The sequence below is a fragment of the Bdellovibrionota bacterium genome (assembly GCA_040386775.1).
Taxonomy (GTDB): Bacteria; Bdellovibrionota; Bdellovibrionia; order Bdellovibrionales; family JAEYZS01; genus JAEYZS01.
On record JAZKEU010000019.1, the window covers coordinates 1 to 57167 of the forward strand.

The following is a 57167-nucleotide window of genomic DNA, read 5'->3' on the forward strand; positions in this document are numbered from 1 at the left end:
GTCGCCAAAAGCGACTAAGCACCTTTTGGGAGAGTTGATGAAGTTTCAGTTTGAAAAGACATTGCCGCGAGGGCCTTATGAATCCATTCCTATGGAGAAATGGCAGTCGTGGACATGGCAAGCAAGTCACGCCTTAAAGAATTTAAGCGATTTTGAGAAGGTTTATAAGCTTACAAATACAGAGATTGAAGGCTTTAAAAACGCGGAAGGTGCATTCCAGATAAGAACAACTCCTTACTATGCAACTTTAGCCCACCCTTTGAATGCTGAAGATCCACTGAGATTGATTCAGACGCCAAGTTTTAAAGAACTAACTCCTGGATATCAACAAATGGTGGATCCCCTCGCTGAAGTTAAAAACTCTGTCACGTCAAGATTGCTTCATCGTTACCCTGATAGAGTTTTATTTTTGGTTACAGATTTCTGCACGGTTTATTGCAGATTCTGTACGCGCAAACGTTTTACAGGAAATAACAAAGCATTTTTGACAGATGAGGATTTCAATAAGTCTATCGAATACATAAAAGCTCACCCAGGAATCAGAGAGGTTATTCTTTCTGGCGGAGATCCACTCACGCTCTCCGATACGCAGCTTGAAAGAGTTTTGAGCGAAATCAGAAAAATTGAGCACGTGGAAATCATTCGCATTGGAACCAGAATGCCTGTAGTGAATCCTTATCGTGTGACTGAAGAACTGGTGAAGATGATGAGAAAGTATTCTCCAGTTTTTTTGATGACTCACTTCAATCATCCCAAAGAAATCACTCATGAAGCTGCTCAAAGTGTGAGTGCCTTTGTAGATCATGGAATTCCTGTGATGAATCAAATGGTGCTTCTCAATGGAATCAACAATCACCCTGCCATCATCCAAGCTGTATCCCGAAGAATGTTGTATCTGAGAGCCAAGCCCTACTACATGTTCCAGTGTGATCCTTCAGAGGGCACAGATCATTTGCGAACTTCAATTGAAGATTCTTTGGAAATTCAAAAAGAACTCTGGGGAAATCTCTCGGGCCTTGCGATGCCTAACTTAAGTGTGGATGTTCCAAATGGCGGAGGAAAAGTCGGGTACAGTCCTAACTTTGAAATCCAAAGATCTCTGGAGAAAAGAACCTACAAAGGTTTTGATGGAGTCGAGGCGGACTATATCAATCCTCCAGCCAATCAAATTCTAAAGCCACAAAATATCGATCAATATATTGCAGAGTGGGAACTTCTAAAGAACGCTAAGTCAGCACATTGATTTATAAAGTAGAAATTTATGCTACTTTTAATTTTATAGAGGGTTTAATTATACTTAAAAGTTTAACGAGCTTATCTATTGTAAATCTTTGATATCTGTAGTGTACAATTTCACTAACTCTTGCTTCTCCAATCCCTAATTTTATTGCTAACTTTCTTTGATTTATATTTTTTGCTATACAATAACGAACAAACTGTTCGCACAAGTCATATTTTATTCTATCTACTGGCGATGCATTGATTGGCAGTATTAAAGATGGGATCGTCTTCAAAAGATCTTTTTCAATTGCTTTCCATTCTTTGTCAGTAGGCCAGTCAGAAGGAGGAATTTGGGATACTTTTTTAGGCTTCATCATATTTTTTCCTATAGGCGTTCCTAATACCAATGTAGGATTTATTTGGTGGTATTACTAATATTAATCGGTACAATTTATAATCCTGCTCAATATCTAATTCATAATACTTAAAACCGTTATTGCCTTCCTTTTGGGGTAAGTGCAATGTCTCATGGATACAATTTAACAACATTAAAATCAGTTTATCATTTATTGATCCTTTATGCTTTTCCTCGTAATGAGGATCAATCCATGCTTCATTAAACTGAGTTTCATTAAAAATAATATCTATGTCGTAAATACGAAACAACTCCTACCACCTTATATTATATTTCCAAATTTGGAAAGCTTTTAGTATGCGTAACTTATTAATGCAAATTAAGGATCAAGCTTTAAATGCGTTTTATTAAATTAAAGTGCTGATTTTCAACCAGATTTCGGATGGTGGCCAAATTTCGGATTATTGAGAGAAGTCTTAATATGGACCATGGCCTTGTGCTTAAATGCAGGAATTAAAACTGGCCCTCCCGAGGCTGAAATTCTGGATATACTCTAGGCATAACACCTAGGAGTTTTCAAAAATGAAATATATTTTATTAAGTTTAATCTTTGTCAGTTTAATTAATATTCTTCCCGAAATTTCTTTTGCTCAAGGATATGACCTCAGTCATTTTAAAAATCGATTTGAATTAAAGGTCAATGAGACGGGTGAGAAGATCATCGTCGATAAAAGTTTATTGGAAGATCTAAGCATTGAAACCTACGTGAGAAGTTTGGCTACGTACTTAACTGCGGCTGATGCGGAACCCATTGATGTGCTCCCAACTTGTAAAGGTTATGAATACGAGAAGCCAGATCCTGAGCTTATGAAATCATTTTCAAAAGCGTTTGATTGGATGAAGAAATCAAACCTAGGAGCGATGCTTGTAGATCCTAAATTCTTAAAGTTCTTAAATGACGTGGATTTAGAAACTAAAAAAGTGATCAATGATCCACAGTTTGTTGTTGTGGCAAACCTAGATAACTCAACATACTTCTATAAAAAGGCTTTCATAAAGTATTTGAGTAATAAATTGCAAGATCTTGCCAAATCATACTTCAACTCGACAGTTTTCTTAAAGCCCGTAACATATGTTGCCGATGATTATGCCAATTTCATTGTGCATAAAAAAATGTACCACCAAAATATTCTTTCTTATTATCTAGAAACTATGAACCCAGAGGATTTGGGATTAACAGAGATAGAGAAGAAGAGAGCGCTGTCTTCGATTCTTGATTCTAGATTATCATTTGGATTTGGTGGATATTGGGAATCTAGAAAAATCAAAAATAACTTTGATGGACACGGATTCAATAAGCTTCAAGAAAGTGACAAGGGCGCCGAAAAACGTTGGTCTAAGCACGCAAATATTTTTGATGAAAGAATTTATAAAGTAAATTCTATTTTTAGTGGAGCTTTGTTCGGTGCAAATCCAATAATCATTAATTTGGGTTCAAAGAAAGAAAAAACAGATGATAAGCCATCATTGGCTTTTGATGAGAAATGCCCAGATTTTTTGTATGAAAGTCGAAGAAGATTTGAATTTGCCAGAGTAGCACTTGGAATGGTATCAATCCCTTATTCCGGACAATTGTTCTCATTGGTAAAATCAAAATACCAACCTCAAGCATTGAGCGAAGGTATGTATTATGGATATTTGGAATCTACGAATCAATATGACAAAAAAGAAGCGGTTCTTAAGCAATCAATGAACCCACTGTTGAAATAGTTTAGTGGGCGATATCCGGTGGCGCAAAATACTTTGTTATTCTGCGCCTTCCGATGACAAAAATTAAAAGAGCTACAGTCGAAGAAGTAGCAAAGATCACAGTCAGTGGAATCATATCGTCGCTACTTAAAAATCCTACACATGAAGAGACCAAAGCTCCAATTCCCATTTGTAAGAAACCCATAAGTGCAGCAGCGCTTCCGGTATTCTTTGTGAATGGTGCTAAGGCGAGAGAAGCGGCATTTGGATTTGTAAGTCCTGCGCAAGCGAGCAAGCTAAAGATATGAAAAATTGTCCCGACAATTCCATACCATCCACTGAATGTCCCAACCAAAAATACTAAAGCCGATGTGGTCTGAAGAATTAATGCGCCTCTTAGAATTTGGTCATTTTGAAATTTATGAAGCAAGAAAATATTCAGCTGACTAAAGCCAATAAAGCCTACAGATAAGCCCGCAAAAATCCATCCATAAACTTGTGGGCTGACTTTATATATACTCATAAAGATCATTGGGGAGCTTGCAACGTAAACAAAAAGACCGGAGAATGCGAAAGCACCAGCAAGTACGTGAGTATAGAATTGTGGCTCCTTAAATATTGCTTTGTAAGTTTTAAAGATGGGACTTAGTTTCAAGGTTACTTCGGAATCGGGCGTATGACTTTCTGGAAGAAAAAAGAAAACCACTCCTAAGATCAAAAGTGAAATCAACGCCAACACTATAAATATAGAATGCCAACCAAACGCAAGGGTCATATAGCTTCCTGCCGTGGGAGCGATGAGAGGGGAGACTCCAAGAACCAGAATCAGAAGAGATAAAATTTTAGAACTTTCTTTAACTGAAAATAAATCTCTCACAATAGACATGGCGGCAACACCAGCTGCGCACCCACCAAGAGCTTGGAAAAATCTAAAGCCAATCAAAGAATTTGATGAATCCGTCAGCAAACATCCAAAAGATGCTGCGGCATAAATCAATAGCCCAATATATAGCGGCTTCTTTCTTCCAAAGCGATCGAGTAGTGGTCCATAGATAAGCTGTCCGAAAGATAGTCCAACAAAGTAGCTGGAGATGGAAAGAGCAATCGTGGATACCGTTGTTCCAAAATCTTTTGCGATTTGAGGGAAGGCCGGCAAATACATGTCGATGGAGAATGGACTAAGTGCAGTCATTGATCCTAGAATCAATATTAGAAAAAAATTATTTGGTTTTTTATTCATACGCGCTCAAGTCTTGCGTATTTTAGGATGAATTTTTTTAAAGTGTGATTTTTAAACATTATGGTGATTTTTTGATCCTCGCCTTGGCCTTCAAGATGGTGAATCGTTCCTACGCCAAATGCAGGGTGACGAACTTTCATGCCTTTTGAAAATCCATTGGGATCGGAATCATCAAAAGTTTTTTCATAATCTGGGAATGGGTCATCTAGGTTTGTCATTTGGAAATTGTAAACTTCTTTTGTTTGGAAATTCTTCGGACGAACAATGCCAGAGCTCACTTCAATGTACTTTGAAGGGATTTCTTTTAAGAATCGGCTTGGAGGATTGATGAGTTCTTGTCCCCATTGCATTCTCTTTCGAGAATAGCTTAGGAATAGTTTTTCTTTTGCTCTTGTCATTCCTACGTAACATAATCTTCGTTCTTCTTCCATTTGCTCTGGATTTGCAGAGTCGATGGATTGATTCGAGGGAAATAGGCCTTCTTCAAATCCCACGATAAAAACGTAAGGATATTCTAATCCTTTAGAAATATGCAGAGTCATCATTTTTACTGAGTGTTGAGCGCTATCCAACTCATCAACGTCGGAGACCAAGGCCACTTCTTCTAAGAATTGTCCTAGCGTTGCTTCTTGGCCGCGTTCTTTTTCGAATTTTGATAAAACGTTAATCAATTCGTTTACGTTGTCGATTCTTTGTTGATGATCTTCTGGCTTTTCGAATTTTAGGTACTCGATAAACTGCAAGTGATCTATCATGAACTTTACAAAGTCCGATGGCTTTTGCTCTTGCGCTTGAACTCTTAAATACTGAACGATATTGACAAATGTTCCTAATTTTTTTGCAGATCCGGCATTGAGGCCGCCCCCATGATCGACAATTTCTTGTGCGGCTTTCATTAGAGATACGTTTCTAGAATGCGCAAAATCAATTATCTTATCTGCTGTCACTTTTCCAATTCCACGTGTTGGAATATTGAGGACTCTCATAAATGAAACATCATCATTTTCATTCATTATGAGTCTAAGGTAGCAAATAAGATCCTTTACTTCCATGCGATCATAGAACTTCATGCCGCCAATGATTTGATAGGGAATTCTGTAAGATCTTAATTCTTCTTCAATTGCACGAGATTGAGAGTTGGTTCTGTAGAAGATTGCGATATCATCATAAGAAACAGAGTTGTCTTTCATGATGGTCTGAATTGTCTGAGCAACGAATTTTCCTTCGTCATACTCACTCTGGGTTTCTTTGGCAAAAATCTTTTCGCCTTCTTTATTGTTTGTGTGGAGAGTTTTGTCTTTGCGAATAGTATTATTGCGTATGACCTCTGAAGCTGCATTTACAATCGTCTGTGTTGAGCGATAGTTTTCTTCGAGTTTAATAACCTGAGCCTCGTTGTAATCCGCTTCAAAACTTAAGATGTTTTCAATATTGGCCCCGCGCCATGAATAGATCGATTGATCTTCATCACCGACAACGCAGAGATTGCGATGCTTTTTTGCAAGCATATGAATGAGTTCGTACTGTAGAGTGCTCGTATCTTGGTACTCATCCACCATAATGAATTTTAATTCAGTTTGATAAAAATCCAAAACCTCTGGGCTCTTCTTAAAGAGTGCGATGGTTTTAATCATAAGATCATCAAAATCCAAAGCGTTGGCTTCTTTCATCTGTTTTTCGTAAAGCGCATAGACTTCGGCCATTTTCTTATCGACGCTGTGAACGGCTTCTTTCATTAAATCTTCTGGAGAAACCCCGTAAACTTTTGAAGTGTTGATCGTAGATAAGAAAGCTTGAACAGAATAAGTTTTTGTATCGAGATTGAGTTTTTTAAATATTTTTCTAACAAGTGCCAACTGATCTGCGCGATCGTAGATTGTAAAATCAGGACTGTATTCTAGGATATGAATGTAAGACCTTAAAACTTGTACGCAGAAAGAGTGAAACGTCGAAATCAGTGGTGGTTGTGACGAATATAAATTGAGTTTGTGCAAGAGATTGAGGGCTCTTTCTCTCATTTCTTTTGCGGCTTTATTGGTGAAGGTGACGGCCAAAATATTTTGCGGCTCTGCCAATCTGTTCACAATGATATTTGCTATTCTGTGAGTCAAAACGCGGGTTTTTCCAGAGCCAGCGCCTGCTAAAATCAATAGCGGACCTTCTAGGGTCTCAACTGCTTTTAATTGCTCGGGATTTAAGTTCTGCGTGATTAAATTCATTGGTCCTTACATCTTTAGGAACGGTTTTAAGAAAAAATACCAGGATTGTCTAGAGTTTGTACGACATTGACCGCGCGTTAAATGGCTCTTACGGGTAAAAGGTAGTTTTTACTGTGCAGAATGCTAACAGTTTCCAAAAACCGGATAATTCTATAATCTCACTTAACTTTTCCAAATAGTTTAAGGGTTATTATGAAAGTTTTTGGATCATTATTGTTAACATTGGCGCTACTCTCAGCTTGTTCAAATCCAGTTGAGAAAGAGAAGTGTCCGTGCAAGGTTAAGGTGAGAGTTCTACAGCCCGATGGAACTTACAAGCGCGAAACAGTAGAGCTAAAAACTCTAGAAGATCCAAATTCAATTCAAAGTTCAAAAATTCGTATCACAATGAATCCAAGATTTTTTAAGGACGGCTCGGTCAGCGAATTGACTCCGGAAGCTCAATACTTTGTTAACGAAGACAATGTCATCGTTCCAAAGACTGCTTTGAGCGAACAGATGTTTACGCTTTACAAAATCATGGAAGATTTATTTTTCTTTGATAAATCCATCGGTGCGGATCAAGTTCTGACTTATCCACGTTATGTTAGTATTTATGAGAGAGCGGATTCATCTATGGATAATGGATTCTATATTCCGGCCTATGATCGTATTAGAATTCTTACGTACAATGGAGATAAAGCACCACTGTCGTGGAATTCGGGTGTTATTGCACACGAACACTTCCATGCGATCTTTCAAAAAATTGTAAAATCAACTATCTATACGATCGGTTTGGATTACGAAGGGAAAGCTTTTTCTTCGCAAGCTGCTGCTGAAGAGGTAGATGCAAATACTGGGTACAATTATTTAATTTTAAAAGCACTTGATGAAGGTTTGGCCGATTATTGGGGCCAACTGCATACAGGGTTGTCGGATTCTTATCAAACTTCTTACGAGTCATTTGATATCAATAGAAAAGTACTTCCTATTGTTTACAAGATGGATTCTCAGGAAAGTCTAAAGGATACTTTAGACTTTAGAAGTTATGTGATTGAAGATCTAAGCAGCAAAGGTAAATCTCGGCCAATCAATGGATTGGTTTATGAAAAAGGTGTTAAGTATTCTAATTTGATAAAATCGATGTCAGATAAACTTTTCCCTGAAGATAATGCCGCATCACTTGAAGATAGAAAAAAATTGCAAGGCGAGTGGATCATCTCAAGTTTAAAAAAACTTTCAGAAATTGTTTACACCAAAGGAAAATCAGAAGCCCTTTCGCAAGCAGACATTTTAAATAGCTTTGTTCCTGATGAAAAAGCTGGAAGATCTGAAATTTGCTCGGACTTAAATACATTCTTAACAGTTCACGAAAGTAAAGTGGTAGCGTGTTTAGGTCAGTAACTCATTTATTTTTTATTTTCTTTCTTCTCTTGAACGTCCATATCGTGCATGCGAATGTCTTTTTGGGATTAGGTGGGGGCGTAAGATTAATTAAATCTGATGATAGTAATTTCGAAGGTAAGTTTACCCCGATGCTTTATGGTGGATACAAAATTCTTCCTTGGGCATTTGCACTGGAAGCTTTGTACTATGATGATGAGAGCGACGCTGGAACTTCATACACGATAGAAAATAAACATTACGAAGCCTCTATTTATGCTTTGAGATTTATCAATTACGAAGAGGGTAAAGCCATCAATCCTTACGTACTGGGAGGCTGGGGCTTATTTCAAGAAAGGCTAACGAGCAATTTCATGGGCGCAGTGGATAAAGATAAATCCAAGTTGAATTCTGCGGTCAAAATCGGTCTGGGGGCATGGGCTCCGTTAGGCTCTCTGGCTTTTATCAATCTTGAGGCAAAAGGAATGTATTCTAAAGACTTCACACCAGATTTGATATTTGAATTGTCATCAAAAGTCGGGGTTGATTTTTAACTTTTTGCAAAACATGACGTTTTTGATATCCTATATTTATGAAAACATCATTAATCGCAGTGTTAGCCTTGATTTCAATAAACTCATTTGCAAGTATTGATAACCCACTCAAATCAGAGCATATCGATTTTTCGAAGATCGTGCTGAACAAGTACATCGAACCGAGAGCCGAAATCATTGTCGAAAAAATTCAATCCCAAGAAGACAATCGCGTAACGGCATATTTCATATTCGAAAAAAAGATCAACGATCTAGATAAAAAGTTAATCATGCATGTTTTTGATTTGAACGGTGATGGCCGCATGGACATGGCAAAGTTTTTTACAAATAAAACCATCGTAAAAGCAGAATACGATTTAGATTACGATGGCAAAGTCGATGACGTTAGTGAATACGATCCAAAGACCGGCGAGCTGATGAAGAAAACAATTTCTCAAGGAGCTTCTAACCTTTGGAAGTATTGGCACAAGGGCGAATTAAGACTGATGGAAACGGATCGCAACAATGACAAGAAGCCAGACATGTGGGTTCATTACAGAAAAGATAAAGTGGTCAAAACAGAAGTGGATTCTAGTTATGACGGAAAATCTATCAAGCCAGTAAAGTAATTCTCAAAAGGTACCCCTTAGTTTTTCGTACTGTCGTCGCGTCAGAACTTTCAACAAAGAAGTGGTTTGAGGCGAGCTATTTCTTAGTCCAACAGTCGATCTGCGCACTTTTCGGTCCATTAATTAAAACCTTTGCGCTATTTGCGGCATCGCCCGCTGACAAGGGAAGCCTGATATCAAAACGTTTAAGACTTTCCTTCGAATTAGGGCCGTACTTACCGTTAATATCTATATACTGCCAAACACTTATGGATCGTTCTTTCTCGACTAGCAATAGCCCTGATGCTTTATCATAGCTAGCTTCACGACGAAGAAGCAATCGAGCCGGCCCTGTAATGTCCTCGATGGCAAACTTGAGAACAGGAGAGTCCTCAATGCTTGCACCCTCTACGCGAAACTCGAATTTTTGGTGTGTAGCTCCACTTCTGAAGTGACAGATATCAACTTCTGCGAACGCATTTGATGCCAATAAAGTTGCCAAGAGACAAATTGTGGAAAGTACTAATTTCATAAAAACTCCTTTAGTTGAATTTAAACCCATTAAATCTACGAACTACATCACTTCTCATAAATATTTTTTATTGTTTCCAGCAATAGGTGTAGAACTCCCTTTCTTTTGGTGTGCCAAATCGTATGACTGTTTTTGAAATCACAAGGTTTTCATTTACTCTACTGAAATCTTTTATAGGCATTACTTTCTTTGGATCATCAAATGGAAAAGATGGTGTAAGTGCTATTAAGTCGGTTGGAGTTTGGATCATAATTATTCTTGCAGCAATTGCCCTCACTTGGGAGTCTGTGCCCACTTCAAGAGCTTCAGCAAGGAGAATAGTTCTAGTTTTATCTGTGGCCTCAGGAAAAAGCGGGCCATGCGCGGGCTGACCCTTTTCGTATACATAATTATATTTTTTTAGAGCAACTCCCTCTCTGATATAATTCCAATCTTTGCTTGCCTTCGCACAACGTATTGCACTGGAACTTTTGAAAATATCAAAATCTGAGAACTGCGCCGCAGTTGAGGACTCTTCATATAACATCTTTAAAACTTCATATGGACTTGCATTAGGATGTGCGGCTTGTATTCTTTCAACCGGGCTTGCCACTGATAAACTCGAACTGATAAAAATAGCAATAAAAATGAATTTCATAAATTTTCCCCTTTCAAGGTCTAAAATTAAACTCACCATAATGGGAACATTTTAAAATTGAAATAGAGAACAATTTAAAATGTCACAATGTGGGGCAAAAAATGCACCACTAGGTATTTTTTTACAAAATTCATTTTTTTAACAAGCTCAAAACCTAATATGTTATAACCCTCTCTATGAACTTTATAGATACAAAGAACGAAGAATTTAGATTGCTCCTTCAACAGGAGTTTGCTCATCGTACAGCTAAGAATCCAAATTACTCCTTACGTAGTTTTGCAAGATACTTAGACTTCGATCATAGCTCGCTATCAGGTATTTTATCAGGTAAACGCGCTATTACTCATAAAACTATTCAAAAACTTTCTCCTAAGCTGAATCTTAAACCTCGGGTTTATATGCATCTATTGAGTGGGTTGTCCTTTGCTGAAATGACGACAGATCATCAAAGGTTAGAAGAAAGTACTTTCTCTTATATGTCAGAATGGGTTTATGATGCAGTTTTAGAATTGACACGCGTTAAGGGATTTAAGTTCTCAGATGAGACCGTAGCTAAAAAATTAGGAATTAATATCATTTATGCAAGATCAGTTATTCAGACTCTTTTAAGTTTAAAGCTTCTCTGTAAAGAGGGGAAAAACTATAAATTAGCACTTAAAAGAACAACCAATTTATCTAGTAATGAGCACACCAGTGCTGCCTTAAGAAAATATCAAAAATCTTTGTTAGAAAAATCGATTCTTGCATTGGATACAGTTGAACGAAGCGAAAGAGATCATACGTCTTCTACATTTGCTATTAATAAAGAAGATCTCCCTAAAATAAAAAAAATAATTCAAAAATTTAGATATGAAATATCTGAATTTGTACAGAGGAAAGAAGAAAAAATGAATGACGTTTATAGCCTTCAGGTTTCATTTTTCCCCCTCACTCAAATACAAAAGAAGGAAAAATGAAACACTTTTTATTATCTGTAATATCTATCAATGTTCTATTTATAGGATGTGGAAGAAACAATCAGCAACCTTCGCATCCAGCGAACTCTAGTGTAACTCAAGAACAAGATCGCGGTGGTGGCAATTTTACGACAGCATTATTTTGGGAAAAAGCTTTGAGTGAAATTAAGCCTAAATTAGAATCCTTAGAAGATGAAACTATAATATCGAAAGAAGATAAAGAGAATCTAATTAAATTAATTGATAAAAATATTGTAGAAGTAAGGCTAACAGAAGAGCCACTCTATATTGTAAAAGATAACGAATCAATTCCTGTTGATGCCGTTAATTATCCAGCACAAAAATTGATTGAATTGTATAAACCTGTTTGGATGGATATGGTCAAGGACGGCTATGTTGTTAATTATCTTATCCTTCATGAATTTTTAGGATTAGCAAAAATAGATGATACAAATTATAAAGTCAGCGCAGAAATCATGCCAGCAGTAAAAATGAAAATTTCTTTTAGTTCTAATCAAGTGAGCTGTAGGGTTTCTGGAAAGTTTTTATTTTATGATGAAAAAGAATGGCTCATTCGTGATATGCCAGAGTCAGAACCTGTCGTAAAAAAATTTTCAGAACAACAATCTGTAAATAATGCTTCTTATAATAAAAATGATATTTCTATCAAAGCAATGCGTATGGATTTACCTGTTGTTACTGATACACAAGCTCAACCTGATTCTGAATATTATGTTGTTGTGGATATTCAGCTTGTAAATTCTTACAAACATCGCGGAATATGGGATGCATTCAATGAATTTTTCCATGAACCTGCAAAGCTAAATATTACATGGAGATTGTTAGAAAAATTTCCTAATGGAAAAATTGGTTCTCTTGCAATAGCTCAAAGTTCCACAAGCACTACTGATGAAATGAGTGATGGTGCGACTCTTTCCGAAAATATTCCGGTTTCTTCATTCGCTGAAAAATTATCACAAAATGGTTTTACATTGGGGTTGGCACCACACAAAGGAGAAATGAGTAGCATGTTTCATTCTTACAATATTGCAGGTTTTTTACAGCAAACAGCTTCTTCTCAGGGGCTAAAAGGTGAAGCCGCAAATTTATTTGTTATTAATAAAGTATTAAAAGGCTTCCCTAAGGCAATGCCATTTAGAGTTTGGGTGAGCTGTAGTTTATTAGCGCCAACATCAGTGGAATAGAAACTATAGTATTCCGGCTACTTTTATTTCAATCCACCAAATCTAATTTTATTGAACGATTTGTCTGACGATTGCGCCTTTGAATGAAGGATTTTCTTTGATTTTTTCTAGGTATTCCTTCGCAGACTTCACTGTACCGAAAGTTCCAACGCCCACTCTGTACCATGATTTTCCATCAACATTTGCAGAAATGTATGAAGCTACATAACCTTTGCTATTTAAATCACTAACTCTAGATTTTGCTTCTGTTTCTGTTTGGTGAGATGAAACCTGGATCGTGTATTTTCCTTTTGCATCAGCAGAAACTGTTGCCGGGAGATCAGCCATTGCTTTTTTTGTGTCCGCAGGCTTTGCAACTGCTTCAAGAGGAGCTTTGTTGGAAGCGATTTTTTCGGCAGCTTTTTGGTTTAGATCTTTACCGTGATATTCATCAACTTTTTTTCCAGATCTTTCGGCAATTGATTTTGCAGCTTTTTCGCTAGCAGATTTTTCTTCTGAAGGCATTTTTGAATCGATTGGTTTGTTACCAGCAGCAGGTTTGTTATGCAATTCAATGTCGATTGAATTTGATTCTGTGTTAGCAACAGTTCTTTCTGCTTTGTGTTCCGTGGGTTTCTTTTCTTGTACGAATTCTTCAGCAAGTTTTGCGACGTCTTCGTTGGAAAGAATTTCTGAAGGTTCAACTTCAATTCCATCACCAGGGATTGATGCTGTTGAGCGGCTTTGGCCAGAATCTTTGTTGTACTCATTTTCAAGTGAAGCAAGTCTATGTTGGCTGTCTGAGAATTGTTTTCCAACGAATGTTCCTACGCTAAAAGACAATAGCGAAATAAAGAACACTAGAATTAACTTAACGATAGTATCGGTTTTTGAACCGCCACGTTGATTTATTAGATGATTTAACTTCATAATACTCTCTCCCCGCGTAATGACACACAACCTAGTTTCATATCGGTAATAATAATAAAAGCTACATCTTTTATTATTACACATAATATATGACTCACCATTTTATTTTTCTGGTGAATAAGATATTTGTCAAAGCCCGAATGCTTATTCTCTAAGCTTGACTAAAGGTTAGTTTGTGAGTCAAGACTATAGCCATGAAACTCCCAAAAGTGAACGATAAATACTTGTCTGGCGTGTTGCGTGTAGCGGTTGAAGCTGCTTTGAAAGCGCGCAAAGTTCACATGATTTATTATAAAAAATTGACGAACATCCAAAACAAGCTCGATCAAAGTCTTGTGAGTGAGGCCGATCAGAAGAGTGAAAAGGTCATTCGACATCTCATTCGTAAAAAGTTTCCTGATATTGACATTCTAGGAGAAGAAGAAGGCCTCGAAAAACGTGATGGAAGCCGCAGTAGGTGGTTGATTGATCCTCTCGACGGCACTACAAACTATGTGCATGGTTATCCATTTTTTTGTTCTAGCATTGCGTTAGAAGTGGATGGAATCATTCAAGTTGGCGTGGTGGACTCAGCCCTTTTTGAAAAAACCTATATTGCCGTTCGTGGGTATGGGGCCTTTGTAAACAATAAGAAAATTTCGGTTTCAAAATCCAAAACAATTCCCGAAAGCCTCGTGGCAACGGGTTTTTCTACTTACGGTGGAGCAAAGCTCGATCTTGAGATGACTGTTTTCCAAAAACTTATAGAAAGAAGTCGTGGAGTCAGAAGATCGGGTTCCGCCGCCCTTGAACTTTGTATGCTTGCGGAAGGTGCTCTCGATGGATTTTGGGAATATGGACTTAAGCCTTGGGACACAGGCGCTGGAAGCCTTATGGTCGAAGAGGCTGGTGGAAAAGTGACAAATGAAAAAGGTCAAAAGTTTCATCCCGACCAAGACGTCGTTGTCGCAAGCAATGGCATAATTCACAAAGAACTCATCAATCTCATCAAATAAACAGAACAAGTAATAATTCGGATTTAAATCCCAATATTGTTGTCAAAAAATTAACTCGACTGTTCGAGTTTTGAGTCAAAATTCCAGAAGGGTTTTTGACATCTGTTTGCCAATTCAAAAATATGAAATTTAAAACACATCATTTAGACGATGGTCCAGCTGGCACTATAGTTGCTTTGTTTTACAGATGAGAGAGTTTTATCTAAGCAAAGGAGTCTAGTCGTGGCAGAAGAAAAAGCCAAAACCGAAGCAGCCCCAGCAGCATCAGATGCCGGAGCTACTACAAAAGAAAAACCGACGCTGTTTATCGCGCTCAGTGTGTTCAATATTATTGTCGTTCTTGGGGTTGGCGTAATGCTTTTCCTTGGAAAGAAAAAACAGGACCATGTTGCCACTATTGATCAAGTTGTTGAAGGCGAAAAGCACGAACAAGAAAAAGAAGCATCGGATGATCCGTTCATTGGTGAATTCATCCCAATGGAAACGTTCTTTGTTAACCTGGCAGGAAGTCGTGGTGGGAAGATCGCACGCGTGACTCTAGAGCTAGAGATAGAAGATAAGAATTCTGATATCACAGAGGAAATCGAAAGAAGAAAACCTCAAATCAGAGACATCATTATTATTCTGCTCTCTAGTAAAACATATGAGCAAATTTCCAGCAAAGAAGGCAAAGATAATTTAAGAGAAGAAGTAAAAGGAAGACTGAACTCGTTCCTTACTAAGGGAAAAATTAAGAGCATTCTGTTTACAGAATTCTTGTTGAATTGATTGATTGGTTCAGCGCCGAAAAAATTGTCAGGCGCTGACACACGAATTGATGGAGTAATTCATGAATCAAGTATTGTCACAAAGTGAAGTTGATGCCCTACTAGCGGCGGTCTCCGAAGGAGATTCGAACCAGTCGTCTGGCTCAGGTGGTGCTACGCAATCCAACGACAAGGGTGTTGTTGTTTACGATCTGACTTCCCAAGATAGAATTATTAGAGCGAGATTTCCTCAGCTCGACGTGATCTATGAGAAATTCATGAGAGCCTTCAGGGTTTCTCTTTCTTCTGCATTGAGAAAGATCGCAACTCTGAATCACGCTTCAACAGACTTCTTAAAATTCGGAGAGTTCATCAATACGCTTCCTTTGCCGACATCTATGTCTGTATTGAGATTCAACGAATTGAGAGGTTCTGCGCTTTTTGTTATCGAAAGTAAATTGGCTTATTCACTCGTAGATAGTTTCTTTGGTGGAACTGACCGTCCTTACACAAAGGCCGACGGAAAAGAATTTACGCCAATCGAGTTATCAATAATTAGAAAAGTGGTTGAGCTTGCAATTACAGACCTAGAGAACGCTTGGTCTTCGGTGCATAGAATTGATTGTCACTTCGTTAGAACAGAAGTGAACCCACAATTCGTGGGTATTGTTCCGCCAACGGATGTGGTGATCGCATCAACGTTTGACGTTGAATTAGAGAACGCCAACGGAACAATCACAGTGGTAATTCCATACGCTACGATCGAACCGATCAAACAAAAATTGGCGAGCGGATTCCAAATCGAATCAGATCAAACAGATAAAAATTTATGGAACTCAGTTTTAAAAGAACAATTGCTAGATACAGAAGCAGAGATTCTTGTTCAATTGGGTGAAACTTCAATTCAAATGGAAGATTTAATGCGCTTAAAGGTGGGAGACGTGATTCCTTTAAGCCAAGACGTGACGGGTGAATTTGATATGCAGATCGAAGGCGTAAAAAAATTCAAGTCTTACTATGGTGTGAGCCATGGAAATCGCGCAGTAAAACTAACTAGAAAGATAACGAAATAAACGTACTAAGAACATCGGATTCTTAGTGTATCCGGAGGAGATGAACATGGCAGATCAAAACGCAGCGCCAAAAGTAGAGGCAGCACCGAACGCTGAACCACTTAAGGCAGTTCCGTTAGCGGCAGAGCCTGTTAAGAGTGCGGGAGCAGATAGAAATATCGACCTCATTTTAGACATTCCGCTGAAGTTAACGGTAGAACTAGGAAGAACAAAGATGCTCGTATCAGAGTTACTGAATCTAGGCCAAGGAAGTGTTGTTGAATTGAACAAACTTGCCGGTGAGCCCATGGAAATTTTAGTGAACGACAAATTGATCGCAAGAGGCGAGGCCGTTGTTGTGAACGAAAAATTTGGTGTGAGATTAACGGACGTGATCTCTCCGCAAGAACGCGTAGAACAACTCAAATAGTAACACTGTTTTTGCACCAGGCTTAACCAAAGTTAGAGGCCAAAGTTAGAGCATGAGGGGATTCGAAAAATGAAATTATTGTTGATTATCGCAAGTGTACTTTTAAGTTTAACCAGTTTTTCAGGAGTTGCATTTGGGGCAACACTTCAAAAGGTTAGAAGTTATGCCAAAGACGGTGCGTTTTATACTGAATTGAGTTTTGATCAAGATGTTTCCGCAGATATGGTTTCTTTAGATTATATAAATGAAACGGTTCAGGTCAACCTGTCCCAAACGTCCATGGACAAAAGCATTTCGACAAAAGTTTCTGATGACAAGGTGAGCAGTGTTTATACTTATAGATTAGATAATGGTTCTGTAAGATCCAGAATCATTTACAAAAAAGGAATTCAGGCTTCTGAATTCCAAAATTCTACGACTTCTGAAGTTCAAGGTAATAAGATCATTGTTAAAGTTGTAGATAGAGTGCCTGCATCAGTTGCACAAGTTTCAGATAAGGTTTCAGATGAAGACATGGCTCAAGCTGCTCAGTGGATTGAATCAGCAGATAAAAAATCTGCGGAAGAAGAAGTAAAGATCGCTGCAGCAAATGCCCAATCCAAGGCTCTCGAGAATAAAAAAGAATCAGAAATTCCAGTTCTAGCTGCAAAGACTGAATCTGTAGAGAAAAAAGGTTCTTCCACATCAAGAATTATTTTGAGCCTGGGATTGGTTCTTGGACTACTCTTCGGATTTTCAGTTTTCTTAAAAAAATTCTTAAGGAAAACTCCATTAAAAAAGAACTCACAAATCAAAGTTTTAACTCAACATTATCTAGGGCCTAAAAAATCCTTAGCCATCATCAGAGTTGCGGGCGAGAGCATGTTGATCGGGGTAACAGACAATAACATCAATCTCATTAAAACCTTAGCTCTTCTGGATGAAGAAATCCCGCAAGATACGCCAAGAGATTTTTCTAAATCTTTGGATCAATCTATGGGTCTCAATGCTGCCGCTGATGACGAAGCAGAAGAATTCTCAATCTCAAAAATTAAAGATTTTGTATCTGGCCGCCTTAAAAATATGAAGGAGCTATAAACTTTGAAGAAGTCGTTACTTGCATCATTTGTTCTACCTGTAGGATTGCTCCTGACAATTTTTTTGGGTGGTGCATCGGTTGCTCATGCTCAAGGTGTAACTTTACCAAATATCACGATGGGTTTTAAATCCACACAGAATCCAACGGAAGTTGTGAACACAATTAAGATCATTATGATCTTAACGGTTTTGACTCTGGCTCCGGCGATTTTGATCATGATGACTTCCTTCACAAGGCTGATCATTGTGTTGTCTTTCTTAAGACAAGCGATCGGTACACAACAAATGCCACCTAATCAATTGTTGATTGGTCTATCGCTGTTTTTATCACTCTTCATTATGTCTCCCGCGATCAGTGAAATTAATGAGAAAGCATTAAAACCTTATCTTGATGGAAAAGTAAGTCAAGAAGCGGCTTTTGACAATGCAATGGCTCCTTTAAGAAAATTCATGTTCAACCAAACAAGAGATGCGGATTTAGCATTGTTCACAAAACTTGCAAGAGTAGAGCAACCAAAAACGCGCGCTGATGTCCCGTCTGCAGTTTTAATTCCGGCATTTATTATTTCTGAACTTAAAACCGCGTTCCAAATTGGATTTATTATTTATCTACCATTTCTAGTGATCGATCTTGTGGTGGCAAGCGTTCTTATGGCGATGGGTATGATGATGTTGCCTCCAGTGGTGGTGTCATTGCCGTTTAAAATTATGCTTTTTGTTTTAGTGGATGGATGGGGATTGATTATTGGCTCGCTCGTAAAGAGCTTCGGTTGATAATTGAAAAAGGTGGTGTGAAGTGACTGACGAATTAATCATGCAATTGGGTCAAGAGACATTAAAGACCGCGGCGTTGTTGTCTGCGCCAATTCTTATTACGGCACTTGTTGTGGGTTTGGTGATCAGTGTTCTGCAAGCGATTACACAAATTAACGAGGCAACACTGACATTCATACCCAAAATTATCATCGTGGCGGTGGTCATCGTGATCACGGGACCATGGATGCTTGATATAATGAGCAGATTTACAATTAACTTATTAGAAAACATAACAGATTACGTAAGGTAAAAACGTTTAAAGCATTAAGGATTAAAAGTGGAAAGTATTTATAACCTATCAGATGTTCAGATTGTAGGATTCGCCCTTGTGCTGATCCGCATCTCTGCATTCTTCGTAGCGTTCCCACTTGTTGAAGGCGCAAGTATGCCTCCAATGGTTAAGCTTCTTTTGTCACTTGCGATGACTATTATCATCTATCCAACAGTGAATTCCTCAGGGATTGATCCTGAAATCATGTCAGGATCATTATTTGTTTTGTCCATCAAAGAAGCTCTTATGGGTCTATTTGTAGGATTTATGGCAAGATTCTTTTTTCATATTCTAGCGGTATGTGCAGAGATCATTACACTATCAGTGGGTCTTTCAGCAGATCAGGTTTTTAATCCACATATGGATAGAAGAGTAACTAGCATCGAGCAGTTCCACGTTTTGATCGGTGGTTTATTCTTCTTGGCTTTCAATGGTCATCATTATTTTATTCAAGGTTTGGTAGAGAGTTTCAACGCGGTTCCATTATCACAAACATCATTTAATTTTGTAGTTTTGAGAGATATCGCAGTTGGAGTTCAATTCATATTGGTTATGGGGATTAAATTGTCGGCCCCGGTATTGGGTGCAATTTTCCTAGCGAATATGGCTATGGGTATTATTGGTAGAGCGGTTCCTCAAATTAATGTTTTGGTAACGAGCTGGCCAGTGAACATTATGTTGGGTTTTGCGGTGATGTTTGTATCACTTCCTTTGTTTATGTTGAGCATGGGTGAAACGTTAAATTGGAGTATTGAGAATTTGTTCGCAATACTGAAACACATTTAAAACTTAGAGGAATTTAAGGGAATATGTCGAGCGAAGAAAACGATTCGGAAAAAACGGAAGACCCAACGGCCCAGCGCCGCGAAGACTTCCGCAAGCAAGGTCAAGTTGCCCAGAGTAAAGAACTCGCAACGGTACTTATGCTTTTTGGAGCATCATTATTGATATGGATGCTTGGTCGTTATTTCTTTGCCCAAATGGCAGAGCTTTTTGTAAAATCTTATGGTGACTTTATTATTACGGCGGCTAGAGATGGCGATTACAAAACCGCAATTTTATTTGCCGGTAAAAAAGCTTTAAACGTTATTCTTCCGGTGTTTGGCTTAGTATTCCTTATAGGAATTTCTGCATCTCTATTTCAAATAGGGTTTTTGTCGACGTCAGAAACCATCTCTCCAAATTTTGATAAAATTAATCCGATTAACGGTTTAAAAAAGCTTTTATCAATGACTTCGGTAGTAGAAGGGCTAAAAGCCATTATAAAAGTATCGATCATAGGCTTTGTAGTTTACACGATCATTAAAACAGAAATTTTAAAATCACCATTCATGATCAATTACACGATTGAGCAGTTGTCAGGATACTTTGGTGATATTTCATTTAGACTTATCTTTGGTGTGGCGATTGCTATGACCTTCTTGGCTCTTTTCGATTACGGTTTTCAGCGTTGGGAAATGGAAAAGAAAATGAGAATGACAAAACAAGAAATCAAAGAGGAAGTGAAAACCAGAGAAGGGGATCCGCACATCAAGGCTCGTATTCGCAGAATTCAAAGAGAATTAGCGAACAAGAGAATGATGACCGAAGTTCCAAAGGCAGACGTGATTATCACCAACCCTACACATTTATCTATCGCGCTTAAATACAGCGCAAATCTTCCGGCACCCCAAGTGATTGCAAAAGGTGCGGGCGCAGTGGCTCTTAGAATTAGAGAGCTTGCAAAAGAACACGAGATTCCAATTGTTGAGAACAAGCCTTTGGCGAGAACAATTTTTAAAACTCTTAAAGTGGGACAAATAATTCCGAGAGAGCTTTTTAATGCGGTAGCTGAAGTACTTGCATATGTTTATAAATTGAGACGCAAAAGAAGACCAAGCAGTGCAAGACAACCGGAAATGGGGCTGTAGATGGAAGGTTTATTCCAGTTTATTAAAAAATTTGATGGAATTACAAAGAACACCGATCTCTTGATGGCGTTCGGCTTAATCGCCGTGATCATCTTTATGATCATTCCGCTTCCGCCATTCTTGCTAGACGTTGCTTTGACAATGTCTTTAGCACTCAGCTTATTGATTTTACTTTCTGCTTTGTATGCGACTAAAGCTTTAGATTTCAGTGTGTTCCCGTCATTACTTTTGGTGGCCACACTTTTCCGGTTGTCACTAAACATTGCTACGACAAGATTAGTTTTAAGTCACGGACACGAAGGTACAGCCGCAGCTGGACATGTTGTTGAAGCTTTCGGCGGCTTCGTTGTTGGTGATAATTACATTATCGGTTTGATTCTCTTCCTCATTTTGATTGTGATCAACTTTGTCGTTATCACAAAGGGTTCTGGAAGAGTTGCCGAAGTTGCTGCGAGATTTACATTGGATGCAATGCCAGGTAAACAAATGTCAATTGATGCAGACTTAAATGCAGGTCTTATCAACGAAGAAGAAGCAAGACGCAGAAGAAAAGAAATCGAAGCCGAAGCTGATTTCTATGGATCTATGGATGGTGCCAGCAAGTTCGTAAGAGGGGATGCCATAGCCGGTATCGTAATCACAGGGATTAACATTCTTGGAGGATTATTGATCGGCGTTCTACAAAAAGGCTTAGATATTTCAACAGCCGCTGAGTATTACACAAAATTAACTATTGGAGACGGCCTCGTATCTCAAATACCCGCACTTATCATTTCTACAGCCGCAGGTACAATTGTAACTCGCTCTTCAAGTGGTAAGAACATGGGTACCGAAATGGCGAAGCAGTTATTCTTAAAACCTAGAGCTGTGAATATCGCATCTGTTGTTATGATTTTATTGGGCCTTATCCCAGGTTTCCCATTCTTTCCATTCGCGATCATGTCAGCAGGAACTGCGCTGATCGCTTGGTTTATGACAAAGCTAGAGGCGGAAAAAGCTCAAGAAGAAATCACAAAGGCTCAGGACGCTGCTGCAAAACCAAAGGAAAACGTGGAAGGACTTCTTGCGCTGGACACTTTGGAACTCGAAGTTGGTTATGGCTTAATAAGTGTAGTTGAGAGTTCAAACTCTGGCGACTTATTAGAAAGAATCGTAAGCATTAGAAAACAATTTGCCCTTGATCTTGGAATCGTGGTTCCGAGTATTCATATCAGAGATAATTTACAATTGAATCCGGGCGAATACCGCATCCTTATTAAAGGAGCAACGGTCGGTAAAGGTATATTGCAAACAGACAGTCTTCTTGCGATGGATCCAGGAAATGTTCTTAGAGGAGTTGATGGAACTCCTACAAAAGAACCTGCCTTCGGTCTTGACGCTCTTTGGATTTCTGAGGCAACGAGAGACGAGGCGGAACTTGCTGGTTACACCGTGGTGGATTTACCGACAGTCATTGCTACGCACTTGACGGAAGTGGTAAGAACAAATGCACATGAGTTGATTGGTCGCCAAGAAGTGACGAAGCTCGTGGATGGAATCAAGAAAACTCATCCAAAAGTTGTTGAAGAACTTATCCCTGAGCACATGTCGATTGGTTCTCTTGTACAAGTTCTCAAAGGTCTCCTCAAAGAACAAGTTTCTATTAGAGATCTACTTACGATCATGGAAACTTTGGGTGATGAGTCTCAAAAAACAAAAGACATTGAAATGCTTGTTGAGGGCACAAGAAAACGTTTATCAAGAAGCATCACTCGAAAATACACCAACGACGAAGGAATTATTCCGGTCTTGTCACTTTCTCCAATGGTGGAAGAGACGATTACAAATTCACTTCTGCAAACTGAAAATGGCATTCAGTTGGTGATGGATCCGCATACCGCAAATAAATTAATCATGGAGCTTTCAAGACAGATTGAAAGAAACCCTGACATCGCTTCATCTCCGATTCTTTTGACGTCGCCGACGATCAGAAGACACATACATAAATTAACATCTAGATTCATACCTCAATTGGTTGTTCTTTCTCATAACGAATTAACATCAGATGCTCAGGTGAGCTCTGTAGGAACTGTGGAGATAGCAAATGCAGGTTAAGAAATTTGAAGCACCAACAATGAAAGAGGCATTAGAAATGGTAAAAAGCCATTTGGGGCCCGGTGCAATCATCCTCAATGCAAAAGACAATAGCCGCGGATTTGGCCTTATGGGAAAAAACAGCATCGAGATCACAGCAGCTATTTCCGAAGTGGAATTAAAAAAGAAACAATGGGCGGAGAGCCGACTCAAAGACGAACAACTTGCGCTTTTAAGACAGAAATCAATGAAGATTCAAAAAGAATTTATTGAGAAGAGCGTAAGAAGGTATACCGACAATAAGGATGAAGACGAAAAGAAAAGACGTCCACCTACTCAAATGAGATACATCGATATCGATGACGGACGTAACAATCAATTGTCAGATCAAATGAATTACGAGGAAGCTAGGGCCAGATCTCAATCTAGAACTGTGGATGATCTGCTCAAAGAGATTGGTCAGCCGCAAAGATTTGTGGAAACCACCAAGCAAAGCTACTCCACAATTCAAGATGCTCCTACAAAGGCAACAACCGCCGATCAAAGAGTGAGAACTGCCGCACAAATGGCTTTGAGAGCTTTTGAAGATGCGGAGATTGCTCGCGCACAAGAAAAGCCAAAGGCAAAAGTATCCACTCAGACTTCTATGAACGAAGTTCAAGCGCTAAAAAATGAAATTTTAAATCTAAGAAGCATGATTCAGAACTTCCAACAAGTTCCTCAAGCCAAGGCGCAAGAAGTGGCCTCGCATTCGGGTGCCGCTCAAGGAATTAGTTTTGAATTGAGTGGAATCTATAACAAGTTAACTCAAGCCGGAATTTCTGAAGAACACGCAGTAAGACTTTTGAATCTTGCAAAAAGTGGCCTAACAAATATTTCCGGCAGACAATCACTTGTTGAAGGTTATATTGCCAAGCACATGATGAGCGAAATCAATGTGTGCGAACCGACCGACGCTTCACCCATCCAAATGTTCTTAGGTACAACGGGAAGTGGAAAATCGGCTTCACTGATCAAGTTAGCAAGTCATTATGTGATTAACCAAAATAAAAAAGTAGGAATTTTAACTGCGGACACCGAAAAAGTAGGAGCAGTTGAACAGTTGAGAACTTACTCGCAAATTTTGAATGTTCCATTTGGTGTGTTAAAGAAACCAGAAGATTGGAGATCGGTAGTTGAGTCGTTAAGAAATCTCGACTACGTTTTGATCGATTTCCCTGGAAACACTCTAAAGGAAATGGAAGCCATCGAAAGAATAAGAAAGATGCTTCCTCCGGATCAAGCACCTTGTGATCGTCACTTGGTGATTTCATCTACATTCAAAGACAAAGACGCTTTTGAAATTGCAGAAAGATATAGAATCGCAAAACCAACGGACATTATCTTTAGCAAATTAGACGAAGCGGTGACGCATGGATTGATTTACAACTTCCAAAAGAAGTTTGATTTACCAATCTTCTCATTCGGTACGGGCCCAGGTCTTCCGGAAGATTTTGAGTTCGCATCCAAAGAAAGAGTTATTGATTTAATCTTTAGAATTACAAAGTAAGGCAGAATTACAAACGGCAAGTAGAGCTAGTGCTCACCAGAGTGAGCACTGAGACCAGAGGAGTTATTAAATGTCGAGTGCGTACAATTCAGATCTAGAATCAGCATCCAACAGTAAGCTGACAAGAACTTTAACAATTACATCTGGTAAGGGTGGAGTAGGGAAGACGACTCTCGTGAGTAACCTAGCCCTTACACTGGCATCACAAGGAAAGAAAGTTTTGATTCTTGATGGTGACTTGGGGATGGCGAACGTGGACATCATGTTTGGAAAACAAGTGCATAAGAACATTTTGAGTGTTCTTGAAGGAGACGCGCCACTCATCGACAGTATCGCTGAACTTCATCCGAATATTTATTTACTTTCGGGTGGAAGTGGAATCAGAGAATTACAAAAAATAAATGATCATCAAAGACAATTACTATTAGATCAGGTTGCGGCTTTACCAATGCACTTCGATTATTTGTTGATCGACACGGCTCCCGGAATTGATGACAACGTTCTGTATCTGAATGCGTGCGCACACGAGAGAAATATTATCGTGACGCCAGATCCAGCAAGCTTAACAGATTCATACGCATTGATTAAAGTTCTACATAAGACATACAAATTAAATAGATTCTCAATCATTGCAAACTTTGTTCGTGATGAAGCAGAGGGATTAGCACTTTACAAGCGCATGAGTGATGTTGCAGAAAAGTTTTTAAACATCAGTTTGGACTACAAAGGTAGCATCCCAATGGACGTAGCTGTAAGACGTGCAACAAAGGCGCAACAGTTGGTGGTGGTTTCATCACCTCACTCTCCGTCTAGTCTGGGTATCAAGAATGTAGCCAAACAACTGAACAACGTGAGTGATATCGAAGAGATCCATGGCGGAATGAAGTTTTTTTGGAACCACCTCTTTGGTGTAGCCTAGGAAAATATTTATATGTTTAAAGGTATCAATTTGATAAAATAATGACTGGGGAACAATAAAACAGCTACACGGAAATGCGAGAAATTTTTATTGTTTAGGGGATGAAATGAAGAAGAATGCGCCGTTACTTAAAAAGTACAAAGAGAGTCCTACAAAACTCACTTCACAGCAAAAAGACAAACTCATTCTAGAGTATGCTCCGCTGATTAAATTTATCGCGCAAAAAATTGCGGTGAGACTTCCGGCAAACATTGAATTGGATGATCTGATTTCATCTGGTGTGATTGGTTTAATGGATGCTATAGAGAAGTATGATTCAAGTCGTGATAATACATTCAAAACCTACGCCGAATTTAGAATTCGTGGTGCGATCCTTGATGAATTGAGAGCCCAAGACTGGGTTCCAAGATCGGTGAGAGATAAAGCCAAGCTTTTAGATCGTACAATGGTAAAATTAGAATCTGATCTGGGAAGAATCGCAAGTGAAGAAGAAGTTGCTGTAGCTCTTAATATGAACATGGATGAATTCCATGGATTAGTGAACCAAGTAAGACCGGTGTCACTACTTTCTATCGATGAAGCGGCTACATTCTCAAACGTGGATAAAAAATCTATTTTGAACTTACTAGAAGGTTGCAAATTTTCAAATCCATTCAATCAATTGAATTTAAAAGCAGTAAAAGAAATCGTAACTAAGGCAATCGAAGAGCTTCCGGAGAAGCAAAGATTAGTGCTTTCTTTATATTACTACGAAGATCTGAACTTGAAAGAGATCGGACAAGTATTGAGAGTGACAGAGTCGAGAGTGTCTCAATTGCACGCTCAAGCGGTATCTCGTCTCAGAGGAAAGCTAGCAAGCCACTTTGAGATCGTAGATGAAATTGCTTCTTAATTAAAAATAAAATTTTAAAATTATCAAAGCACCAATGAACTTGGTGCTTTTTTTATTTAGAATTTAGCTTTTCAACTCGAGCACCTGCAATCTTTCTGCCGGCCAAACCCATTTCACCTTCAAACATTTGGCTGGTCACTCCGACTAAAAGCACTTTTCCGTTGCGGACTACAGTGTGTGGGCCACCAGAATAACCTCTCACAATAGATTCATCACAGTATTCTATAATGGCTGTTTCGTAGAATTTCTTATATCTTGCAAGCTTAAATGACTTTGTATCAATAATTTTCATCTTAGATTTAGAAGAGCGTGGAATTCTTCCTGTGCTAGCTCCTACAGTTTCTATCATGAAGTTGTATGCAGGTAGGCCTGCGATACATCGAATGACATTCATCTTTCCTTCGAGATACATTCCTCCTTGACCAGCCAAGTAGATATCTTCTCCGTCTATGTATTCAGAGATTTGAATAATATCGGAGTTAATAGGTTGAGAAAGAAATGCTCTTGCCACATCAAACTCTGGTTCTGGCGCATTTTCAGTGTTCTCAATGCCTTTTGCACTTTTGATATAACCGGGGTGAAGTTCAGTATGGGTTATTTTAGGAATTTGTTTTAGAATATTTTTAACTTTATTAATATTGCGGCCTTCAATTTTGGAATCAGAATTTTTCAACGAATTAATTGTAACTCCTAAGCCTTCACTCGTAACTCCATCGATATCAAAATAGTAAGATTCCGGATAAGGAGATATTTCGTGTGTAGCTCGATAAAAACAGTGAGTTGCAGTGATGATTGTGTTTTTCTCTTCCAAAACTCCAGAGCAGATATTATCCACTCTTAAGAAATCTGGCCCATGTTGTACGCGAATGATTCTGCCAGTTGATTTAAGTAGTGCGGCTGAAGCAATGTCATAATTGCTAGCTAGTGCTAGTGTTGAAAATAAGCTGATCAGAAGAATTATCGTTTTCAATTTTGCCCCTCCCCAGAGACTTAGTTAATTGCAATCTAAGTTATACCCACATATTTGAAGATTATATTTTTCGGTTTTTTGCGTTATGAATTCCTTAAAAGCTTCAGAGTTTGTTCTGATGTCACCGGTATATTTGGACAAATCCGTATAAACGTGAACCCCTACAATTCCTAATTGCTTACTAGAATTGTAAGCCAAAGTTGGTCCTCCGGAATCACCAGGACAAGCGTAGTCATTCTTTGTCGAGTCATTTGAGATCATATGTCTTTTAAAGCCTTCTTCAAAATCAGTTTTAACATAGAATCCACTCAAAATATTTTGCCCTCGTCCATATCCTAGAACAATCATGGGTTCTCGATATTTTTCAAAATGGATAGAAAGAGGCTTGATATTTTTTATGGATGTGTGAACTAATCCTAAAGCAACATCAGGTTTAAGATCTGTACGAATATCTTTGCCGGTTCGAGTGGATGGAATAAAAGTAAAAGTAAAATTTTTCCCGTTCACAGAAAAGGATCCAGTTTTCCCTTCAGGAATCACATTTTCAAGATTTTTATTTTTCTCATAACCACAGTGAGCGGCAGTAAGAATAGTATTCGGTCCTACGATGGTGGCAGTACATTTTCCTTGTGAAGCAGTTACCTGAATCACGGCCGGATATTTTTCTTTAGGAATAATAGTTTCGTCGACTTGGCAGATATCTTTTGCATGGACGGCACAGCTCAATAAAAGAATAAATAAAATCCCCTTCATAGTATTCCTCAATCACAATCCAAGTTGTATCCACAAATTTTAAGATTTTCTTTCTCCGCCATGGTCTGCACAAATTTTTTGACTTGTGCGGTATCGGTTCTGAGGTCTCCAGTCATGTATGTTCTAGTTGAAAAATAATGAATCCCATTGATTCTTAATTTTAAATCTAGATTGTACGCAACCGTAGGTCCACCCGAATCACCACCACAAGCATAGACTTTCTTGTTGGGATCGCTGGAAACCAATGATCTCGAGTCGTCTCCAGTTCCTTGTGCTATGACATATGTTTCCGCAAGATATTCTTTAGTGCAGCCGTAACCCAGCATGATCATTTTTTTGCCAAGCTTTTCGTTAAAGCTAATGGTCATAGGTTTTACCTCTTGAACATTCTGATCTACAATGCCGATTGCCATATCTAAATTTTCATTCATCACTTCTTGATGCGTATAAAATTTAAAATTGTATTTTTTCTTTCCAATATAGAAATGACCAAATTTATGAATAACAGTTTCTTCTTCAAATTTATCATCAGCGCAGTGGGTAGCTGTTAGAATCACATTGGGTCCAACAAGAGTCGCAGAACAGTGCCAACCTTTCCGGCCCATATCTATACGCACAACGGCAGGGTAGCGAGATTTCGAAACGATATAACCGCCCCCGCGAGTTTCAATAACTTGAGCATGAGTTATGAGAGAAAAAGAACTGCTCACAAAAATAAAAATTAAAAATTTCCCCAACTTCCCCACCGAACCTCTCCGAACTTTAAATTACCACCACGGAAAAAATGTAAAGCCTCAGCTAAGAAAACTGAATTTTATATGCAAAGGTTATAAGGAATATCCCTGTAGGAAGTATCAAATGATGAAAAATGTAGTGAGGCCAGAAGCAGAAGTTTGGGCAGGTATAAGTAATTCTTAGTCTTCGATTTTAGATAGAATACTGTCATTCGCAATGGCCAAGAATTTCTCTTTTAGGTTCTTCAGTAATCGCTCTTCGAGCTGCCTAGCCCGTTCTCTACTAATTCCGTATTTATCCCCAATTTCTTGCAGAGTTTGAGGTTCGTCGGCGAGGATTCTGTTCTCGAGGATGTCGAGTTCTTTATCGTTGAGGGAAGGTTTTATCTCTTCGATTTTATCCTTCAAAAGATCGATCAGCTCTAGGACTTCAAGCTCTGACTCTGGATTGCTAGAGTCACTTTGTAAATCAACCAAATGTGTGTTTCCATCCTCGTCGACGGGAGCATCGAGAGAAACATCTTTTCCACCCATTCTCTGTTCCATGAGGCGAACATCTCGTTCAGGAATATTCAATCTAGAGCTCAAGAGCGCCGTTGTAGATTGCTCTCCTTCTTGGAGAAGTTTTCTTTTTTCTTTTTCTAAATTATAAAATAATTTCTTTTGATTTTGAGTCGTTCCAATTTTCACCATCGAATATTGTTTCAACAAATATTCTCGAATGTAACCGCGAATCCACCAAACAGCATAAGTGATAAGCTTTACCCCTTTATAAGGGTTATACTCTTTCACGGCATGCATCAGTCCAACGTTACCTTCTTGGACAATGTCCATCATCTTTGCGCCCATTTTGGCGTACTCGAGAGCAATTTTTACGACGAATCTGAGGTTGCTAGTCACCAATTTTTCAGCAGCAAGGGGATCGCCTTTTTCAAAATAGCGAACAGCCAATTCCTTTTCTTCTTCCGGTGTAAGGAGCGGATACTTTCTGATTTCATTAAGGTACTGCTGGAGGGGATCCGAAGGGACAATTCCGCTCTCATCATGTTTTGCGATATCAAAAGTAGGTATTTTTACCGGAACATTTTCATCCATGATCTCGGGATCGTGAATGGTGATGAGTTCTTTTATCGAAGATTTTTTCGGTAAGACCTTTTTTTTCGTAGCACCCTTGATCGTCGTTTTTTTAGACGGCTTTGCGGGCTTAACCTTTTTTGCAGGACTTTTTTTTGAGGTCTTTTTCTTTTTGGCCATGGCTATGGATTTTATCCAAGGAGCTTGTCGAGCTTTTTGTTTAGGGTATTCTCTACTAATCCTTTGAAAGGCATAAGTAGAAGGGGAAGGTCTACTGTAATTTCAACTTTGCTTTGATCTCCATTAGGAGATACTTGCATCTGAGCATTGAATTTTTGGCCCTTAGCAGAACCAGTTAATTTATCATCCTCAAATTGACACTTATAGCTAGAATCTAGCATTTTAAGGTCTGGGTCTGCTGAGAGGAATTGCTTGATCTTCTCAAAGGATTCTTGGGGCTTCATTGATGTTGTTTTTTCAACTTTGAACTTAGGCATTTAATATTTCCTATATTTCCTGCGCATTTCCTGCATCGGTGCGTTTTCTTTCTAAAGTTTTAACTGGTTTCCTCTGGCGTGTCTAGAGAATCTTGTTTTGCTCTTTGACTGAGGAGTAGACTGCGTGCGAAATTAATAAAGATGAAATTAACGTCCATAAAGGGTATGAATGATATTCTGCCCCCAGAAATTCACATTTGGCAGACACTCGAGCAAAGCTTGCGCTTTATCTGCACAAGATTTGGCTTTGAAGAAATTAGAACGCCTGTTCTAGAACAAACCGCTTTATTCAAACGCGGTGTTGGCGAAGATACAGATATCGTTGAAAAAGAAATGTATTCTTTCACTGACAAAGGTGGAGAAAATATCTCACTTCGTCCGGAGGGCACAGCTTCAGTTGTAAGATCTCTCGTCGAGAACAGTTGGTTCAGAGCAAACCCTGTTACAAAACTTTATTACATCGGTCCGATGTATAGGTATGAGCGTCCGCAAAAAGGAAGGTTCAGGCAATTCAATCAATTTGGCATTGAGCTTCTGGGGGTTCAAGATTCAACGGCCGATGTTGAAGTAATCGCTTTGATGGATATGCTTTTGCAAATGTTCAAACTTGAAAATGTAGAACTGCATTTATCTAGCATTGGTTGTGATGTTTGCCGTCCTCCTTACAAAAAAATATTAATCAAAGAATTAGAAAAAATTAAAGATCAACTTCCACAAGATTTCTTGCCACGGATCCAAACGAATCCTCAAAGAGTTTTTGACTTGAAAGACGAGAACGCAAAAAAACTTTCAGAGAATTTGCCAGTATTGATGGATCACTTATGTCCGGAATGTGCGAATCACTTTGATGGCGTAAAAAAAGGTTTAACGGTTCTTCAAATTCCATTCGTCATCGACCCTAAAATTGTGCGTGGACTTGATTACTACACAAAAACAGCATTTGAATTTGTGAGTTCTGATCTCGGCGCCCAATCCACGGTTTGTGGAGGTGGTAGATATGATAAACTCGTAGAGCAATTCGGTGGACCGGCAACTCCAGCCGTGGGATTTGGAATGGGTCTAGAGAGATTTGTTCTGATTCTCCAAGAGAAAGGCTATAACGTACCTACGAATATGGAAGTTTCAGTGGTCTACGATGAAGCGGCAAAGGACACAGCCTTCACCCTTTCGCATTCATTGAGAGCCCATGGATTTAAAGTGGATATCGATTTACAAAGTAAAAATATAAAAAATCAACTCAAGCGTGCAGACAAAGTGGGATCGCTGGCCTCCATCGTGATTGGTTCTCAGGAATTGGGCAGCAATACGGTGATGCTGAAAGACATGAAAGCCCATGATCAAAAAGCCATTCCCGCGGACATTAAAACTGTCATTGAAGAATTAAACCAAATATTAAGAAGAATTAAACGAGACTAGAGGACAAAATGAAATTCGTTTCTGAATTAAAGAGAACGCATTACTGTGGAGATTTAAACGCACAAGCCGAAGGCAAGAAAGTCATCTTGATGGGCTGGGTGGATGGAAGACGCGATCATGGCGGTCTTGTATTCATCGATTTAAGAGACCGAACAGGTCTGGTGCAATTGGTTTTAAATCCCAGCGAAGCAGCAATGTCTACGGCAAAGGATTTTAGAGGCGAATACGTGATCGCGATTTCTGGAACCGTGAGAAAGCGTCCTGAGGGAATGGTAAATACAAAGCTTCCAACTGGTGCAGTGGAAGTTTCTTGTGATAGATCCGAGGTATTGAGTGTTGCTAAAACTACGCCTTTCCAAATCCAAGATAAAAACGTTTCGGAAAATTTAAGATTAAAATATCGCTATTTGGATTTACGTTCTCAGAATTTACAGAAAAATCTAATGGTTAGACACAAGCTCAATCAAATCGTAAGAAATCATTTGAGCAACAGCAATTTCTTAGAAGTGGAAACCCCAATTCTTTATAAAAGTACGCCAGAGGGTGCGAGAGATTATCTTGTTCCATCAAGAGTGAGTCCTGGGAAGTTCTATGCTCTTCCACAATCTCCACAGACATTAAAACAATTGTTGATGATTTCTGGTTACGATCGTTATTTCCAAATCGCAAGATGCTTTAGAGATGAAGACTTAAGAGCAGAGAGACAACCAGAGTTCACCCAGATCGATATCGAAATGAGTTTTATTGATGTTGAAGACATCGTACAAACCGCGGAAGGTTTGTTCAGAGAAATCTGGAAGGGCATTAAGGGTGTTGATCTCGGAAAAATTCCACGCATGAGTTACGTAGAAGCGATGGATAGATTCGGTAACGACAAACCCGATATGAGATTCGGAATGGAACTCATCAACCTTGCAGAAGTGGTCAAAGGTTGTGGATTTAAAGTTTTTGAAGACACGGTGGCAAGAGGCGATCTCGTGAAAGGTGTCGTTGCTCCAAAAGCTGGAAGTTACTCTAGAAGCCAAATTGATAAATTAGTAAAACTAGCACAAACACTTGGCGGTAAAGGTCTGGTATGGGTGAAATCTGATGCTGCCGGAGTTTTAACTTCGAGCATTTCAAAAGTGATTTCAGAAGATCAGTTGAAAAATATTTTCACAAAGAGTGGCGCTAAAAATGGCGATATGCTTTTGATCGTGGCAGACAGCTACGATACAACGGCAAAAGTTCTTTCTCAGTTGAGATTGGATCTGGGTGAAGAATTAGGTTTGATCGACAAAACAAAAGATTCGTTCTTATGGGTACTGGATTTCCCATTGTTCGAGTACGACACAGACAACAAACGTTGGGCTGCAAAACATCATCCGTTCACTTCACCATCAGACAAGGGAATGGAGGTTTTAGTTGAGGGTAGAGAAAAAGAATTTGGTACACTCAATGCAAAAGCTTATGACTTAGTTTGTAATGGCTATGAGCTTGGCGGCGGCAGTATTAGAATTTACAATTCAGATGTGCAAGCGGCAATGTTCAAAGCCTTAGGACTGGGACCTGAAGAAGTGAAACTAAAATTTGGATTCTTTATCGAAGCTCTTTCTTACGGAACACCTCCACATGGAGGTATCGCATTCGGTGTCGATAGAATTTGTATGATTTTGTGTAATACCGAATCGATCCGAGATGTCATTGCATTCCCGAAAACAGCAAAAGCTTCGGACCTAATGGCAGGAGCTCCAAACATCGTGGATAGATCCCAACTTTTAGAATTGGGAATAAGGCTTTCTCAACAGGCTGAAGAACTACTCAAAAAAGACGAAATCGACGGCACTTTATAATGAAATCTGTAGTCATCATCAATCCGAAGAGCGCGAGTGGCAATACGGTAAAAATGTGGAGAGAGATCCAAGCTTCGATTCAAAGAAGTTTAGGAACAATCGAAGTACTAATGACCGAGTATCCTCATCACGCAACAAAACTCGCAAAAGAAATCGCACAAGAAACAGACCCGTCTAAAAAAGTCGACTGTCTCATTGTCATGGGCGGCGATGGAAGTATCCACGAAGTCGTCAATGGTCTTATTGATGAGAATGGCAATGTGATCAATCCTCAGTTGAAGGTTGGAATTTTAAATTCAGGAAGAGGTTGTGATTTCATTCGAACCCTCGGAGTTCCAGTGATCGCCGGCGAGGCGGTTTCAAAGCTTGTCGATGGTCACACCAAAGCTATAGACATAGGAAGAATTAAACTTCAAAAAAACGGAAAAACTGAAGTTCATTATTTTATAAATTCATTTTCATACGGGTTGGGCGGTGAAGTCGCAAGAAATATTCAGCGCAATGAATCTATGTTTTCTCCGACCACGACTTATTTTATTGCGAGTACTTTGGGCTTCTTAAAATCAAAGCCATTTGAAATTGAATTCACTTTGAATGGAGATACTACATTTAAAAAAGAATGCATGAATGTTTTTGTTATGAACGGAAGATATTCAGGTGGAGGAATGCACTGGGCTCCTCCTGGAAGACTAGATGATGGATTGCTGGATTTGATTGTTATAGAAAAATTAGCAAAATTTAAACTCGCCATGATCACGCCAAAAGTTTACGATGGAACATTCTTGGATGTAAAAGAAGTGAAGCACAATCAGGTTTCCAGCGTTAAAATAAAATCTTCAAAAGAAATGTATCTAGAAATGGACGGCGAAGTGACTCAAAGCCGAGATATCGAAATCACAGTATTACCAAAAGCCATTCAATTTATCTGCTGATAGATCTAGGCGTATAAATCTAAAGGTTGATATTCAGAAGCTTCTTCTGGAGCTACTTCTACCGATGTCTCTCCGGATGTCTCGCCTGATGTCCCTAAAGTACTCAAATCAATAACTTGCTCCACTTTTGGTTCTTCTCTTTCAGAATGACCCTTAAAGCTGAGCGTGATCTTATCAATGATTCCGGTATGACGTAATACATCTGGGGAATTGATTTTGGCAGAGGTCACGGCAGCCATGGGGTTCATCAGTTCTTGTTCTTTTTCAATTTTTTTAAAAGTTTGTGTTGCTTCACTCACGGGTTGTCCGTATGTCGGTGCGCCTGCTCTCACGGGTCTTTCTTTGCTCATGTCGACTTTGTTCTTTGATGAGCTAATGATGCTGCTAATTTTGTCCATGACCTGCACCTCCATGTGCTTGTTTGGTTTCTTTCTCATACTCTGTATCGGAATGAGACAGAATTTTATTTAACGTTTTCTAAAGAATATTTTCCAAAAGAAATCCAAAACTCTCGAGCCCTGAGATCTTATGGATATTTTTCACAGACCTTTGTCCATGCTCATCGCGCTCTATACATATAATATAGTGAAGTGAAAAATAAATAAGTCTTCGAATGGCTTCCAGACTCCATTGAGGAGCGCCCAATTGAATCAGCATTTCTAGACGGATCAGAGCTTCTTGCGCCGAGACAGCATGCAGAGTTCCGATACTTCCTTCATGTCCTGTCGAGAGTGCTAGTAGAAGATCCTTCGCTTCTGGACCACGGACCTCACCCAGAACTAAGCGGTCAGGTCTCATTCTCAAGGCCTCTCTTATCAATATCGTCAAGTCTATAGGACTGAGGAGCCCATGAGAGTCCTTACGAGTGAGAAGTTTTGTGCTCACGCCGTTGGGAATAACTAATTCCGAAGTATCTTCTATAATCACTGTGCGATCATCGGCATTTAAAAGTTTTAAACAACAATTCAAAAAAGTAGTTTTACCAGTTCCGGTTGCGCCAATGACTAAGAAATTTTTCCGATCCTTCATCAAGCCCAGAATAAATTTGAACTGAGAAGCGGTAAGTGATTTTTTCTCCAAGAGATCATTCATCGACCATCTTTTCTTTCGGTGCTTTCTGATGGACAGAGTAAAGTCTTCTCCGGAGATGGAGGGCGAAACAATGTGATACCTAAAATTCTCTTGAGTGATACATAAAAATGGCTGATCAAAAGTAAGTTGAGCTTTCAGCATTTTACAAAGTCTATGCACATAGTTGTGGTAAGTGGTTTGACTTAAGAAAGTATCTTGAGATTCAAAAAATTTCCCGCCTTTTTCATACCAAATATCTTTCCAAGAATTGATGATGATTTCGGTTACATCTTCATCATCAATCAAATGGTCGAGGGGCCCATTTCCAAAGAATTCTCCTTGAAGTCTTAATCTGCATTCGACATTGTGATTTTTAATCTCTTGATTTAAAATTTTCTCTAAGCGATCGCTTCCTGTTTCTAAAGATACAATATCGATGCTAGGTGAGATTTTAATTTTATTGCAAATGTCTTTGACGATGATTTGAAGTGGATTCATTTCGCCACTCCTTCGCTAAGAACTTTGGGAGTTACAAAAACCACAAGATCAGTTCGGTCTTCTCGAAAATCCTCACTAGAAAATAAAAGTCCTAGTACCGGAATATTTTTTAAAAACGCGAGTCCTTGATGAGATCTCCCGATGTGTTCCTTAATTAATCCTGAGATCGCTATGGTTTGAGTTTGTTTGAGGTCAAGATGACTTTCCACGCGATTGACGAGTAATCCTGGAACGCCATCGATGGCTTGGGATTGATCGAGCATCGAAATTTCTGCCGTCAGCGAAAGGCTCATTTTCCCTGAGCGATCAGCGATGGGTTTGAAGGTGAGTAAGATTCCATGTTTCTTCCACTGAATCTCATTGGTTTGAAAATTCATAATTTTAATAGGGATTTCTCCGCCAGCAAGAAAGGTAGCTTCTTTTCCGCTGCGGCAACTGAGATGGGGGGATGCGATGATCTTGGCATTTCCATCTTGCTCAAGCGCATTCAATGCCATTTGAAATGGATTGCCCACAATTTTAAAATTTTCTGCTGGGAGAACTTGTGCCGCGTAGTTCTGCGGAAAATCCACGCCCAATTTTTTAAATGAATTTTTCTTGAGCTCTACCATTTGCACATTCAGATCCACCATGGGTTCTAATTGAAGCGCATTTTTATCTTCTATCATCTTAAATCCTAGAGGCTCTAAAAGCTGATGGTAGCGTTCGATATAATTTTTTTGTTGAGAGGATATAACGGCTTGAAGTTCGGGACTTACGGAAAGTGAAGGAATAGGTAAGGACGCATCTTGAATGTCTTGATTGATTCTATCCGTAATTGCAGTTTCGAATTCTTTTGATATTTTGGCTTTTAGAATCCAGCGGAGGTTTTTTTCTTGGGCAAGATTAGCGATTTTTTCCCAATCACTGAGTCTCAAGAGCTCTCCGGTCACATAGACCCGGTTATCTAAGATATCAACTTTTAGTCCTCTCATATTTTGGATAATTTTTGAAAGAGCATTGTAAGAGTCGATATCTTTTTGTTCCAAAACATAAGTTTTATATTTCTTCGACTGATTGGTCAGGGTAAGCTCACCGGGAGAAGTGCCTGTGGCCAAGATTCTCCCGCCTTGTTCTCGCAATTTTAAAATCTTCCCATTGGACACATGAATATAGGAATAAGGCTTGAAAGGAAGCGCCTCCGTTTTTCCCACGGGAACCAGAATAATATCATCAGCATTTGCCACGATCCCAACCAGCAAAAATAAAATAATGCCAGTCACCTTATTTTTTAAGTAAGAAATTTTTAAAATATTCATATTTTTTTACTCCATCATCATTGGGAAATTCAAAGACACTTTTTTCTAAAGCCGTTCTTACTTGCTCGGTGTAATAGACATCATCTGTATGGTTGATCCAAGCTAACAGCTGATTTCGACTTTCTGGAATGTAGGAGTCGAAACTCTGGGGTTGTTCGATGATAAGTTTATTTTTGTACTTAGAATATTTTTTTGAATCTATTGTAGACCATTTGTAGTTTTCTATGGAATTTTCAATTCCAGCTCTGAGTGGATGTGAATATAAATACTTAAATGCATGTGCATAATTTTCTGGGCTAGTGATAAGTGTTCTCTCGTATTTTGATTTCCAAACTCTATGGGTTTTATTAGTAAGAAAGCCAATAGCTTTGCTAGTGGTGGTCATAAAATAGAGTATAGCTTTATCTATATTTTCATCAGGTGTAGAAGCTAGCAGATGAATATGATTATTGATCATCAGAAAGGCATGAATTTGCAGGTTAAATTTTTTCTGAGTATCCATCAAGACATGACAAAAAAGATTCCAACAATCTTTTTCATTAAGATCGAACAACTCTTTGTTATTCGGCCTATTATTTAATTTAGCGACTATGCAATACATATATTCGGTTGTTTGGACTAATAATTTTTTTCTCATGCTGGAATGAGATGCAAGAACGGATACCTGCTTATAGTAAAATTAAAGCACTCTGAGGAACAAAGCGGATCCAGTTTCTGAATTATATTCGATTTTCGGACAGTATCTTTCGGTAAATTATTACTATATAGAAAAAGAAACGGTGATTTGTTTTTTTGAGCTTTCGATTTTTAGGGTGGACCCTAAGCGTTTTAGAATGGACTGTGAAATACTCAAGCCCAAGCCTAAACCTTTTGAATGGTTCATGATGTTTTCGTTTAAGGCAAAAGGTTTTAAGATTTTTTCGATGGTGTCTTTTGAAATGTCTTTTCCGGAATTTGTGATTTCAAATTTGATTTTTCCAGTGGCATCATCTTTTGATGTTTCAATTGTGATGGGCTCTGAGTTGTCGCCATGCTGAATGGCATTTTTAATCACTCTCACCAAAACATTATCTAGCATTTGGGTATCGCTTTCGAAAGTTTCTTCGCAGAAAATAGTTTTGATTCGGATTTTCTTTTCGTCTGCCAAGCTCGAAAGCTTTCCGATGGCCTGATCCACAATTTTTTTATCTTGGATTTTATTTTTCTGTAATTTTGTCTGTTCCAGTTCGCTGGAAACCAATTCTAGGGAGTCCATAATGATCTCATGGAGTTTGTCTGAGCTTTTATTTATTCTAGAAATATATTTTTTTTGGTCTTCATCTAATGAAGTCTGAGAAAGGAGTTCCATAAAGCTTAAGAGTGATGTGAGGGGAGTTTTTAATTCGTGATTGATCAAAATCATAAATTGGCTCTTTGCCTGATCCAAAGTTTTTAATTCATTCAAGGCTTTTTCTAATTTTTGGTTCTTAACTTTGAGTTCACTTTCGAGTTCGAATTTTTCGACAGCTTGATCGACGGTGATTTGCAGATCTCTCGTATCCCAGGGTTTTGTGATGTAACGATAGACTTGCCCGGAGTTGATCGCGGCAATGACCGAATCTAGATCTGTGTAACCAGTTAAAAGAATGCGAATGCAATTGGGGTGGGTCTTCATGGATTTTTCTAGGAATTCTACGCCCGTCATTTCGGGCATTCTCTGGTCACTGATGATCACTGAAATATCGTCTTGTTCTTTAAGGATCTTCAGCGCTTCAGGCCCGGAGCTACACTTGAGCACATTGTACTTCTTGCGAAAGACTCTCTCTAGAGCGTCAAGGTTGTCGGTCTCATCATCGATGAACATCAAGGTGTGCTTCATAAATAATGTTTCGGTTGCGAGATAAAAGTCCTGAAGCAAGTGTTTATAGTTTCTAAGGATAAATAAAAGAATGTACTATGAAATGTGGCAATTTGAGACGGCGGCCCAAACTATGGTCTTGTTTCGTTCACTTAGCTTTAGATGTATCTAAAATAAGACGAAAAGCTTTCTGTAATAGTGGTTTGTCTCAAACAGGAGAAGTCATGAGACTTTTTAAATTTTTATCAGTTTTTGTAATATCAATTTTTGCTAGCGATTCTTTCGCTCAAGCTTATGCCGGGGCAAGTGCCAGTGCATATGCGGGTTTTCAGCCACACATACCTGGTCAATACGGTGGAACGCAAGCTTGTCCTTACCCGATGAATAGTGGTGGAAGTGGTAATAGCCAAATCGATAAGCTTACTTCTGATATTGAAGAATTAGAAAGTGCCATCGAAGACATTCAAGATGAGCAAGATGAAATGATGGACGGATCTCACGATAGATATGGGGACGATGATTTACCTTTGAAGCCAGAGGTGAGAGAGGGTTTACTAACGATCGTGGAATTGGGAGGAAAAAACCTGTGCGACGGTTCAACGACAATCACTCAGCCTATCCAAAAGATGTTTGATGCGATCGGCGAAGATCCTGGGGTTTATTGCGAAAACAACGGAACTCTCTATGGTGATAATATTTGTGATTCTGATAGCGCCTACACAGACACTAAAAATATAACAAGAGCAAAAGGCATTTGTAAAAAAATGCTAGATCGTTATGACACTTTGGAAAAAACAAAAAACAAACGCCAGAAGACGAGAGATAAATTAGATGATAAACTTTTTGATCTAGAAGAAAAAAGAGAAGACAGACAATTGAAAGCCATGGAAAGTGGTAAACCTCTTCCGCCGGAAGGTAATTGCATGACTGGTGACTGTTATGGTGCACCAGAACCAAAAACTCCGGGTTGGAAACAAATTGCTGCAGCAGGGTTTGGAGATATAGCTCTTAACTGGCTATGGGGCCGTGAAGTTATTAGACCTTTGGGTGAAAAGGCTATCGATGCAACAACTGCATTAGGTTTTGAAACTAAACGAAATATTGGCCATAACTTCCCTTCCTTGGGTACACCAATGTCAGGTGCATTGTGGGCAAGCTATGCTGGAAGACAAGGCGCAAACATCGCATGTAGCCCAGGCAATGGTTACGGTTACGGACCAGGTGGTTCATATGGAAGTCCTTACGGATCATCTCCATACGGCGTATGCGGTGGAGCATTTTACGGTGGATGTGGTCCTGGTGCTGGCGGAGGATCTCTCTTCGGTCCTCAATTTGGATTTGGTGGTGGTCTTGGTGGTGGTTATGGACCAGGCGGTTTCGGAGGATTCCCAGGAATGGGAGGAGTCGGTGGTTTTGGCGGCGGCTATGGACCAGGAATTTGGCCAGGTGGTTTCGGAGTTCAAGGCGGATTGGGTGGTGGTCTTGGCGGAGGATTCCCAGGAATGGGCGGTCTCGGTGGCGGCTACGGACCTGGATTTGGCGGCGGACTTGGTGGAGGATTCGGTTCTCCATACGGTATGAATCCTTACGGTGGAGCAGGTGGACTCGGTGGCGGTTATGGCCCGATGGGTGGCTTAGGCGGATATGGTTCTCCATATGGAATGGGTGGCTTAGGCGGTGGACAATACCAAGCGCAAATGATTCAAATGCAAATACAACAACAGCAAGCATACGCGCAAGCTCAGGCGAGAGTTTTCCAAAATCAGCAGATTATTGGCTCGCAATTGCAGTCAGCAGTCTATCAAGCTCAACAGGCCCAACAACGTATAGATTATTTGTACCAACAATTAAATTCCTTAGGTGGTGGCGGTGTTGGCTTGGGTGGAGGATTCGGATTAGGAGTTAACTTTGGTTTAGGACTTGGCGGTAATATATACGGCGGTGGCGGCGTAGGCTCAGGCCCCGTTCCATACACTGGCGGAACAGGCGGCTCAGGACTTCCTTCTCGCTAATCCAAAAAATTTAAAATAGAAAAAACTAAAACCCATTCACTGTTTCGTGAGTGGGTTTTTCTTTTCTACTTTCGTTTACCGCATAAATCACGGTGCTCGCAGCAATGATTCCCATCGTAACTAAAAACCATTTTTTCTTATAAAAAGGTTCTTCACCCTCGCTAATTCTAGACGTGAAATCATAAGCGGGAACAGGCTCAATATCCTGCTGAATTTTAGATTCTACTTTGGTTCCTTTCCCAAAAGCCAATTCCCACCTCGTTCCATTTTGATGTTTTAGACAATCCTTAGAGTAATAAACTGCAATCTTAGATTTTATTTCCCCTTCGTTATTCACAAAAGGTCTTTCACAATTGCCTGAAACAAAAGGAATTCTTGTGGGAACCAAGAGTGGAATCTGCTGCGAACTCACCTGATAAGTTTGCAGTTTGTAAACATCGGATAAAAAAGTAAGCCTAAACTTTCCCGAAGGAATTTTCACATTTTCAATTTTTTTAAGATCAACAATGTGCCCATTGATCAAAATATAATTAAAATCATTCTTAAAAGCCGAAACCTGCCAATGAATAGTTTGCTTGGTAAAATTATTCTTGGCAGCCAAGACTTTCTTAAGCGTATCTTTATTTAAATTCAGCTTCTTAGGATCCGTATCCAAAGAAAATCTTAGAGCCTGCAATATCCAGTCTTCTTGATTCTCCGGATTGAGTTCACTCAAGCGAATGTAAGATAAGAAAATAATTTTTCTATGAACGTCTCTCCATTCATCCATATCGCTGTAGGAAATGACTCTTTCAAAATACTGTCTCGCCAATTCATTGGATTTTACGAGGTAATACTTTTGAGCATTTTCAAATTCATTTAGAAGGTTCTCCACATTTTTCTCTTTAGGGTAATTTGTAAGGTAGTACTCCGAAAAAGACTGATAGTTTTTATTCAGATTCACGGGAAGATCTCTTTCCTCCAGCTGCACCAGAGGTGAGACCAATAGAACTGTGTCCTTGGCAAAGCTTTGAGAAGTAAAACAAATCAGGGTTAAAGCTAAAGTAAAAAATTTCATATTAGATCTCCGTCACGATTTGTGTGCGTAATTGTTTTTTATCTTTATTGAATCTTGTCTTTTGCGTTTTAGGATTAAGCACCGTTACAAAGAAAGCGCCCGGATGCTGCGCGATTTGAGGTGCATTTTCCTCTAGTACGAGGACGGCAAACACATCAGGATTGAGTGGCGCCCGCATGATTTTGATTCCGGAGGCGATCTTCTTTGGAGCTCTATTTTCTTCAAAGGACGGAAGGTAGAGGTCCACCACCCCAAAATCTCCTAAAATATTTTTTAGTGCTTCAATATTTTGAATTTCGATAGGAATTAAAGTCATTCCTTCAGGAATGTAGGTATCCACGCTGGTAGGATCGACTGGTGCTGGGATATCGTTTTTCTTTTGATCTAATATAAAAGACAAAACACCTAAAACAATAAATCCAATCACAATGTATTTGGTCTTTAAATTTCTAACCCAATTTTTAATATGGTGTAAATCCAGTCTTTTCATTACTTGTCTCCATTGCGGTATTCTTTAAAGTTTAAAATCTGTTTACTCTTAATGATCTTCTGTTTTGAAAATCTTCCTCTTTTATGCGCATTGAAATCCAAAAGCGTAGAGAATAAAACCGCCAATACAATCATAAGTAGCGCGCATTCAATTAAAATTTGGCCAGATGAAGTTTTGGATTCCATACATCTCCTTTCTTAATAAGAGTGGCGGCACATCTTCCCGCAACCTCTCTTGGGTAATTTGTTTTAGCAAAAATATCTAAAATAATTTGCGGGACAAATTCCGATATAGGAAGTCTCCAATTCGCCTTGAGAGTTTGCACTTCAGTAAAGAACGGTAAAGTTTCATGATCGGGCGCAATTGCCAGAGGCGGTGTTTTGTACACTTTTAAATTTATAGGAGAGTACTTTACTCCTTTAATCTTAAAAGGCAGATTCGCCATAATTCTTTGGGCTTCAAATTTTGCCGAAGCGAGGATGATTTCTTGTTGGCCTCGCAAAATTCCTTGCTGAAGTTGATTTACATTCAGGCGAGCTTGTAAAATTGCAGCGAGAGGAGGAATTGCCCTAGCCGCAATCAGGGCAATCCTTAATGCTCGCTCTTGTGCTCGCAGAGTCCTTGCGCGGGGATTGAGATCCATAAGGTCTTTTAGTTTTTTACCCAAAGTCTGTTGTGCTTTAAGAACATGAGTGCGACATTCTTTTTGGATGTCAGTATACTTTGCAATGAGATGATAACTTCCTACAACTGTGGTGAATCCAAAAAAGAGAATTGGAATCAGAAAACAAATATTCAAAAATGAAAATCCCATCTGATTTTTCATATTAAATCTCTAGCCTTTTAACGTAGTTAAAAATAAAAGGATCCAGTAGCGGAAGATGCATCTTCATTCTTACGGTGGCTTGGGTTCCCCAAGGGCTTCCCGTCAATTTCATTTCATAAGCTTCTTTGAAAAATAAAATAGATTTTATTTTTTGTTTTGCCTCATGAAGACAGACCTGTTTTTGTCCGCGCTCTTGTGTGCATATCAAGGATTCATACATAATGTGCTCGACCCAATATGAGGAATACATCAGGTACATGGTACCTAAGAATACGACGATAAAAATAACCAGCATCAATGCCATCAGCGCCGCTTCAAGAGAGGATTGTCCTTTCTGGTTTTTGGAAAAATTTGGAATCGTCATTCAGGATCATCTTGTTGTGCGCTACCATTAGAGCGATTGACCGAACCTTTGAAGAAGCTGCCCATATCTTTTTTTTGGTAATGAGATGCCCGAACTTCGGACATGGCAGCCTTACCGCTGGAGTCGCCTTGAATTGCTTTTGCCACATTTGCAAATTGTGCTTGGACGTTTTGTCCAACGACTTTCATAATGGCAATGCCTGCCACAGCGACGAGGGCCACAATAACAAGATATTCGATTAGGCCTTGGCCACGTTGATTGGATAAACACTTAATGATTTTCATACTAACTCCTCTGTAGATCCGGATGAGTGCCGGAAATATATAAGGAGTTTAGATGCAAGATGGGGTCAGGCTTTTAAAGCTTTATATAAAAAAAGAGCGTCGAAAGATTCGACGCTCGGATTTTTGTTATGTTTTTCGGACAGATATTTAAAAAGAATTATTTCTTCTTTTTCTTAGCCGGTGCAGCTTTTGCTTTAGCAGCTGGCTTTGCAATGCTTTTCGAAGCTTTAGGTGCCGCAGCTTTCTTAGCCACAGGAGCTGCAACCTTTGCGGTCTTTACCGCTTTAGGAGCAGCGACTTTTGCTTCAACTTTAGGAGTTTTCACAGGAGCTTTTTCAGCTTTCTTCGGAGCAGCTACGATTGCAGATTTAAGTGCCTGTTGAGCGGCATCTTTGGCTTTCTTTAAAGCTTCTAAAGGCTTCTTCATCTTTATTGCTTTACGAGCCAAGTAGATACGATCGATAACTTGTAGAGCTTCTTTACGGAGATCATTTTCAAAAATGAAACGATAAAAACCTTCGAGCTCAGGACCTTGTCTAAATTTCTTAGGTGATACTGGAACTTTATCAGACTGTGCGAAATCGATCGACGCCCCGTCTTTTGAGATTTTTACTTTATTTTCCATTGATTCTCCTCTGATTTTCAGTGCTTGCTGTAGCAAGCGCTAGAGCCTATTTTTTAAGCTCTTAACTGTTGGTCATTATAGAGATCATGACTGGATGGGTCAATAGCTAAAGATTTCAATATGCTGTCTAATGTCTAAACACTTTAGCTCGTTGTAATTTCAGTGAAATTCTTTAAGTATCGAATCCATGCTTTTATTAGACGGAAAAATAGTGGCAAAAGCCATCAAAGATAGAGTGAAAACTCGCTTAAATGAATTGTCAGGTGAGGGTTTGAAATCCAAGCCCGGTTTGGCCGTGGTTTTGGTGGGCAACGATCCCGCAAGTGAAGTTTATGTCGGACATAAAATCAAAACTTGCAAGGAACTCGGACTCGAATCTTTCCTTTACAGAGTGGCGGCAACAGATGCTCCGGAAAAACTCTACGAACAAATCGAAGAGCTAAATAAAAACGAAAATGTTCACGGAATCTTAGTGCAAATGCCTCTACCAAAAAATTTCTCCGAAGAAAAAGTAATGGATTTAATTGATCCCCGAAAAGACGTCGATGGCTTAACGCCTGAGAACGTGGGCTTGGCTTGGAGTGGGAGAGCGCGAGTTTATCCCTGTACTCCGAGTGGAATCATCGAAATTTTAAATCACTACAAAGTCTCAATCGAAAGAAAACACGTTGTGGTGGTGGGCAGAAGCGAAATTGTCGGAAAGCCCATGGCGCAGATGTTTTTAGAAAGAAATGCCACGGTGACAATCTGTCATTCAAAAACAAAATCTCTCGAAGAATTCACAAAGCAAGCAGACATCGTGGTGGTGGCTGTAGGTAAAAGAAATTTCTTTGGAAAAGATTTCTTCACAAGCGACACGGTAGTGATCGACGTCGGTATGCATAGGTTGGAACAGGGTTTACTTTGTGGCGATGTTTTCTTTAAAGACGTGAATGAGAATGTAAGAGCCTTAACTCCGGTTCCGGGTGGCGTCGGCCCCATGACCATCGCCATGCTTATGCAAAATACCCTAAAACTTTATGAACAGAAACTTTACGAACAGAAGATAGAAAAAAATTAGGCGGTAAATGATGTCTATAAAAAGAACTCCACTCTATGAAGAGCACTTAAAACTAAATGCAAGAATGGTCGATTTCGCAGGCTGGGAAATGCCCGTGCAGTATTTGGGCTTAAGAGAAGAGCATGACAATGTGAGAACAAATGTCGGCCTTTTTGATGTCTCTCACATGGGAGAGGTTTTTATTAGAGGCGAGAATGCACTTAAAACCCTTCAATGGATTACAACTAACGACGTAGCAAAACTTAAAAAAGGCCAAGCCCAGTATTCTATTCTGACAAATCCTACGGGCGGCATCGTCGATGATATTTTCGTTTATTGTCTTGAGGAAAATAAAGAATATCTCGTGTGTGTCAATGCATCGAATGTTGAAAAAGATTTTGAGTGGATGAAGAAAAATAACAAAGGTGCGGAGATCACAAACGAGAGTTCAAAGTGGTCACAGATCGCGGTTCAAGGTCCAAAAGCCTTTGGTCTTTTAGAAAAAATCTTTCCCAAAGTTTCAGAACTACAAAAAAACCAATGTGAATATTTCTCATTTAACGGATCAAAAGTTTTGATCGCAGCAACGGGTTATACTGGCGAACAAGGCGTAGAGATTTTTGTTCCAAACGAAAAAGCCGCAGCGTTGTGGTCCGAGTTAGTGAAAAAAGGTGAAGAATTTGGCGTTCAAGCTATCGGCTTGGGTGCAAGAGATACACTCAGAACTGAAATGAAATACTCGCTTTATGGAAATGAGATCACGGATCTTACAAATCCGATCGAAGCGGGGCTCGGCTGGGTTGTAAAATTAGACAAAGGCGACTTCATTGGCCGTGAACCCATCCAAAAAATGAAAGAAAATGGCCCAAAAAGAAAGCTCATTGGCTTTAAAATGCTCGATCGAGGTATTCCAAGACATGATTACAAGCTCTTATCCCTTGATGGTGAAGAAGTGGGCATCGTGACAAGCGGCACCATGTCACCAACCCTTGATGAAGCGGTCGGAATTGGGTATCTAAGAGAAGACTTAAGCAAGATTGGTTCCGAATTTTTTGTTGAAATTCGTGGTCGAAAAACTAAAGCACAAGTGGTACAAACACCATTCGTTAAAAAATAGTCAAATAAAGTAAAAGCATTAATTCGCATTAGCGGGAGAAACTATGAAGTACAACGTTCCAGAAGAATACTATTACACAAAAGATCACGAGTGGGCTCAAGTGGACGAGAATATCGTTACCGTTGGGATCACAGACTATGCTCAATCAAATTTGGGTGAAGTTGTTTACGTTGAACTTCCTGAAGAAGGCCAAAAAGTAACACAGAACGAACCCTTTGGTGTTGTTGAAAGTGTAAAAGCTGTAAGTGACTTATTTTCTCCTGTGACTGGAACAGTTATCGAAGTGAATAACGGTCTTACGGAAGATCCTGGGCATCTTAATGATGATCCCATGGAAGAAGGCTGGCTCATTAGAATCGAAATGGATTCTGAAAGAGAATTAGCAAACCTTATGAAGGCCGTGGACTACAAAGCTTTGATTGCCAAAAAGTAGTGCCGATTTCAGTGCTCGCTGTTGCGAGCACTAAGCAACAAATTACTTGCCTAGTAAGCATGGGTTGCTTATAAATACTTTTCTTTCCTTATTCCAGTGGTCGCCATCAGCGACCGCTATGCGCCCGGGTGGTGGAATGGCAGACACGCTAGACTTAGGATCTAGTGCCGAAAGGTGTGCAGGTTCAAGTCCTGTCCCGGGTACCACTTAAAAATCCTTGGAGATTTTTATATAATTCAAGATCAAAAATTAAAGCTATAGAGATTTTAAAATGTCTAAATCAATCGAACCCCAGTTCCGAATTGCCACGCAAAACGACCTTCCGCAGATTTTGCATTTGTTAGCAGATGATGAATTAGGAAGGACCCGCGAAGCGCAATCTGAAACGGTAGGACCTGAATATCAAATGGCGTTCACGGAAATCGAATCAGACGCTAATAACGAACTAATCGTTGGAATACAAGGTAGTGAAGTCATTGCCGTTCTTCAGATTACCTATATTCCAAATCTTACGCTTAAGGGAACGAAACGAGCTCAAATTGAGGGAGTCAGAGTATCCTCGAAAATTCGAGGGCAAGGTGTTGGGCAAAAGTTATTTAACTATGCCATTCAGCGAGCGCGAAATCGAGGCTGCAAACTTGCGCAGCTTACCACGAACAAGTCCCGCAACGACGCCATTCGATTTTACGAAAATCTAGGATTTGTTATCACGCACGAAGGAATGAAACTTCAACTCTGATTAAAATCCCTCCTAAAGTAACCAAATTGAAATCAACAAACCTCCGTAGATCGATACGCAGGTTTTGTTTTTCGACGTATTTGAAAGATCTCGTTATTATAAACTCATGTACTAAGGTTGGTGAATTAATCTAAGTTTGGAATGTCTTCTAAAGAATAGAAAACTTTGCCGCCTATGCTTTTAACAAGCTCAACTTCCTGATCTGCACCCGCAGAGTCCCCACCGATTCTTAGAATTGCGTCACAACGTTTTGCTAGCCCCAACGAAAGCGGCATCATAATTGATCTGTATTCACTCTCGCCAGCTTCAGCTATAATCGGTAAAGCCATATTGACTCCAATAATTGGAGTATGTCCTTTCCGAAGTACAGAAAGTGCAGCACGATTCAATAAAGATAAATTCTTATGCCATTGATTTGGGTCATCAGTGTTTGATTTGTAAGGTCCTGCAATCATGATTAACATGCGACTATTTGTACATTGGTCTCCCTGAAGGGTCAACAGAGGCCGTGAGCTTTGAGACAGACCAAGGGCTAGTCGTCAGGTAATACTAATAATTTAGTCGAGCCCGTATACAAATCTAACTCCAATCAGCCGATTTTATATTAGTGAAAACACTCGGAAAATATTTATTACTCATTGCGTTTCTGATTCTAATCGTGAATAGAGGAGCGTACGCAGAAGTTCCGCCCGAAATAAAAAAAATATTGAAGCGGGGAGAATTGGTCGTTGCCATGTATGACCAAGACATTCCGCCTTACTTTGAAAACAAAAACAAAACCCTTTCTGGTCTCGACGTTGATTTGTGTGAAGCTCTCGCAAAGTCTTTGGGAGTTAAACTGAAAATAAAATTGATTCCAAAAGCGGATCAATACTCTGACATTCTAAAACAGTTAGATGATAAAAATGTAGATCTCGTGGCCGCCGCACTCTATCCTTCTTTGGATCGATCCAAAGAAGTTCGTTTTACAGAATCCTACGACACTGTAGACTTTTTGTTTCTCCTGAATAGAAAAACTTTGGCAAAAGAAAATTTAAAAGTACAAAAAATCCAAGATCTCAATAAGAAAAGTGTGAACCTTACGACATTCACAACTTCCATTTTTGATCCCATTCAAACATTGTTACCTATGGCAAGCATCACCAGATCTGAAAAAAGAGAAGTTGTTCATGGTGCATGCGTTAAAGACGGAAACCATGGCTGTTACATCGATGAATTGGATTACTTGAGATGGAAAAAGAAAGATCCAGCTGTAGGTCTTTTGTTGGACAAATTAAAAACCAGTTATAAACGCCCAGTCTCTCTGGCGGTCCATTGGAAGAATCAACACCTTTCATATTGGGTCGATCAAGCTATAAAATCATACAAGTCCGATGGAACTCTGGACGCCATATTTAAAAAGCACAACTGGAGATTGGTAGAATGAAATGGAGTAAATTCCTATCCAATCCATTGGCTCTTGCGATCGCATCTCTTTTGGGTGTTCTTGTTGGTGTATTAAAGCCCGGTTTTTTCAAAAATTGGATGTGGGCTGAGGAAATCGTGTTTGGCCTTATTCAAATGACAGTTCTTCCAATCATATTGGTTTCGCTACTGCTCTCAGTAATAAGGCTTTTTAGCTCTCAGCTCAGTACGCGGGTGATCTTTAAAATTATTATAGCATTCATTGGTCCACTTTTCTTAGTCGCGGCATTATCTGGATTCTACGCAAATATTTTTGGACCATCGCAATCCGAGAGAGAACGCTTGCAGGTAGAACTTGGCAGTTCCTTAGAAGAATCCGCACAAAAAGCCCCTCAGTCCATTGAGGATAAAAAAGTAGAATATATACCTACAAATATTTTCCAGGCACTGGCAAGTGGAAACCTGGTTGGATTGCTGACGTTTATTTTTCTCTTTGGTGCTGCTATAGGATTAAATGTTGTGTATTCAAGTTCGACGCTGATTAAAATTTTGGAATCAGCAAATGAAGCTCTTTTGAGGATGTTCAATTGGTTTCTAACTTTCTTGGCGGTTGCCATTATGATTTCTATCAGTAAAACTATCGAGCAGGTTGGAGTTGAATTGCTTTCAGATTTAAGAAGTTTCTTCGTGTGTTTCTTAAGCTGGGTTATAATTTTTATTTTTGGAATGCTCGCCTATGCAAAATCTCTTTCTAATATGAATTTTGTAGAATTTTGGAAGAGTATTGAGAAATCCTTATCCGTATCATTTTTCTCAGGAAGTAGCTCAAGTGCCCTGCCTTCACTTATGGAGAGCTTAAAAGAAAAATTCAAGGTGGACACTTGGGTCGTGGATTTGATTGCGCCACTTTCATTATCAGCTTTCAAGTTAGGCTCAGTTGCACTACTAGCGATGTTGTCAGTTCTACTTTGTCAGCTGTTTGATATCGAGCTTTCTATTTCTAGTTTCTTTATTATCGTTCTTGCCTCTGTCCTGCAATCCATTTGTGGGGGCGGCGAGGGAGCGGCAGCAGTTATGGTATTGGCATTTATGTTGCGACCTCTGGGATTGTCAGAAGAAATTTTAGTCATGCTATTTGTTGCATTAAGACCCGTGCTGAGTTTTGCTGTGGCCATTATGAATACAGCTAGCTCTTTGGCAATCATCCTCAGTGCTGGAAGATGGCTCCCAAGAAAAGAAATCTAAGATACTGTGAATATCTATTTAGCGATTTTAAAAAAATTATTAATTTTCTAATTTATTTAGAGCTTTTGAAAAAAATTTGATTGCTTCTATAGAAGACAAAGCTACTGCCGTATTCATAATGGCGTAATCTTCTCCATATTCAGTTTCACACTTTGTTTCAAGAGTGCTGAGAACAGCAGTAACTTGTCCGTTATCAAAAACTGGGGCGCCAGAGTCGCCAATGTCTCCAATGGGATCCAAGTATTGAGAGATTATGGCAAATCTTTTTTCGCCGGTTCTCCAAATTTTACTTTTACCCAATCTCAAATCATTTGGTTGAGGGTCTGAGAAGGGAATACTTACTTCAAATGAGCTTGCTGTCATTCCATAACCTAGGAACTCTATAGAATCTCCTGCGGAATGGATTTTCTGAAAATTAATTTGTGCCCAAGTCCGAAAAGTTTTGTTCGGAAACTTTAATAAAGCCAAATCTGGTGTTTTTGTAAGTACCATAGGTTTTTCGCCAGGTGAGCATCCAGGTGTAGTCTTTCCGTGTTTATTCTGCTCATCTTTAATTTTTTGTAAATCCTCAGGAATAAACTCTGTGTAAGATTGCAGTACTGAAATGATTTCTTCTGTTTTATTTTCTTTGAAACGGTGGAGAACAATAGTATTATTTTTTTCTTCATTAAAATTCCCTGTTACACAATGCCCGGCTGTTAACACCAGTGAATCAGAAATAGCAGTTCCCGTGCAACGACCATTATCAACTTGATCTAAAAGCGAATCTTTATCTTTATAAAGTATAAGTCGCACAACTTCAGGTCTTTGAGAGTTTAAAAGTTCTTTTCCATTCACAATAGCTTGTGATTTTTGAGCGCATAGAACCGCAATTGCAAATACGATTACAAAAAATTGATAGAGCATTTCCCCTTACCCCACGCGCTTACCCCAGCGCATGAGTGAGAGAGTCACTCTTTGAGGAACAAATCACAATACAAATAAAATAAAGGTAAATTTATTTACGGTTTCAAAGGTCTAGTATAAGTGAAAGAATTACGAGGTATTAATGATTATTTGGGGTTGCTTTTATATTTAAAAAAAGTCAAAATTATTATATGCAAATCAACCTGACTCGCACTCGTGTATTTACAATTGTGTTGTTTTCTTTTTTGATCGCCATTTCTGGATGGATGTTTATTAAGAAAGACTCTAATTTTGATATGTCAAAGCAAAGACTTCAAAGTATTCAGCATGTTAGAGCGCAGATCCGCGACCAAATTTCGCCTTTTATCAAAAAAAATGAAGTTACGCCGCACGTGTATTTTGAAAAATTTGGCGCCTTTGAAAAGACAGACGTTCAATATACGTTCAATCCAACTCTACAAAATCAAGCGAACAAACTTTTAAGACAATACAAACCAGATTATGCATCCATCGTAGCGATTGATGCAAAAACAGGCAGAGTACTGGCCCTGGCAAATTATCTCAAAGAAGATACAACTCCGGGAAATCTTGCGATTAAGGCAACGTTTCCCGCAGCTTCTATTTTTAAAATTATTCCAGCGTCGGTGGCTTTGGACAAATACATGTTAGAAGCCAATCTTTTGCTTCCATTCAATGGATCTTCGCACACGCTCTACAGAAAAAATGTAATGTCAGACACGATCAATAGATGGACCAGATCGATTTCTTTGAAGCAAGCGTTTGCTCAATCGGTAAATACTTTTTTTGCAAGATTAGCGCTTAAGAAAATGCAACCTGATGATTTAAAAGAATACGCAGCCAAATTCCAATTCAATACACCGATTGTTACAGATTTTCCAATCGACATGAGTACGGCGGTGATTCCAAATGAAAAAGGTTATGAACTTGCGGAAGTGGCATCAGGGTTCAACAAAACAAACACGTTATCTCCAGTGCAAGGTGCAATGATGGCGGCAGCGATTGCTGATGATGGAATCATGAGAAATCCTTACATCGTAGATTCATTAACAAATGAAGCGGGTGAAATGGTTTATCATGGAGAGTCTGTAGAACTCGCAAGAGCTCTCACTCCTGAAGGCGCAGAAAAAATGCGTGAACTTATGCAAGCGACCATCATTCAAGGCACAAGTAGGAAGTCATTCCGTCCTCTAGTTAAAAACAATCAATTCGTTGCTCTCGAGCTTGGTGGAAAAACAGGATCACTCACTGGTGATGAGCCGAAGGGCAAAGTGGATTGGTTTGTGGGTTACGCGATTCATGGTGACCAAAAAATTGCAATCGCAGCAATCACAGTCAATAAAAAATACTGGACAGTAAAATCGGCATTCCTTGCTCAGAGTATTATTAAGAATCACTTCAAAGAAGATGTTGCGGCTAGGTAACTAGGGAAGATCGTCGCCCGTCAAATGAGACAGGCGACAGCTCTACACTTTAAAGTGGCGAGATAAGAATATCTACTCTTCGATTTTGAGCTCTACCTTGTGGTGTTTTGTTAGTCGTAATGGGTTTTTCATCTGCAAAACCTGAGGATCTTACATCCGATTCATTTACCGCGCTATTTTGAACCAAATAATTTTTAACAGCCTCTGCTCTCTTTTCAGAAAGACGAGCATTAACATCTTTTGATCCTAGGGCATCAGTATGACCTTCGACTTCAATTTCAGAACTACCCAAAGATTTAATCACAGATTGAACTTTTGTCATCAGAGGATAGCTAGCCGCAGTTAAATCTGCTTGCCCACTTGGAAACTTCAATCCTTTAAGACGGATTAAAAGCTTATCTCCATCTCTAAATACTTCAGCCTCATTTGTTGAAAATTGTGATTTGGCATTTTTTAGTTTTTCATCCAATGCCACCTGATCTGAAAGCTGTGAACTTTCAGCAGAAACTACAGCCAATGCGGATGTTGTTGCACCGAGTTCGCTTTTAGTTGAATCTAGCTCACCAGAGAGTTCTCTTTGAGCACTCTGTTCTGCTTCCATTTCGAGAGCCAATTGCTCTAAAGTTTTGTTTTTATTGATTTTTGATTCTCTTGTGATTCTCAAGGCCCGCTCCGACTCTTTGGTCGCAAGAGTTGCCATTCGATCAATTCCAGTAGCATCTTGTCTATTGGAAGTAATAAATAGATCGGCATCCTTCATTCTTTTTTGCGCTAAGGCCAGAGTTTTAGGAGCAACTTTTTTTGCGCCTTCTCTTTCTGCCGCACTAAGATTTGCACTTGCTGTTCCAAGTTTATCTCCTTTGATGGCAGATAGTTCTACGCTCATATATTCATTTAGTAAATCTTTTCTGTCTTCTAGATCAACACTGAAATCTCCATCTTCAAAGTCTTTACCAAATTTTTTAAGTTCATGATCAGCATCGTTCAAAAGGTCTTTGGCGTGAGTCGCAGCTTTTGCTTCTAAAGCTCTTGCTCTCATATCAACAATGTCAGGAATATTATCGGCTCCTCTTTCAGCCGTATCATTGGCCTTAAGTAACCATGCATTGCCGATGGCTACTTCTTTTAGTATTTCTTTATTCCCATCGTTAGCACTACGAGCCTCTTTGGCTTCCCTAAGATGTTTTTCTGCTTTTTTGTAGTTGTTGGGCGAGAGGACATTCACTTGGTCAGTTTGTGCTTTTTCTATATTTCTTTGAAGAGCGTTAATCTCTTCAGAGGGATTAGCTGTCGATGAAAACTCTTGCACGGGTGGAGTGGTTGAGCAGGCAGCTAAAAATAAAAAGGACATAAAGAGTCCTAGTATTCCTTTGTTCTGTGAGCGTTGTAACATAATCTTTCTCCTGTGGTTTCACTAAGATGTTCTTAGTAATTAATTAGTTTGTTAAAATCAGCATTGTCGTGGCAAGAAAGACCAATAAAAGTGAGATCTTTAAAAATATCATCATAGAATTACCCTCCTTCCAAAATCGACGGTCATAAAAAAAATAATAACATCGTGATGTGTTTTAAGGTGTCTAGTTACTTACATAAAATCTAGAAGAGCCCTTTAAGTATTATTTATTGTGTAGTTGCTAACACACTTGTAAAAATCGTTTCTCTAAAATATGTTTAGCATATGTCTGATACGCCTCTTCATCTTTATGTTGCTCACTCTGACTTCAAGAAAGAACTTTTGAAAGAGATAAAATCCACAAAAATGGATTTCGAAAATTATTTGATCAGTGAAAATAAGATTGAAGACTCTATCTGGGCACAAGACATTTGGTTTGATCTAAAAGAAATAAAATTTGAATCCATTTCTCAAGCGGTTAAAGAACTCAAAAAAAATCACTCACATTGGGCTTCAGACTCTTTGAGTCATCATCGCAGGGCAAAACTCATTCAGGAGCAGTTGAATTTTTATAAACATCCATCTCTAGAATTCATGGGCAATTTACCTAAGCAAAAATTTGGTAGATGGTTAATGGTGAATGAAAATACGATCTGGGCCTCAAAAGATTGTAGATCACCAATTCCTTTTGGAAAAATTGAATTCAACGAAGATAAAAAAATTCCTCCATCTCGAGCCTACTTAAAACTATGGGAAGTGTTTACTATCCATGGCGCGATTCCAAGGAAGAACTCTCGATGCATTGATCTTGGAAGTTGTCCCGGCGGATGGTCATGGGTGCTTTCGCAACTTGGCTGTGATGTGATCAGCGTGGATAAAGCTCCCTTAGATCCAAAGATTGCTAAGATTAAAAACATTCAATTTCTAAAAAAAGACGCCTTTAAACTTAAGCCCGAAGAGGTCGGAAAAATCGACTGGTTGTTTTCTGATATTATTTGTGAGCCGGCGAGGCTTTTTGAACTGGTTCAGGTATGGAAAAATTCCGGGGTTAAGAACTTTGTCTGCACTATAAAATTTAAAGGAAAAACCGATTTTGAGGTTGTAGAGCGCTTTAAAAAGATCTCAGGTGCGAGACTCCTTCATCTTTATCACAACAAACATGAAATCACTTGGATTTTGACTGAAAAAGAGTAAGTTCTCCGGTCTTATGAAAAACTTATTTTTAGCACTATTAGTCGTCTTTTCTGTTCAATCTGTATTTGCTCAAATTGTTTCCAAAGAAGCTTGGAAGCCTGAGGGTTTTTCAAAACTCAGCGCTTTTGAGCAGACAATTATTTCTAAACTCTCACCTGTCGATCAAAAAAATAAAATTTTTGTTCAGCTATTATTGGACACTGGTGTTTTTAAATCCTGTGGATTGGGCACAACATTGAGGCATGATAAATTATTTATTTCTGTGATTGATAAAAAAACAGCGATGCGATATTCTTATGTTTTGGATTTTAATAGAGCACTAGTGAATCAAGACGTTTTCGTGGGCGAAGCAGGTGTGCAGATACATGTTTTGGTTTTTGATCAAGCAATCCAAAATTTATCGGGTGAGTTGTTTGAAGAAACTGTTTTTATGTATTTCTTTTTTGATAAAGAAGGACAATTGGTTCAGATGGTTATAAAAGCTACGAAAAATTCCGGAGTGGGTTTGCCAATAATTTCGAAATTCCCAGAGAGCACTCAAGGGGCATACGAAGTTAATTGCGAAGCAAGGTAATCATTCAAAACCTTTGCGCCTAAAAACCTTTACACTCTAACCCAGGATTATAAACTCCGGCGCCCTGCTGGTAGGTGAGAGTGGCTCCTAAGTGTGAAGTGTAAGCTAAACTTGCAGTGCCGCTTAAAACCAAAATCAAATTTAAAGCCACAAAGAATTTAGTGTATTTCAAAAGTAATGTTTCACTCAAAATATGGAATAAAATAAAAGCCGTAAACATATAAGCAACATAATAAGAAAAGTCCTCATGATTTAGGCGAATTTCCGGGTCACACAACATGGGGCCCACAACGTCTTCAGCGAGCGAACCTGTAAAGATAGAAATCCAAGCTGTCGTGGTACCAATAACAATCAATAAAAATGAAAATTTTCTTAGAGACTTAAAGTAATCATGTTTTAGAAAAATGCTTAACACATAAAAAACAGAACCTACAATAAGTAGAGCGATAGGGAAATGCACAGAAAGAGGGTGGAGGAGTTCACTCCTCCACATCGATGGCAGCATGAATAAACCTTATTTTACTGTCTCAGCTAAGATTTCAACTTTAACTGGGTCTAATCTTCTACCTACTTTTTTTGCATCCACTTTTACTTTTTGATCTACTTTTAGAGCATCAAATGCAGCTGGGGCACCGTTTTGAACTAATTCAGTGTTTTCTTGGAAGTAAAATTCGTGTTTTTTACCTTCAGCCATGACATAAATTTCTTTTTTTGCAGGAACAACTTTCGAAATAGTTCCTTCAACTGTAGTTATATCTACAGCGAATGCTGAAGAGCTAAGTAACGCAATTGCTAACGATAGAATCATTTCTTTCATGTGGTACTCCTAATGAATGCCCAAAAATCTAAGTCTTC

Annotated in this window: 61 protein-coding genes, 1 tRNA gene and 1 pseudogene; 34 read left to right on the forward strand and 29 right to left on the reverse strand. The window is 39.1% G+C overall.

The window, feature by feature from the left end:
• On the forward strand, positions 1-1243 hold a 1243-nt coding region (locus V4596_12575), incomplete at its 5' end, for a KamA family radical SAM protein (protein MES2769972.1).
• 16 nt (positions 1244-1259) lie between these two features.
• Here V4596_12575 and V4596_12580 read toward each other — a convergent pair.
• Complete coding sequence (locus V4596_12580; protein ID MES2769973.1) at positions 1260-1598, reverse strand: XRE family transcriptional regulator; 339 nt, start codon at positions 1596-1598, stop codon at positions 1260-1262.
• Entirely contained in the window at positions 1585-1887 is a 303-nt protein-coding gene (locus V4596_12585; protein MES2769974.1) for a hypothetical protein, read from the reverse strand. Before V4596_12585 ends, V4596_12580 begins: the two co-directional genes overlap by 14 nt.
• Positions 1888-2158: 271 nt before the next feature.
• Between V4596_12585 and V4596_12590 the strand changes: the two genes are divergently transcribed.
• Positions 2159-3346, forward strand: a complete 1188-nt coding sequence (locus tag V4596_12590) for a hypothetical protein (protein ID MES2769975.1) — start codon at positions 2159-2161, stop codon at positions 3344-3346.
• Position 3347: 1 nt separating this feature from the next.
• Here the strand turns inward: V4596_12590 and V4596_12595 are convergent, their stop codons facing one another.
• Both V4596_12595 and V4596_12600 read right to left on the reverse strand, forming a co-directional pair.
• Entirely contained in the window at positions 3348-4565 is a 1218-nt protein-coding gene (locus V4596_12595) for a multidrug effflux MFS transporter (GenBank protein ID MES2769976.1), read from the reverse strand.
• Positions 4562-6784 carry a UvrD-helicase domain-containing protein gene (locus tag V4596_12600; protein MES2769977.1) on the reverse strand — a complete coding sequence of 741 codons (2223 nt, stop codon included), beginning with the start codon at positions 6782-6784 and terminating at the stop codon, positions 4562-4564. The genes V4596_12595 and V4596_12600 overlap by 4 nt, the downstream gene beginning before the upstream one ends.
• A gap of 192 nt (positions 6785-6976) precedes the next feature.
• Here V4596_12600 and V4596_12605 point away from each other — a divergent pair, with 192 nt between their 5' ends.
• The 3 genes from V4596_12605 (at position 6977) to V4596_12615 (ending at position 9308) form a co-directional block, all read left to right on the forward strand.
• Positions 6977-8167 (forward strand): hypothetical protein, encoded by a 1191-nt coding sequence (locus tag V4596_12605; protein MES2769978.1) that lies wholly within the window; start codon positions 6977-6979, stop codon positions 8165-8167.
• Positions 8168-8229: 62 nt separating this feature from the next.
• Positions 8230-8700 carry an outer membrane beta-barrel protein gene (locus V4596_12610; GenBank protein MES2769979.1) on the forward strand — a complete coding sequence of 157 codons (471 nt, stop codon included), beginning with the start codon at positions 8230-8232 and terminating at the stop codon, positions 8698-8700.
• A 38-nt stretch (positions 8701-8738) separates the two neighbouring features.
• On the forward strand, positions 8739-9308 hold the full coding sequence (locus tag V4596_12615) for a hypothetical protein (protein ID MES2769980.1): 570 nt from the start codon (positions 8739-8741) through the stop codon (positions 9306-9308).
• Positions 9309-9384: 76 nt separating this feature from the next.
• Here the strand turns inward: V4596_12615 and V4596_12620 are convergent, their stop codons facing one another.
• Together V4596_12620 and V4596_12625 are read right to left on the reverse strand one after the other, a co-directional pair.
• Positions 9385-9819, reverse strand: a complete 435-nt coding sequence (locus tag V4596_12620) for a hypothetical protein (GenBank protein MES2769981.1) — start codon at positions 9817-9819, stop codon at positions 9385-9387.
• A gap of 67 nt (positions 9820-9886) precedes the next feature.
• Complete coding sequence (locus V4596_12625) at positions 9887-10456, reverse strand: hypothetical protein (GenBank protein ID MES2769982.1); 570 nt, start codon at positions 10454-10456, stop codon at positions 9887-9889.
• Between the two features lie 176 nt (positions 10457-10632).
• Here V4596_12625 and V4596_12630 point away from each other — a divergent pair, with 176 nt between their 5' ends.
• Entirely contained in the window at positions 10633-11412 is a 780-nt protein-coding gene (locus V4596_12630; protein MES2769983.1) for a DUF4423 domain-containing protein, read from the forward strand.
• The gene (locus tag V4596_12635) at positions 11409-12617 is read left to right on the forward strand and encodes a hypothetical protein (GenBank protein MES2769984.1); all 1209 of its coding nucleotides are present in this window, start codon (positions 11409-11411) and stop codon (positions 12615-12617) included. The genes V4596_12630 and V4596_12635 overlap by 4 nt, the downstream gene beginning before the upstream one ends.
• 48 nt (positions 12618-12665) lie before the next feature.
• Here V4596_12635 and V4596_12640 read toward each other — a convergent pair whose 3' ends face one another.
• The gene (locus V4596_12640) at positions 12666-13526 is read right to left on the reverse strand and encodes an SPOR domain-containing protein (protein ID MES2769985.1); all 861 of its coding nucleotides are present in this window, start codon (positions 13524-13526) and stop codon (positions 12666-12668) included.
• 194 nt (positions 13527-13720) lie between these two features.
• On the opposite strand from V4596_12640, the gene V4596_12645 reads away from it, so the two are divergent.
• The 13 genes and pseudogenes from V4596_12645 (at position 13721) to V4596_12705 (ending at position 26256) form a co-directional block, all read left to right on the forward strand.
• Positions 13721-14521, forward strand: coding sequence for an inositol monophosphatase family protein (locus V4596_12645; GenBank protein MES2769986.1), 801 nt, complete (start codon positions 13721-13723; stop codon positions 14519-14521).
• 222 nt (positions 14522-14743) lie between these two features.
• A complete protein-coding gene (locus V4596_12650) occupies positions 14744-15289 on the forward strand; it encodes a flagellar basal body-associated FliL family protein (GenBank protein MES2769987.1) in 546 nt (181 codons plus the stop codon).
• Positions 15290-15350: 61 nt separating this feature from the next.
• Positions 15351-16340, forward strand: coding sequence for a flagellar motor switch protein FliM (gene fliM / locus V4596_12655; GenBank protein MES2769988.1), 990 nt, complete (start codon positions 15351-15353; stop codon positions 16338-16340).
• A 151-nt stretch (positions 16341-16491) separates the two neighbouring features.
• Positions 16492-16749: pseudogene (fliN, locus tag V4596_12660) on the forward strand (flagellar motor switch protein FliN).
• A gap of 69 nt (positions 16750-16818) precedes the next feature.
• On the forward strand, positions 16819-17826 hold the full coding sequence (fliO, locus tag V4596_12665; GenBank protein ID MES2769989.1) for a flagellar biosynthetic protein FliO: 1008 nt from the start codon (positions 16819-16821) through the stop codon (positions 17824-17826).
• A 45-nt stretch (positions 17827-17871) separates the two neighbouring features.
• Entirely contained in the window at positions 17872-18600 is a 729-nt protein-coding gene (fliP, locus tag V4596_12670; protein ID MES2769990.1) for a flagellar type III secretion system pore protein FliP, read from the forward strand.
• 22 nt (positions 18601-18622) lie between these two features.
• Positions 18623-18892 carry a flagellar biosynthesis protein FliQ gene (fliQ, locus tag V4596_12675; GenBank protein ID MES2769991.1) on the forward strand — a complete coding sequence of 90 codons (270 nt, stop codon included), beginning with the start codon at positions 18623-18625 and terminating at the stop codon, positions 18890-18892.
• 27 nt (positions 18893-18919) lie between these two features.
• On the forward strand, positions 18920-19699 hold the full coding sequence (gene fliR / locus V4596_12680) for a flagellar biosynthetic protein FliR (GenBank protein ID MES2769992.1): 780 nt from the start codon (positions 18920-18922) through the stop codon (positions 19697-19699).
• A gap of 23 nt (positions 19700-19722) precedes the next feature.
• Positions 19723-20823 (forward strand): flagellar biosynthesis protein FlhB, encoded by a 1101-nt coding sequence (gene flhB / locus V4596_12685; protein ID MES2769993.1) that lies wholly within the window; start codon positions 19723-19725, stop codon positions 20821-20823.
• Positions 20824-22917: a flagellar biosynthesis protein FlhA gene (flhA, locus tag V4596_12690; protein MES2769994.1), complete on the forward strand. Its 2094-nt coding sequence runs from the start codon at positions 20824-20826 to the stop codon at positions 22915-22917. It begins immediately after the preceding gene.
• On the forward strand, positions 22907-24445 hold the full coding sequence (locus V4596_12695) for a flagellar biosynthesis protein FlhF (protein MES2769995.1): 1539 nt from the start codon (positions 22907-22909) through the stop codon (positions 24443-24445). The genes flhA and V4596_12695 overlap by 11 nt, the downstream gene beginning before the upstream one ends.
• Before the next feature lie 70 nt (positions 24446-24515).
• Complete coding sequence (locus tag V4596_12700; protein MES2769996.1) at positions 24516-25364, forward strand: MinD/ParA family protein; 849 nt, start codon at positions 24516-24518, stop codon at positions 25362-25364.
• Positions 25365-25470: 106 nt separating this feature from the next.
• A complete protein-coding gene (locus tag V4596_12705; GenBank protein MES2769997.1) occupies positions 25471-26256 on the forward strand; it encodes a FliA/WhiG family RNA polymerase sigma factor in 786 nt (261 codons plus the stop codon).
• 52 nt (positions 26257-26308) lie between these two features.
• Here the strand turns inward: V4596_12705 and V4596_12710 are convergent, their stop codons facing one another.
• The 5 genes from V4596_12710 to V4596_12730 form a co-directional block, all read right to left on the reverse strand.
• Positions 26309-27226, reverse strand: a complete 918-nt coding sequence (locus V4596_12710) for a hypothetical protein (protein ID MES2769998.1) — start codon at positions 27224-27226, stop codon at positions 26309-26311.
• 24 nt (positions 27227-27250) lie between these two features.
• On the reverse strand, positions 27251-27979 hold the full coding sequence (locus V4596_12715; GenBank protein ID MES2769999.1) for a trypsin-like serine protease: 729 nt from the start codon (positions 27977-27979) through the stop codon (positions 27251-27253).
• A gap of 8 nt (positions 27980-27987) precedes the next feature.
• Positions 27988-28725, reverse strand: a complete 738-nt coding sequence (locus V4596_12720; GenBank protein ID MES2770000.1) for a trypsin-like serine protease — start codon at positions 28723-28725, stop codon at positions 27988-27990.
• A gap of 168 nt (positions 28726-28893) precedes the next feature.
• Complete coding sequence (locus tag V4596_12725) at positions 28894-29967, reverse strand: RNA polymerase factor sigma-32 (GenBank protein MES2770001.1); 1074 nt, start codon at positions 29965-29967, stop codon at positions 28894-28896.
• Positions 29968-29978: 11 nt separating this feature from the next.
• Complete coding sequence (locus V4596_12730; GenBank protein ID MES2770002.1) at positions 29979-30284, reverse strand: polyhydroxyalkanoic acid system family protein; 306 nt, start codon at positions 30282-30284, stop codon at positions 29979-29981.
• Positions 30285-30425: 141 nt separating this feature from the next.
• Here V4596_12730 and hisS point away from each other — a divergent pair, with 141 nt between their 5' ends.
• From hisS to V4596_12745, 3 genes are read left to right on the forward strand one after another with little or no spacing between them, the layout of a single operon-like run.
• On the forward strand, positions 30426-31700 hold the full coding sequence (gene hisS, locus V4596_12735) for a histidine--tRNA ligase (GenBank protein ID MES2770003.1): 1275 nt from the start codon (positions 30426-30428) through the stop codon (positions 31698-31700).
• An 8-nt stretch (positions 31701-31708) separates the two neighbouring features.
• Entirely contained in the window at positions 31709-33532 is a 1824-nt protein-coding gene (aspS, locus tag V4596_12740; protein ID MES2770004.1) for an aspartate--tRNA ligase, read from the forward strand.
• Positions 33532-34464 (forward strand): diacylglycerol kinase family protein, encoded by a 933-nt coding sequence (locus V4596_12745; protein MES2770005.1) that lies wholly within the window; start codon positions 33532-33534, stop codon positions 34462-34464. The genes aspS and V4596_12745 overlap by 1 nt, the downstream gene beginning before the upstream one ends.
• Before the next feature lie 5 nt (positions 34465-34469).
• Here V4596_12745 and V4596_12750 read toward each other — a convergent pair whose 3' ends face one another.
• From V4596_12750 to V4596_12770, 5 genes are all read right to left on the reverse strand, one after another.
• Positions 34470-34862 carry a hypothetical protein gene (locus tag V4596_12750; GenBank protein ID MES2770006.1) on the reverse strand — a complete coding sequence of 131 codons (393 nt, stop codon included), beginning with the start codon at positions 34860-34862 and terminating at the stop codon, positions 34470-34472.
• A gap of 79 nt (positions 34863-34941) precedes the next feature.
• Entirely contained in the window at positions 34942-36033 is a 1092-nt protein-coding gene (locus V4596_12755) for an ATPase, T2SS/T4P/T4SS family (GenBank protein MES2770007.1), read from the reverse strand.
• A complete protein-coding gene (locus V4596_12760) occupies positions 36030-37331 on the reverse strand; it encodes a hypothetical protein (GenBank protein MES2770008.1) in 1302 nt (433 codons plus the stop codon). Before V4596_12760 ends, V4596_12755 begins: the two co-directional genes overlap by 4 nt.
• On the reverse strand, positions 37297-37968 hold the full coding sequence (locus tag V4596_12765) for a hypothetical protein (protein ID MES2770009.1): 672 nt from the start codon (positions 37966-37968) through the stop codon (positions 37297-37299). Before V4596_12765 ends, V4596_12760 begins: the two co-directional genes overlap by 35 nt.
• A 123-nt stretch (positions 37969-38091) precedes the next feature.
• Positions 38092-39189, reverse strand: a complete 1098-nt coding sequence (locus V4596_12770; GenBank protein ID MES2770010.1) for a hybrid sensor histidine kinase/response regulator — start codon at positions 39187-39189, stop codon at positions 38092-38094.
• Between the two features lie 203 nt (positions 39190-39392).
• Between V4596_12770 and V4596_12775 the strand changes: the two genes are divergently transcribed.
• The gene (locus tag V4596_12775; protein ID MES2770011.1) at positions 39393-41180 is read left to right on the forward strand and encodes a hypothetical protein; all 1788 of its coding nucleotides are present in this window, start codon (positions 39393-39395) and stop codon (positions 41178-41180) included.
• Between the two features lie 25 nt (positions 41181-41205).
• Here the strand turns inward: V4596_12775 and V4596_12780 are convergent, their stop codons facing one another.
• From V4596_12780 to V4596_12810, 7 genes are all read right to left on the reverse strand, one after another.
• Positions 41206-42237 carry a hypothetical protein gene (locus tag V4596_12780; GenBank protein ID MES2770012.1) on the reverse strand — a complete coding sequence of 344 codons (1032 nt, stop codon included), beginning with the start codon at positions 42235-42237 and terminating at the stop codon, positions 41206-41208.
• Position 42238: 1 nt separating this feature from the next.
• Entirely contained in the window at positions 42239-42727 is a 489-nt protein-coding gene (locus tag V4596_12785; protein ID MES2770013.1) for a hypothetical protein, read from the reverse strand.
• Positions 42727-42912 (reverse strand): hypothetical protein, encoded by a 186-nt coding sequence (locus tag V4596_12790; protein ID MES2770014.1) that lies wholly within the window; start codon positions 42910-42912, stop codon positions 42727-42729. The genes V4596_12785 and V4596_12790 overlap by 1 nt, the downstream gene beginning before the upstream one ends.
• Complete coding sequence (locus V4596_12795; GenBank protein MES2770015.1) at positions 42879-43553, reverse strand: hypothetical protein; 675 nt, start codon at positions 43551-43553, stop codon at positions 42879-42881. The genes V4596_12790 and V4596_12795 overlap by 34 nt, the downstream gene beginning before the upstream one ends.
• Before the next feature lies 1 nt (position 43554).
• A complete protein-coding gene (locus V4596_12800; GenBank protein ID MES2770016.1) occupies positions 43555-43917 on the reverse strand; it encodes a hypothetical protein in 363 nt (120 codons plus the stop codon).
• The gene (locus V4596_12805; GenBank protein MES2770017.1) at positions 43914-44201 is read right to left on the reverse strand and encodes a hypothetical protein; all 288 of its coding nucleotides are present in this window, start codon (positions 44199-44201) and stop codon (positions 43914-43916) included. Before V4596_12805 ends, V4596_12800 begins: the two co-directional genes overlap by 4 nt.
• A gap of 157 nt (positions 44202-44358) precedes the next feature.
• Positions 44359-44826, reverse strand: coding sequence for a hypothetical protein (locus V4596_12810; protein ID MES2770018.1), 468 nt, complete (start codon positions 44824-44826; stop codon positions 44359-44361).
• 187 nt (positions 44827-45013) lie between these two features.
• Here V4596_12810 and folD point away from each other — a divergent pair, with 187 nt between their 5' ends.
• From folD to V4596_12835, 5 genes are all read left to right on the forward strand, one after another.
• Positions 45014-45886: a bifunctional methylenetetrahydrofolate dehydrogenase/methenyltetrahydrofolate cyclohydrolase FolD gene (folD, locus tag V4596_12815; protein MES2770019.1), complete on the forward strand. Its 873-nt coding sequence runs from the start codon at positions 45014-45016 to the stop codon at positions 45884-45886.
• Between the two features lie 16 nt (positions 45887-45902).
• The gene (gcvT, locus tag V4596_12820) at positions 45903-46982 is read left to right on the forward strand and encodes a glycine cleavage system aminomethyltransferase GcvT (GenBank protein ID MES2770020.1); all 1080 of its coding nucleotides are present in this window, start codon (positions 45903-45905) and stop codon (positions 46980-46982) included.
• Positions 46983-47025: 43 nt separating this feature from the next.
• Positions 47026-47415, forward strand: a complete 390-nt coding sequence (gcvH, locus tag V4596_12825; protein ID MES2770021.1) for a glycine cleavage system protein GcvH — start codon at positions 47026-47028, stop codon at positions 47413-47415.
• 122 nt (positions 47416-47537) lie between these two features.
• Positions 47538-47621: transfer RNA gene (locus V4596_12830), tRNA-Leu, on the forward strand.
• 65 nt (positions 47622-47686) lie between these two features.
• A complete protein-coding gene (locus V4596_12835) occupies positions 47687-48154 on the forward strand; it encodes a GNAT family N-acetyltransferase (protein MES2770022.1) in 468 nt (155 codons plus the stop codon).
• 125 nt (positions 48155-48279) lie between these two features.
• On the opposite strand, the gene V4596_12840 is transcribed toward V4596_12835, so the two are convergent.
• The gene (locus V4596_12840) at positions 48280-48618 is read right to left on the reverse strand and encodes a DUF4406 domain-containing protein (GenBank protein MES2770023.1); all 339 of its coding nucleotides are present in this window, start codon (positions 48616-48618) and stop codon (positions 48280-48282) included.
• Between the two features lie 143 nt (positions 48619-48761).
• On the opposite strand from V4596_12840, the gene V4596_12845 reads away from it, so the two are divergent.
• Together V4596_12845 and V4596_12850 are read left to right on the forward strand one after the other, a co-directional pair.
• On the forward strand, positions 48762-49580 hold the full coding sequence (locus tag V4596_12845; GenBank protein MES2770024.1) for a transporter substrate-binding domain-containing protein: 819 nt from the start codon (positions 48762-48764) through the stop codon (positions 49578-49580).
• The gene (locus V4596_12850) at positions 49577-50803 is read left to right on the forward strand and encodes a cation:dicarboxylase symporter family transporter (GenBank protein MES2770025.1); all 1227 of its coding nucleotides are present in this window, start codon (positions 49577-49579) and stop codon (positions 50801-50803) included. The genes V4596_12845 and V4596_12850 overlap by 4 nt, the downstream gene beginning before the upstream one ends.
• Before the next feature lie 39 nt (positions 50804-50842).
• On the opposite strand, the gene V4596_12855 is transcribed toward V4596_12850, so the two are convergent.
• Positions 50843-51709, reverse strand: a complete 867-nt coding sequence (locus V4596_12855) for a trypsin-like serine protease (GenBank protein MES2770026.1) — start codon at positions 51707-51709, stop codon at positions 50843-50845.
• 191 nt (positions 51710-51900) lie between these two features.
• On the opposite strand from V4596_12855, the gene V4596_12860 reads away from it, so the two are divergent.
• Positions 51901-53151 (forward strand): penicillin-binding transpeptidase domain-containing protein, encoded by a 1251-nt coding sequence (locus V4596_12860; GenBank protein ID MES2770027.1) that lies wholly within the window; start codon positions 51901-51903, stop codon positions 53149-53151.
• A gap of 49 nt (positions 53152-53200) precedes the next feature.
• Here V4596_12860 and V4596_12865 read toward each other — a convergent pair whose 3' ends face one another.
• On the reverse strand, positions 53201-54544 hold the full coding sequence (locus V4596_12865) for an OmpA family protein (protein ID MES2770028.1): 1344 nt from the start codon (positions 54542-54544) through the stop codon (positions 53201-53203).
• Between the two features lie 285 nt (positions 54545-54829).
• Between V4596_12865 and V4596_12870 the strand changes: the two genes are divergently transcribed.
• Both V4596_12870 and V4596_12875 read left to right on the forward strand, forming a co-directional pair.
• Positions 54830-55738 (forward strand): SAM-dependent methyltransferase, encoded by a 909-nt coding sequence (locus V4596_12870; GenBank protein ID MES2770029.1) that lies wholly within the window; start codon positions 54830-54832, stop codon positions 55736-55738.
• A gap of 13 nt (positions 55739-55751) precedes the next feature.
• Positions 55752-56312 carry a hypothetical protein gene (locus V4596_12875; GenBank protein MES2770030.1) on the forward strand — a complete coding sequence of 187 codons (561 nt, stop codon included), beginning with the start codon at positions 55752-55754 and terminating at the stop codon, positions 56310-56312.
• Positions 56313-56331: 19 nt separating this feature from the next.
• On the opposite strand, the gene V4596_12880 is transcribed toward V4596_12875, so the two are convergent.
• Positions 56332-56817: a DUF2231 domain-containing protein gene (locus V4596_12880; GenBank protein MES2770031.1), complete on the reverse strand. Its 486-nt coding sequence runs from the start codon at positions 56815-56817 to the stop codon at positions 56332-56334.
• 9 nt (positions 56818-56826) lie between these two features.
• Complete coding sequence (locus V4596_12885; protein ID MES2770032.1) at positions 56827-57129, reverse strand: hypothetical protein; 303 nt, start codon at positions 57127-57129, stop codon at positions 56827-56829.
• Between the last annotated feature and the right edge of the window lie 38 nt (positions 57130-57167).

What these genes read in the sequence shown, in the direction of transcription:
- hisS (MES2770003.1), top strand. Translation starts at nt 30,426, where the DNA reads ATGAAATTAACGTCCATAAAGGGTATGAATGATATTCTGCCCCCAGAA.
- V4596_12760 (MES2770008.1), bottom strand. Translation starts at nt 37,331, where the DNA reads ATGAATATTTTAAAAATTTCTTACTTAAAAAATAAGGTGACTGGCATT.
- V4596_12840 (MES2770023.1), bottom strand. Translation starts at nt 48,618, where the DNA reads ATGTTAATCATGATTGCAGGACCTTACAAATCAAACACTGATGACCCA.
- V4596_12875 (MES2770030.1), top strand. Translation starts at nt 55,752, where the DNA reads ATGAAAAACTTATTTTTAGCACTATTAGTCGTCTTTTCTGTTCAATCT.
- V4596_12695 (MES2769995.1), top strand. Translation starts at nt 22,907, where the DNA reads ATGCAGGTTAAGAAATTTGAAGCACCAACAATGAAAGAGGCATTAGAA.
- V4596_12620 (MES2769981.1), bottom strand. Translation starts at nt 9,819, where the DNA reads ATGAAATTAGTACTTTCCACAATTTGTCTCTTGGCAACTTTATTGGCA.
- V4596_12755 (MES2770007.1), bottom strand. Translation starts at nt 36,033, where the DNA reads ATGAATCCACTTCAAATCATCGTCAAAGACATTTGCAATAAAATTAAA.
- V4596_12635 (MES2769984.1), top strand. Translation starts at nt 11,409, where the DNA reads ATGAAACACTTTTTATTATCTGTAATATCTATCAATGTTCTATTTATA.
- aspS (MES2770004.1), top strand. Translation starts at nt 31,709, where the DNA reads ATGAAATTCGTTTCTGAATTAAAGAGAACGCATTACTGTGGAGATTTA.
- V4596_12615 (MES2769980.1), top strand. Translation starts at nt 8,739, where the DNA reads ATGAAAACATCATTAATCGCAGTGTTAGCCTTGATTTCAATAAACTCA.
- V4596_12725 (MES2770001.1), bottom strand. Translation starts at nt 29,967, where the DNA reads ATGGCCAAAAAGAAAAAGACCTCAAAAAAAAGTCCTGCAAAAAAGGTT.
- V4596_12865 (MES2770028.1), bottom strand. Translation starts at nt 54,544, where the DNA reads ATGTTACAACGCTCACAGAACAAAGGAATACTAGGACTCTTTATGTCC.
- V4596_12645 (MES2769986.1), top strand. Translation starts at nt 13,721, where the DNA reads ATGAAACTCCCAAAAGTGAACGATAAATACTTGTCTGGCGTGTTGCGT.
- V4596_12580 (MES2769973.1), bottom strand. Translation starts at nt 1,598, where the DNA reads ATGATGAAGCCTAAAAAAGTATCCCAAATTCCTCCTTCTGACTGGCCT.
- V4596_12700 (MES2769996.1), top strand. Translation starts at nt 24,516, where the DNA reads ATGTCGAGTGCGTACAATTCAGATCTAGAATCAGCATCCAACAGTAAG.
- V4596_12600 (MES2769977.1), bottom strand. Translation starts at nt 6,784, where the DNA reads ATGAATTTAATCACGCAGAACTTAAATCCCGAGCAATTAAAAGCAGTT.
- V4596_12785 (MES2770013.1), bottom strand. Translation starts at nt 42,727, where the DNA reads ATGAAAAGACTGGATTTACACCATATTAAAAATTGGGTTAGAAATTTA.
- V4596_12780 (MES2770012.1), bottom strand. Translation starts at nt 42,237, where the DNA reads ATGAAATTTTTTACTTTAGCTTTAACCCTGATTTGTTTTACTTCTCAA.
- V4596_12630 (MES2769983.1), top strand. Translation starts at nt 10,633, where the DNA reads ATGAACTTTATAGATACAAAGAACGAAGAATTTAGATTGCTCCTTCAA.
- V4596_12810 (MES2770018.1), bottom strand. Translation starts at nt 44,826, where the DNA reads ATGGAAAATAAAGTAAAAATCTCAAAAGACGGGGCGTCGATCGATTTC.
- V4596_12805 (MES2770017.1), bottom strand. Translation starts at nt 44,201, where the DNA reads ATGAAAATCATTAAGTGTTTATCCAATCAACGTGGCCAAGGCCTAATC.
- V4596_12885 (MES2770032.1), bottom strand. Translation starts at nt 57,129, where the DNA reads ATGAAAGAAATGATTCTATCGTTAGCAATTGCGTTACTTAGCTCTTCA.
- V4596_12640 (MES2769985.1), bottom strand. Translation starts at nt 13,526, where the DNA reads ATGAAGTTAAATCATCTAATAAATCAACGTGGCGGTTCAAAAACCGAT.
- V4596_12730 (MES2770002.1), bottom strand. Translation starts at nt 30,284, where the DNA reads ATGCCTAAGTTCAAAGTTGAAAAAACAACATCAATGAAGCCCCAAGAA.
- V4596_12880 (MES2770031.1), bottom strand. Translation starts at nt 56,817, where the DNA reads ATGCTGCCATCGATGTGGAGGAGTGAACTCCTCCACCCTCTTTCTGTG.
- V4596_12770 (MES2770010.1), bottom strand. Translation starts at nt 39,189, where the DNA reads ATGAAGCACACCTTGATGTTCATCGATGATGAGACCGACAACCTTGAC.
- V4596_12870 (MES2770029.1), top strand. Translation starts at nt 54,830, where the DNA reads ATGTCTGATACGCCTCTTCATCTTTATGTTGCTCACTCTGACTTCAAG.
- V4596_12835 (MES2770022.1), top strand. Translation starts at nt 47,687, where the DNA reads ATGTCTAAATCAATCGAACCCCAGTTCCGAATTGCCACGCAAAACGAC.
- V4596_12790 (MES2770014.1), bottom strand. Translation starts at nt 42,912, where the DNA reads ATGGAATCCAAAACTTCATCTGGCCAAATTTTAATTGAATGCGCGCTA.
- V4596_12860 (MES2770027.1), top strand. Translation starts at nt 51,901, where the DNA reads ATGCAAATCAACCTGACTCGCACTCGTGTATTTACAATTGTGTTGTTT.
- folD (MES2770019.1), top strand. Translation starts at nt 45,014, where the DNA reads ATGCTTTTATTAGACGGAAAAATAGTGGCAAAAGCCATCAAAGATAGA.
- V4596_12605 (MES2769978.1), top strand. Translation starts at nt 6,977, where the DNA reads ATGAAAGTTTTTGGATCATTATTGTTAACATTGGCGCTACTCTCAGCT.
- fliO (MES2769989.1), top strand. Translation starts at nt 16,819, where the DNA reads ATGAAATTATTGTTGATTATCGCAAGTGTACTTTTAAGTTTAACCAGT.
- V4596_12705 (MES2769997.1), top strand. Translation starts at nt 25,471, where the DNA reads ATGAAGAAGAATGCGCCGTTACTTAAAAAGTACAAAGAGAGTCCTACA.
- V4596_12715 (MES2769999.1), bottom strand. Translation starts at nt 27,979, where the DNA reads ATGAAGGGGATTTTATTTATTCTTTTATTGAGCTGTGCCGTCCATGCA.
- V4596_12745 (MES2770005.1), top strand. Translation starts at nt 33,532, where the DNA reads ATGAAATCTGTAGTCATCATCAATCCGAAGAGCGCGAGTGGCAATACG.
- V4596_12850 (MES2770025.1), top strand. Translation starts at nt 49,577, where the DNA reads ATGAAATGGAGTAAATTCCTATCCAATCCATTGGCTCTTGCGATCGCA.
- V4596_12775 (MES2770011.1), top strand. Translation starts at nt 39,393, where the DNA reads ATGAGACTTTTTAAATTTTTATCAGTTTTTGTAATATCAATTTTTGCT.
- V4596_12625 (MES2769982.1), bottom strand. Translation starts at nt 10,456, where the DNA reads ATGAAATTCATTTTTATTGCTATTTTTATCAGTTCGAGTTTATCAGTG.
- gcvH (MES2770021.1), top strand. Translation starts at nt 47,026, where the DNA reads ATGAAGTACAACGTTCCAGAAGAATACTATTACACAAAAGATCACGAG.
- V4596_12800 (MES2770016.1), bottom strand. Translation starts at nt 43,917, where the DNA reads ATGACGATTCCAAATTTTTCCAAAAACCAGAAAGGACAATCCTCTCTT.
- V4596_12795 (MES2770015.1), bottom strand. Translation starts at nt 43,553, where the DNA reads ATGAAAAATCAGATGGGATTTTCATTTTTGAATATTTGTTTTCTGATT.
- fliM (MES2769988.1), top strand. Translation starts at nt 15,351, where the DNA reads ATGAATCAAGTATTGTCACAAAGTGAAGTTGATGCCCTACTAGCGGCG.
- V4596_12590 (MES2769975.1), top strand. Translation starts at nt 2,159, where the DNA reads ATGAAATATATTTTATTAAGTTTAATCTTTGTCAGTTTAATTAATATT.
- V4596_12750 (MES2770006.1), bottom strand. Translation starts at nt 34,862, where the DNA reads ATGGACAAAATTAGCAGCATCATTAGCTCATCAAAGAACAAAGTCGAC.
- V4596_12855 (MES2770026.1), bottom strand. Translation starts at nt 51,709, where the DNA reads ATGCTCTATCAATTTTTTGTAATCGTATTTGCAATTGCGGTTCTATGC.
- flhB (MES2769993.1), top strand. Translation starts at nt 19,723, where the DNA reads ATGTCGAGCGAAGAAAACGATTCGGAAAAAACGGAAGACCCAACGGCC.
- V4596_12595 (MES2769976.1), bottom strand. Translation starts at nt 4,565, where the DNA reads ATGAATAAAAAACCAAATAATTTTTTTCTAATATTGATTCTAGGATCA.
- flhA (MES2769994.1), top strand. Translation starts at nt 20,824, where the DNA reads ATGGAAGGTTTATTCCAGTTTATTAAAAAATTTGATGGAATTACAAAG.
- V4596_12765 (MES2770009.1), bottom strand. Translation starts at nt 37,968, where the DNA reads ATGAGAAAAAAATTATTAGTCCAAACAACCGAATATATGTATTGCATA.